Source organism: Candidatus Krumholzibacteriota bacterium, from assembly GCA_034520215.1.
In the GTDB taxonomy this organism is placed as follows: Bacteria; Krumholzibacteriota; Krumholzibacteriia; order Krumholzibacteriales; family WJIX01; genus JAGHBT01.
The window spans coordinates 1499459-1557129 of sequence record JAXHNR010000001.1; the positions used below are offsets into that span (position 1 = coordinate 1499459).

At 45.2% G+C, this 57671-nt stretch carries 51 protein-coding genes (1 of these 51 cut by a window edge); 11 read left to right on the forward strand and 40 right to left on the reverse strand.

What is annotated here, in order from left to right:
- Nucleotides 1-406: 406 nt before the first annotated feature.
- Together U5O15_06345 and U5O15_06350 are read left to right on the forward strand one after the other, a co-directional pair.
- Nucleotides 407-1039: a hypothetical protein gene (locus U5O15_06345; GenBank protein ID MDZ7860272.1), complete on the forward strand. Its 633-nt coding sequence runs from the start codon at nucleotides 407-409 to the stop codon at nucleotides 1037-1039.
- Between the two features lie 431 nt (nucleotides 1040-1470).
- Entirely contained in the window at nucleotides 1471-1605 is a 135-nt protein-coding gene (locus tag U5O15_06350) for a hypothetical protein (GenBank protein ID MDZ7860273.1), read from the forward strand.
- Between the two features lie 91 nt (nucleotides 1606-1696).
- On the opposite strand, the gene U5O15_06355 is transcribed toward U5O15_06350, so the two are convergent.
- Nucleotides 1697-2818: an ATP-binding protein gene (locus U5O15_06355; protein ID MDZ7860274.1), complete on the reverse strand. Its 1122-nt coding sequence runs from the start codon at nucleotides 2816-2818 to the stop codon at nucleotides 1697-1699.
- Between the two features lie 320 nt (nucleotides 2819-3138).
- Between U5O15_06355 and U5O15_06360 the strand changes: the two genes are divergently transcribed.
- The 6 genes from U5O15_06360 to U5O15_06385 all read left to right on the forward strand — a co-directional run bounded on the left by U5O15_06360 (nucleotide 3139) and on the right by U5O15_06385 (nucleotide 14283).
- The gene (locus U5O15_06360) at nucleotides 3139-4623 is read left to right on the forward strand and encodes a TolC family protein (protein MDZ7860275.1); all 1485 of its coding nucleotides are present in this window, start codon (nucleotides 3139-3141) and stop codon (nucleotides 4621-4623) included.
- Between the two features lie 10 nt (nucleotides 4624-4633).
- Entirely contained in the window at nucleotides 4634-5683 is a 1050-nt protein-coding gene (locus tag U5O15_06365; protein MDZ7860276.1) for an efflux RND transporter periplasmic adaptor subunit, read from the forward strand.
- A 90-nt stretch (nucleotides 5684-5773) separates the two neighbouring features.
- A complete protein-coding gene (locus tag U5O15_06370) occupies nucleotides 5774-6757 on the forward strand; it encodes an efflux RND transporter permease subunit (GenBank protein MDZ7860277.1) in 984 nt (327 codons plus the stop codon).
- On the forward strand, nucleotides 6754-8838 hold the full coding sequence (locus U5O15_06375) for an efflux RND transporter permease subunit (protein MDZ7860278.1): 2085 nt from the start codon (nucleotides 6754-6756) through the stop codon (nucleotides 8836-8838). Before U5O15_06370 ends, U5O15_06375 begins: the two co-directional genes overlap by 4 nt.
- Complete coding sequence (locus U5O15_06380; GenBank protein ID MDZ7860279.1) at nucleotides 8835-13565, forward strand: efflux RND transporter permease subunit; 4731 nt, start codon at nucleotides 8835-8837, stop codon at nucleotides 13563-13565. The genes U5O15_06375 and U5O15_06380 overlap by 4 nt, the downstream gene beginning before the upstream one ends.
- Nucleotides 13552-14283 (forward strand): hypothetical protein, encoded by a 732-nt coding sequence (locus U5O15_06385; GenBank protein ID MDZ7860280.1) that lies wholly within the window; start codon nucleotides 13552-13554, stop codon nucleotides 14281-14283. The genes U5O15_06380 and U5O15_06385 overlap by 14 nt, the downstream gene beginning before the upstream one ends.
- A 121-nt stretch (nucleotides 14284-14404) precedes the next feature.
- Here the strand turns inward: U5O15_06385 and U5O15_06390 are convergent, their stop codons facing one another.
- The 3 genes from U5O15_06390 to U5O15_06400 form a co-directional block, all read right to left on the reverse strand.
- Nucleotides 14405-14875 (reverse strand): DUF6036 family nucleotidyltransferase, encoded by a 471-nt coding sequence (locus U5O15_06390; GenBank protein ID MDZ7860281.1) that lies wholly within the window; start codon nucleotides 14873-14875, stop codon nucleotides 14405-14407.
- Complete coding sequence (locus U5O15_06395) at nucleotides 14820-15011, reverse strand: hypothetical protein (protein MDZ7860282.1); 192 nt, start codon at nucleotides 15009-15011, stop codon at nucleotides 14820-14822. Before U5O15_06395 ends, U5O15_06390 begins: the two co-directional genes overlap by 56 nt.
- 178 nt (nucleotides 15012-15189) lie before the next feature.
- Nucleotides 15190-15510, reverse strand: coding sequence for a hypothetical protein (locus U5O15_06400; protein MDZ7860283.1), 321 nt, complete (start codon nucleotides 15508-15510; stop codon nucleotides 15190-15192).
- 98 nt (nucleotides 15511-15608) lie between these two features.
- Between U5O15_06400 and U5O15_06405 the strand changes: the two genes are divergently transcribed.
- From U5O15_06405 to U5O15_06415, 3 genes are read left to right on the forward strand one after another with little or no spacing between them, the layout of a single operon-like run.
- Nucleotides 15609-16946 carry an alginate export family protein gene (locus U5O15_06405; GenBank protein ID MDZ7860284.1) on the forward strand — a complete coding sequence of 446 codons (1338 nt, stop codon included), beginning with the start codon at nucleotides 15609-15611 and terminating at the stop codon, nucleotides 16944-16946.
- 28 nt (nucleotides 16947-16974) lie between these two features.
- Entirely contained in the window at nucleotides 16975-17106 is a 132-nt protein-coding gene (locus U5O15_06410) for a hypothetical protein (GenBank protein MDZ7860285.1), read from the forward strand.
- A complete protein-coding gene (locus U5O15_06415; GenBank protein ID MDZ7860286.1) occupies nucleotides 17103-18557 on the forward strand; it encodes a sodium/proline symporter in 1455 nt (484 codons plus the stop codon). The genes U5O15_06410 and U5O15_06415 overlap by 4 nt, the downstream gene beginning before the upstream one ends.
- 118 nt (nucleotides 18558-18675) lie before the next feature.
- On the opposite strand, the gene U5O15_06420 is transcribed toward U5O15_06415, so the two are convergent.
- The 36 genes from U5O15_06420 to U5O15_06595 all read right to left on the reverse strand — a co-directional run.
- Complete coding sequence (locus U5O15_06420) at nucleotides 18676-19179, reverse strand: hypothetical protein (GenBank protein MDZ7860287.1); 504 nt, start codon at nucleotides 19177-19179, stop codon at nucleotides 18676-18678.
- A gap of 136 nt (nucleotides 19180-19315) precedes the next feature.
- A complete protein-coding gene (locus U5O15_06425; GenBank protein MDZ7860288.1) occupies nucleotides 19316-21274 on the reverse strand; it encodes a M1 family aminopeptidase in 1959 nt (652 codons plus the stop codon).
- Nucleotides 21275-21421: 147 nt separating this feature from the next.
- Nucleotides 21422-22471, reverse strand: coding sequence for an inorganic phosphate transporter (locus U5O15_06430; protein MDZ7860289.1), 1050 nt, complete (start codon nucleotides 22469-22471; stop codon nucleotides 21422-21424).
- 23 nt (nucleotides 22472-22494) lie between these two features.
- Nucleotides 22495-23148, reverse strand: a complete 654-nt coding sequence (locus tag U5O15_06435; GenBank protein MDZ7860290.1) for a DUF47 family protein — start codon at nucleotides 23146-23148, stop codon at nucleotides 22495-22497.
- Between the two features lie 95 nt (nucleotides 23149-23243).
- Nucleotides 23244-24707 carry a Ni/Fe hydrogenase subunit alpha gene (locus tag U5O15_06440; GenBank protein MDZ7860291.1) on the reverse strand — a complete coding sequence of 488 codons (1464 nt, stop codon included), beginning with the start codon at nucleotides 24705-24707 and terminating at the stop codon, nucleotides 23244-23246.
- A 2-nt stretch (nucleotides 24708-24709) separates the two neighbouring features.
- Nucleotides 24710-25678: an oxidoreductase gene (locus U5O15_06445; protein MDZ7860292.1), complete on the reverse strand. Its 969-nt coding sequence runs from the start codon at nucleotides 25676-25678 to the stop codon at nucleotides 24710-24712.
- Nucleotides 25678-26109 carry a hydrogenase iron-sulfur subunit gene (locus U5O15_06450; GenBank protein MDZ7860293.1) on the reverse strand — a complete coding sequence of 144 codons (432 nt, stop codon included), beginning with the start codon at nucleotides 26107-26109 and terminating at the stop codon, nucleotides 25678-25680. The genes U5O15_06445 and U5O15_06450 overlap by 1 nt, the downstream gene beginning before the upstream one ends.
- On the reverse strand, nucleotides 26102-28051 hold the full coding sequence (locus U5O15_06455; protein ID MDZ7860294.1) for a CoB--CoM heterodisulfide reductase iron-sulfur subunit A family protein: 1950 nt from the start codon (nucleotides 28049-28051) through the stop codon (nucleotides 26102-26104). Before U5O15_06455 ends, U5O15_06450 begins: the two co-directional genes overlap by 8 nt.
- A gap of 56 nt (nucleotides 28052-28107) precedes the next feature.
- On the reverse strand, nucleotides 28108-28638 hold the full coding sequence (locus U5O15_06460) for a hydrogenase maturation protease (protein MDZ7860295.1): 531 nt from the start codon (nucleotides 28636-28638) through the stop codon (nucleotides 28108-28110).
- Between the two features lie 125 nt (nucleotides 28639-28763).
- On the reverse strand, nucleotides 28764-29636 hold the full coding sequence (gene sucD, locus U5O15_06465) for a succinate--CoA ligase subunit alpha (protein ID MDZ7860296.1): 873 nt from the start codon (nucleotides 29634-29636) through the stop codon (nucleotides 28764-28766).
- A gap of 24 nt (nucleotides 29637-29660) precedes the next feature.
- Complete coding sequence (gene sucC, locus U5O15_06470; protein ID MDZ7860297.1) at nucleotides 29661-30821, reverse strand: ADP-forming succinate--CoA ligase subunit beta; 1161 nt, start codon at nucleotides 30819-30821, stop codon at nucleotides 29661-29663.
- A gap of 27 nt (nucleotides 30822-30848) precedes the next feature.
- Nucleotides 30849-31274 carry a hydrogenase iron-sulfur subunit gene (locus U5O15_06475; GenBank protein ID MDZ7860298.1) on the reverse strand — a complete coding sequence of 142 codons (426 nt, stop codon included), beginning with the start codon at nucleotides 31272-31274 and terminating at the stop codon, nucleotides 30849-30851.
- Between the two features lie 42 nt (nucleotides 31275-31316).
- A complete protein-coding gene (locus U5O15_06480) occupies nucleotides 31317-32420 on the reverse strand; it encodes a 4Fe-4S binding protein (GenBank protein MDZ7860299.1) in 1104 nt (367 codons plus the stop codon).
- Nucleotides 32421-32431: 11 nt separating this feature from the next.
- Nucleotides 32432-33580: a hypothetical protein gene (locus tag U5O15_06485; GenBank protein MDZ7860300.1), complete on the reverse strand. Its 1149-nt coding sequence runs from the start codon at nucleotides 33578-33580 to the stop codon at nucleotides 32432-32434.
- Nucleotides 33581-33592: 12 nt separating this feature from the next.
- Nucleotides 33593-35281, reverse strand: a complete 1689-nt coding sequence (locus U5O15_06490) for an FAD-dependent oxidoreductase (protein ID MDZ7860301.1) — start codon at nucleotides 35279-35281, stop codon at nucleotides 33593-33595.
- Nucleotides 35278-36585 carry an FAD-dependent oxidoreductase gene (locus U5O15_06495; protein ID MDZ7860302.1) on the reverse strand — a complete coding sequence of 436 codons (1308 nt, stop codon included), beginning with the start codon at nucleotides 36583-36585 and terminating at the stop codon, nucleotides 35278-35280. Before U5O15_06495 ends, U5O15_06490 begins: the two co-directional genes overlap by 4 nt.
- Nucleotides 36586-36635: 50 nt before the next feature.
- Entirely contained in the window at nucleotides 36636-37073 is a 438-nt protein-coding gene (locus U5O15_06500; protein MDZ7860303.1) for a hydrogenase iron-sulfur subunit, read from the reverse strand.
- A 91-nt stretch (nucleotides 37074-37164) separates the two neighbouring features.
- Complete coding sequence (locus tag U5O15_06505) at nucleotides 37165-37389, reverse strand: sulfurtransferase TusA family protein (GenBank protein ID MDZ7860304.1); 225 nt, start codon at nucleotides 37387-37389, stop codon at nucleotides 37165-37167.
- 93 nt (nucleotides 37390-37482) lie between these two features.
- Nucleotides 37483-37842: a DsrE/DsrF/DrsH-like family protein gene (locus U5O15_06510; protein ID MDZ7860305.1), complete on the reverse strand. Its 360-nt coding sequence runs from the start codon at nucleotides 37840-37842 to the stop codon at nucleotides 37483-37485.
- Between the two features lie 75 nt (nucleotides 37843-37917).
- Nucleotides 37918-38454: a 2-oxoacid:acceptor oxidoreductase family protein gene (locus U5O15_06515; GenBank protein MDZ7860306.1), complete on the reverse strand. Its 537-nt coding sequence runs from the start codon at nucleotides 38452-38454 to the stop codon at nucleotides 37918-37920.
- 35 nt (nucleotides 38455-38489) lie between these two features.
- Nucleotides 38490-39230, reverse strand: coding sequence for a thiamine pyrophosphate-dependent enzyme (locus tag U5O15_06520; protein MDZ7860307.1), 741 nt, complete (start codon nucleotides 39228-39230; stop codon nucleotides 38490-38492).
- A complete protein-coding gene (locus U5O15_06525) occupies nucleotides 39227-40507 on the reverse strand; it encodes a 2-oxoacid:acceptor oxidoreductase subunit alpha (protein ID MDZ7860308.1) in 1281 nt (426 codons plus the stop codon). Before U5O15_06525 ends, U5O15_06520 begins: the two co-directional genes overlap by 4 nt.
- Nucleotides 40504-41361 (reverse strand): 2-oxoacid:ferredoxin oxidoreductase subunit beta, encoded by an 858-nt coding sequence (locus U5O15_06530; GenBank protein MDZ7860309.1) that lies wholly within the window; start codon nucleotides 41359-41361, stop codon nucleotides 40504-40506. Before U5O15_06530 ends, U5O15_06525 begins: the two co-directional genes overlap by 4 nt.
- Before the next feature lies 1 nt (nucleotide 41362).
- The gene (locus tag U5O15_06535) at nucleotides 41363-42532 is read right to left on the reverse strand and encodes a 2-oxoacid:acceptor oxidoreductase subunit alpha (GenBank protein ID MDZ7860310.1); all 1170 of its coding nucleotides are present in this window, start codon (nucleotides 42530-42532) and stop codon (nucleotides 41363-41365) included.
- A 3-nt stretch (nucleotides 42533-42535) separates the two neighbouring features.
- Complete coding sequence (locus tag U5O15_06540) at nucleotides 42536-42814, reverse strand: 4Fe-4S binding protein (GenBank protein ID MDZ7860311.1); 279 nt, start codon at nucleotides 42812-42814, stop codon at nucleotides 42536-42538.
- 15 nt (nucleotides 42815-42829) lie between these two features.
- On the reverse strand, nucleotides 42830-44503 hold the full coding sequence (locus tag U5O15_06545) for an FAD-binding protein (protein ID MDZ7860312.1): 1674 nt from the start codon (nucleotides 44501-44503) through the stop codon (nucleotides 42830-42832).
- 30 nt (nucleotides 44504-44533) lie between these two features.
- On the reverse strand, nucleotides 44534-45313 hold the full coding sequence (locus tag U5O15_06550; protein MDZ7860313.1) for a 4Fe-4S dicluster domain-containing protein: 780 nt from the start codon (nucleotides 45311-45313) through the stop codon (nucleotides 44534-44536).
- A 78-nt stretch (nucleotides 45314-45391) separates the two neighbouring features.
- Entirely contained in the window at nucleotides 45392-47362 is a 1971-nt protein-coding gene (locus U5O15_06555) for a CoB--CoM heterodisulfide reductase iron-sulfur subunit A family protein (GenBank protein ID MDZ7860314.1), read from the reverse strand.
- Complete coding sequence (locus tag U5O15_06560; protein ID MDZ7860315.1) at nucleotides 47359-48303, reverse strand: CoB--CoM heterodisulfide reductase iron-sulfur subunit B family protein; 945 nt, start codon at nucleotides 48301-48303, stop codon at nucleotides 47359-47361. The genes U5O15_06555 and U5O15_06560 overlap by 4 nt, the downstream gene beginning before the upstream one ends.
- A gap of 12 nt (nucleotides 48304-48315) precedes the next feature.
- Nucleotides 48316-48723: a 4Fe-4S dicluster domain-containing protein gene (locus tag U5O15_06565; protein MDZ7860316.1), complete on the reverse strand. Its 408-nt coding sequence runs from the start codon at nucleotides 48721-48723 to the stop codon at nucleotides 48316-48318.
- A 215-nt stretch (nucleotides 48724-48938) separates the two neighbouring features.
- A complete protein-coding gene (locus tag U5O15_06570; GenBank protein ID MDZ7860317.1) occupies nucleotides 48939-50210 on the reverse strand; it encodes an SO_0444 family Cu/Zn efflux transporter in 1272 nt (423 codons plus the stop codon).
- 24 nt (nucleotides 50211-50234) lie between these two features.
- Nucleotides 50235-50660 carry a pyridoxamine 5'-phosphate oxidase family protein gene (locus tag U5O15_06575; protein ID MDZ7860318.1) on the reverse strand — a complete coding sequence of 142 codons (426 nt, stop codon included), beginning with the start codon at nucleotides 50658-50660 and terminating at the stop codon, nucleotides 50235-50237.
- A gap of 33 nt (nucleotides 50661-50693) precedes the next feature.
- Entirely contained in the window at nucleotides 50694-53480 is a 2787-nt protein-coding gene (locus tag U5O15_06580; GenBank protein MDZ7860319.1) for a UPF0182 family protein, read from the reverse strand.
- Nucleotides 53481-53859: 379 nt separating this feature from the next.
- The gene (locus U5O15_06585; GenBank protein MDZ7860320.1) at nucleotides 53860-55014 is read right to left on the reverse strand and encodes a Fic family protein; all 1155 of its coding nucleotides are present in this window, start codon (nucleotides 55012-55014) and stop codon (nucleotides 53860-53862) included.
- 111 nt (nucleotides 55015-55125) lie between these two features.
- Nucleotides 55126-56040, reverse strand: coding sequence for a hypothetical protein (locus tag U5O15_06590; protein MDZ7860321.1), 915 nt, complete (start codon nucleotides 56038-56040; stop codon nucleotides 55126-55128).
- A gap of 310 nt (nucleotides 56041-56350) precedes the next feature.
- On the reverse strand, nucleotides 56351-57671 hold the end of the coding sequence (locus tag U5O15_06595) for a hypothetical protein (protein ID MDZ7860322.1). It continues 1892 nt past the right edge of the window; the window shows 1321 of its 3213 coding nt (coding positions 1893-3213); its start codon lies beyond the right edge, outside the window — the gene reads right to left on this strand; it ends in the stop codon at nucleotides 56351-56353.

Here is a 57671-nt window from a genome sequence, read left to right on the forward strand (position 1 = left end):
ATCGAGAAATTCTTATAATTTTTCAGTTTCTCAACTTAATTGATATAAGGAAGATACGGATATACAACCGGTCCGTAAAACATACTTCTCTCTTGCTTTAAAGAGCAGAGATCAATGCTGGTATATATCTTGACTATATATACAAGCTTGAGAGGGTAAAAAAATGGTTGATTCATCCCCCAAGTGAGCGGAGAAAAAGCCATATATAACCTCCTAATTTTCCCCCGCCGCCGGAGGGGAATCTTAAGCATTGTAAATTCGGTCTCTGATTAAATCAGGAAAGTTTCCCGGCGGGGGAGATAAAAAGATGTACTGGTAACAAAATTCAGAAAAAGGAGTTGCATGATCTACAACGAAACAACGGAAGTCGAAGAATTGCCGGAATTAACTGAATTAAGGAGGAGTTATGTTTAAGCGTATAGTTTCTATAATGATAATTGTTTCTTTTATTACTATGGTGCAAAGTTCTTGTAGTAGAGAAAATTCCGTGCGCCCAGATAAAAAAGAAGAAACTCAGCCAGATGATAACTTAGAAAAAGTATTAAAAAATGATCCCGCCGTAAATGAATTTGTCCAGATAAGTGAACAATTAATCATAAAAGCTATGGATAATAAAGTTAGCGCTGCTGAATTAGAAATAGCATATGAGAACGAGGATGATGAATTCTTTGGTCATTTACTCGGATACGAAGAAACTGAGATACGAAAGATTAGCGACAGAATTTTAGATTTAAGCAATACAATTTCTAAAAGATACCCGAAAATTAAAAAACAAGCTGAGAAAAATCAAAACCAGAAATGTAAATCATGCGATTTTAACAAAGTGATTGAGAATTGGGATGGAATAGTTTCAAAGTATAATAATCAACACCGCAGGATAGTAGCTGTTGACCCCGCTATATGCAAAGTGGTACAGTTAACAGTGGGTATGTATTTATGTGCAGCAACATTAGCCTCCGTAGTTCTATATGTGCTTTGCGCGTATATGGTTGTGTGTGCATCCTGTTCGGGAGGGTGGGCTGATGATATTTGCATGTAGTGTATATTTGTTTCGAGGAGCCAGTTAGTATTCGTATTCCAAAGTAGGAGTCACCGGATGCCCCCTCCCCTGCGCTGGAAGAAGAGAGTGAGGAATTAACCTGTCTCTTGACATTGGTTACTGATATGATCGGAGGTTTATTAACAATGAGAATTAGTTTTGGAGCATTTATTGTATTATTCATTTGCATGATTTTTTTGGGTCGGGTTACTTCTAAATTCAAGCATTTAAGATACATTATACCGATATCGGGAGCGCTCTTTTTTCTTGTGAATGCTTATATTGATAAAGAGATGTTATATCCCAGCCTCTTCTTATTTTTAATTTTTGGTTTTACGGGTATCCGTTACTTATCACTCCAGAGAAAGCAGGCAAAGGGAGAAAATAAAGAAAAGAGATCTGACCCACCCCTATCAAGTTAAAAAAACTCTATGAAGTCCAATTTACTGACATATAGTTTTCTCATCGGGATAACAGTTTCCTTCATTGGAATCATTCTTATTCTACTTGATAAGAAAGATAATTCCACGGATAAAGAAGAAAACAAATTAAGCTCTGAAGACTGATGCGATTATTCCTTCCGTAATTCGTCTAGCCGCGGCGGGACGTTGTTAAAAAGGGCGTGTCATAAACTATAGTAAAGTGGCTTCTGTTCTCCTATAATGTATTTTTTCTAAGCCATATTCTGAAAAAAGGATCGTAGATCTCATATTTTTTATCTCTTTTAACAACATAATTTTTATTTACGAGAGTCTTCACGGATGACTGAACAGTCGAAGTCGAGCCCAGATTATTTTTTAGCCTCACATCATTTGAAAAAATTTCTGTTTCTCTTGACAGACATCCCAGAACTGCTCTCTGATGCATTGATACATTGTTGTACCAACTGTAATACAACTCATTTTGAGTATGCATTAGACTCTCAACAGCAGCATCAACATCTTCTTTATTAATTATCCCGCCCCCTTCCAGCCATATTTGCGAGCAGAGCATCTGTACATGAAAAGGGCTGTTTTGCGATAAATTCGCTATTTCTCCGGCAAGTATTTCATCAATTTTCCTGCCGGTTGATCCAAATCTTTCTTGAATAAATTTAATCAAATCTTCTTTGGAAATAGTGTCAATAGGATAAATCTTCGCGGCTTGATAAAAGGCCCTGTCGGCATTTTCAAACATATCTCTTATAACGTGAGTTTTGCTCCCCATAAATATATAACAAACTCCGCTGTGATGTTGAACAAACGACCTCAGATTTTTTTCAAACTCAATGCCGTTATATTTTGAGATTTCTTGAAATTCATCAAATACCACCGCGACTCTTTTGTTATATTTTTCCGCTATTCTTTGAGGTATTTCGTATACCTCTTCCAGGGCCTTCCCCATACCCGAGGCGGTTCTGGAAAAATCAAAGGAAACCTTAAAATTTCCTCCTTCTGTGTATTCAAAAGACGGCATCAACTTCTGGAAAAAGCCTGTTATCTTTTCAATCTTTTCTTGTTTAGTCGAAAAGGCTTTAGTTATGGACTTCGCGTAAACTTCTATGAACTGGCCGGGAGTGGAAGCCCTTTGCAAATCAACATAAATTGTGATTACAGAAGAGTCTGCCTCAAATCTTTTCAGAACCGTTTTTATCAGAGAGGTTTTTCCCAGTCTTCTCTGGGAGTAAATAAAAAGATTCTGCGCGGATTTTATATACTCTTTTATATCCTTAATCTCTTTACGCCTGTTGGTAAAATACTCGCCGGTGACAGCTTCGCCGAATTTAAAGGGGTTATTCATTTTTAAGAACCTCCCGAAGATATTCTACCACTATACAATAGCGCATTACCTTATTTAGTATAATATAGTTTAGTATACTATATCGTATTAGTCAAGCGAAATAAGATAGAAAATTTGTTCTTACGCGTAATTGGTATAGTTAGCACTGTAAATATTCATACATATTAGAAATTCACTCCATAAAAATAGAACTGCCAAATGAAACAGAAGGAAACTTTGTCACTACGGACGCCGTATAAATAGGTGAAGCAATAAAGTCTAAAATAAGCTGGAATCTTAGAAGGATATTTGAAATACTAGAGAAAAAATTGGAGATTGATATGAAAAAAATATTATTTACAAAATCCCTTCGGGTTTTCCTTCTTGCCGGCGCATTTATAATTCCCCTTATAAGTCATAATCTACGCGCCGCTCAAACACTAACACTTGAAAAAGCCCTTGAGATATCCATGGAAAAAAGCCCCTCTATCCGGCAGTCGAGACTGAACTTGAAACGAAGCAGGGCGTCACTTGACGCCGCCAGAGCCCGGCTTAAATCAAAATTCAGCCTCTCTCTTACTCCGCTTAACTATTCAAACAACAGGAATTTCGACGATTTCTCCTCTACCTGGTACACACGGGAAACAAAACAATCCTCGGGGCAATTTACAATCGAGCAGCCTATTAAATGGACAGACGGAACTCTTTCTCTTATAAACAGATTTTCCTGGAGGGAATCGTACAGCAGCCAGGTAGATAAAACAGACAGGACATACACAAACGATTTCTATATCAACTTCCAGCAGCCTATTTTCACTTATAACAGAACCAAGCTGGAACTTGAGAATCTGGAGCTGGACCTTGAAAGAAACAGGCTGCAGTATATTATCCAGCGCCTCTCGCTCGAAAAACAGGTCACCGAGTATTTCTTTAACATTTATCAGACTAAGAAGAGTCTGGAAATCGCCGAAGAAGATTTTAAGAACAAAACCGGCAGCTATAATATAATGAAGAATAAGGTTAAAGCCGGTATCGGAAAGAAAGAGGACCTCTATCAGGCCGAGCTAAATATGGCCAAGAGCAAATCAGATCTGCAGGACCGGCGCGTACAATTGGAAGACGCGCTGGATAATTTCAAGAAACTCCTCGGAATTTCAATCTACGATGAAATTTCAATAGCGGCTGACGTTTCCTATATGCCCCTCGAGATCGATCTGAAAAAAGCGATTGACCATGGTATAAAAAACCGTATGGAAATACGCCAGTCTAAAATTGATATCAGAAACGCGGAGAACGACCTTATCGAAACAAGCGCCAACAATGAATTCAAGGGAAATATAGACCTCTCATACGGAAGCACCGGAATGGATGAAGAGTTCAGCAATCTCTACGATTCTCCGGATAAAGACCAGCAATTCCGTGTAACACTGGAAGTCCCCCTCTGGGACTGGGGCGAGAAGGAATCCATGATTGAAGCCTCAAAAGCAACGATTGATTCCAGAAAACTCGATCTTGAAAATGAAAAAAAGGATATAATGATCGGAATAAGAGAGACATACCGAAACCTGCGGAATCAGGTAACACAGATCGAGATCGCGGATCAGAATGTCCGCCTGTCCAAACTGACATATGAGATTAATCTTGAACGGTTTAAAAACGGAGACCTGACCAGCAAAGACCTCAATGATTACCAGAACCAGCTTTCACGCGAGAAAAATTCAAAGATTTCAGCGCTCATCCAATACAAACTCTATATTCTTGAAATGAAGATCAAATCCCTCTGGGATTTTGAAAATAATTGTTCAGTCTTAGACCAGATGCAATAAGGAGAAAACAGTGAAAAGAATTATAATATTTATTACCGCTCTTTTATTTTTAAGCTCCTGCGGCGGCGATGATCTTGGTTCAGACAGCAGTCTTCCAACTCCCGTCTCTGTAACAATAATCAAACCTTCATCGATAAAAGAATATATAACTGCTACAGGGACTATTAAAGCGGTTAAAAGCGCTTCGATCAACTCTAAAAGCGCCGGATCCTATAGACTCGAAGAGAACCCCCGTACCGGAAAACCCTTCGCGGTGGGTGATCATGTAAAAAGAGGCGAACTTATAATATCTCTTGAAAACCCGGAGCTGAAAAACAATATCAAAATAAAGTCGAAGAAACTCGAACTTGAAACCTCCAGGCTCGAATATGAAAAGCAGAACTCTCTATACGACAAGGGGGGAGTTACATACCGAGAGCTAAAAGACGCCGAGAGAGCAAGTATAGAGGCAAAGTACAATTATGAATACGCTAAAATACAGCTTTCAAAGCTTAAGACACTCGCCCCTTTTGAAGGTATAATCGCAAACCTTCACTACTATACTCCGGGAGCAGAGCTGGAATCGGGGGCGATGCTCGTTGAGGTAATGAATTATAATTCCCTCTATCTCGAACTGAATATTCCCGGAAGGGATTTTGACCGCGTAGAGGCCGGACAGAAAGCGCGAGTTACACATTACACTCTCACTGAAGATACACTTTACGGGGAAGTTTCGCAGAAAGAACCGACTATAAATCCGGATACAAGGTCATTTATGACTAGAATAACCGCCGATAATCCCGATCTCCTTTTCAGACCTGGTATGTTCGTTAAATCTGAAATAACTATAGCCGAAAAGGACAGCGCCATTGTAATCGCCAAAGACATTATCCAAATAAAGGGAAAGGGGAAAACGGTCTATACAGTGCGCAAGGGCGCCGCTAATGAAAGGGTTATCGAAACGGGGATTGAAAACCCGGACAGTGTTGAAGTAATTAGCGGGCTTGACGTTAATGACCGCCTGGTTGTCAAGGGATTTGAAACACTCCAACATCATTCAAAGGTAAAGGTGCTTAGATAAATGGGCGCCGCGGGATTGAGAATAGAGCGGGAAGATCGCATGATTCCCGCCGGCCGATAGTTTTCTCAGGTTCCGAGAGAGAATATTAATATGGAAAAGATTTCCAGATTTTCAGTTAACCAGCCCGTAACGGTTATGATGTTCGTGCTGGCGATTTTGCTTATAGGCGCGATATCTTTTCAACGTCTCGGCATCGAAATCCTGCCAGACCTTAACAATCCCAGACTGTTCATAGAACTGGAGACCGGCGAGCGTCCCCCCGGAGAGATTGAAAATCTCTTCATAGAACAGATTGAATCACTGGCAAGCAGGCAGAGAGGTGTTACCGACGTTACCTCGAAGATCAAAACAGGTTCAGCTCTTACTACCGTTAAGTACAGCTGGGATACCGATATGGACGAGGCCTTTCTCAATCTACAGAAAACCGTGACAGATTTTGGTCAGCAGATTGACGTCGAAGACATCTCTATATCCCAGTACGACCCGAACGCCCGGCCTGTGATGACGATAGCTCTCGCCCATCCAGAAATTGACGATATGAACGACCTCAGGTTAGTAGCAGAAGATTATATTCAGAACGAACTGATCCGCGTCGACGGTATAGCTGAAGTTAAAATATCCGGCGAAGAGGAAAAAGAGGTTGTAATTGAAACCGACAGCTATCGCCTGGACGCTTTCGGAGTGACAACATCTGATATTTCAAACCGAATCAACAGCTTCAATCAGAATATATCGGGAGGCTCTGTAGTCGAAATGGGGCTTAAATACATCATCAAAGGTGTAAGTATCTTCGAATCTTTAGATGATATAAAGAATCTTATTATTACTTACAAAAAAAAAGCGGAGGGCGAAGAAGAAAGGAGTGAATCTTCCCCGGTTTACCTGAAAGATGTGGCAGTTGTAACAGAAAGGAACAAAGATCCTGAAAATATCGTTTATCTAAACGGCAAGAGATGCGTGGGGCTGGGCATATACAAAGAAACGAAGTTTAATACAGTTGAAGCGGCTGAAAAGGTCACCGCGAGACTATCGGGTATCAGAAAGGCCCTTCCCGGCTATCGTTATAGACAATAGTAGAAAATCAGGCGGATTATGTTAATTCCGCGATAGATGAAGTCCAGCAGACCGCGCTCATCGGAATATTCCTCGCCGTGTTGATACTCTTTGTGTTCCTGAGAAGGATCGGGGCAACAGCTATAATAAGCGTTTCGATACCCATTTCAGTTATTGCGACATTTACCCTCATGTATTTTAAGGGACTTACTTTGAATATTATGACCCTCGGAGGGCTCGCTCTGGGCGCCGGGATGCTTGTGGATAACTCTATTGTAGTTGTAGAGAGTATTGTAAGAAACATAGAATCCGGAATGGGGATAAAAGACTCTGCCGCCCGCGGCACGGCCCAGGTGAGCGGAGCCATTACGGCGGCTACCATAACGACTATAATCGTCTTCCTTCCTATTGTCTATATTCACGGTGTCGCGGGAGAGCTCTTCAAGGACCAGGCGCTTACCGTCGCCTTCTCCCTCCTATCCTCTCTTGTAGTAGCCGTTCTTGTTATCCCCATGCTGAGTATCAAAACTCTTAAAGCCCGCCCCGCCGTCACTATAGCTCCAGAAGAACGCTTCTTAAATTACGGAAGGTTTCTCTCGCGCGTCCTTAAGAAACGCTGGATGGTAATAGGATGCTCCGCACTTATCGTCGCGTCAGCAGCCCTTCTTATCCCCGTGGTTGGAAACGAATTCATCCCCGATACTAAGACAAATGAATTTTCCATCAATCTAGAGCTTCCTTCAGGCACGGAGCTTAAGCGCACGGCGAGAACGGTAGAAGAAATCGAAGATATCACCCGCGCCCTCTTCGGTAATGAAATAAATATGATATACAGCGTGGCAGGGCCCGTTGACCAGATAACATCAGAGGCCGCGGCTGTCTTTCATGACGAGAACACCGCAACTGTAAAAATAATTCTTAAAAACAATCATAGAACCGGAAGCCGTGTAATGATTGACCGCCTCAGCCGGGAACTTTCAGGCACAGCCGGCATGGATGTTCAATTTGTAGAAGATAAATCTTCACTTCAGTCCATACTGGGCACGGGGTCCGCCCCCGTTGTAATTGAAGTAACAGGTCATAATCTAAGCCGTCTAAAATCGATCACACGGGAGATAAAAGAAAAGCTTCAGACCAATAAAGATCTGTTCAATATAGAAACTACATTCGAAGGGGGGCGCCCCGAAATTGAGATTCATATAGACCGAACCCGCGCGGGTCTCTACGGGATCGGAATAGACGACATCACTACGCAGCTTAAAAACAGGCTTATGGGCAAAACGGCCGGAAGCTGGAACAATAACGGCGCTAAAAAGGATATAACAATCAGATTTCCTGAAAGCTCCGCCGGCGAACTCGGCAATTTCTACATAAATAAAAACGGAAGCAATACACTTCTCAGCGATATCTCCACCTCGGTCAAAGGATACGCTCCGGAGGAAATAAACAGAAGGAATCAGAAAAGAACCGGTATGGTTTCAGCTTATTACAAGGAAGGTAAAACGTTTAATCATGTAATAGGCGACATCGAGGAACAACTGAGCTCGCTCGAACTGCCGGCAGATTACGCTATAGGGCTTCTCGGAGATGAAAAGAAAAGGAGAGATTCATTTGAAAACCTCAAATTCGCCCTCCTTCTATCAATCGTTCTCGTCTACATGGTGCTTGCTTCTCAGTTTGAATCACTGACGAAGCCCTTTTCGATCCTTCTTACGATCCCCCTTGCCGGAGTCGGGGTCGTAGCTATATTCCTGGCTGCCGGAAAACCATTAAGTATCATGGCGTACATAGGCATAATAATGCTCGCGGGCATAGCGGTAAACGATTCGATAATACTTGTAGATACTATCAGCAGAATAAGAAGGGCAGGAAACGCCAAGGAACCCGCTATAATAAAAGCCGCGAGGCAGAGAATACGCCCGATTATCATGACGAGCGCGACTACAATACTCGCGCTTCTCCCCCTCACCCTCGGATTCGGCGAAGGCGCGGATCTAAGAGCTCCTATGGCCCTGGCTGTGATAGGAGGGCTGGTTACATCAACAATATTAACTCTTGTTGTTATACCATGTGTTTACTACGTTCTGGACAGAAGTGAATGATTACGGGCAATTTCATAATCAACCGCAAGACACTTATCAGCATGATATTCATAGGGTTCGCTATGCTCGGCGTGATCTCCTATTCACACCTGCCGCTTGAACTTTTCCCCGATATCGAACTCCCTTTTCTCATAATACAGGTTAACAGTTTTCAGCAGTCAGACCCGGAAACGATAGAAAAGGAAGCTATTATTCCGCTCGAGGGAGCCGCCGGGTCACTGGAAAACATCGACAGCATAAGCTTCGCTGACCAGGGCAGAGGGACTGTCTTTATATATTTTAAAAAGAACACAGACCTCAAATACGCCTACCTTAAACTCCTTGAGAGAGTAAACGGGGCGAAATCGGAGCTTCCCTCCGCCTACTTCGTAAACGTAGTAAGAATAGACACCGAGCAGATGGCTAATAGATTTATGACTCTTCAAGTGCGGGGGAAGCGGGACGTAAACCAGCTTCGCGAGACAGCAGACAGAGAGATAGTGCGCGAACTAGAGAGTATAGACGGAATATCAAATGTGGAGGCTTCCGGTGGCAGGAAAAACTCCGTTAACATCGCGCTCGACATCGATGCCTGTGAATCTTACGGGGTCACCCCCGCTAAGGTAAATTCGCTAATCTCAGAGAACAGCAGTGAAAACCTCTTTGTTGGAAATGTAAGAGAAAATGGCAGATTCAAGGCGGTTAAGGTACACTGCGAATATACAAGCGTCGAAGATCTCGAGAATATAGTAGTCAGCTCCGACGGCCCCCTCCTGCTTAAAGATGTCGCGGATATTTCATTCGGGAAGAAGGAGATATCTTCTATAAGCCGGGTAAACGGCAAATCAGCCGTAACAATCCAGCTTGTTAAAGACTCTCAGGTCAACCTCATAGAACTTTCTGATCACACCCGTTCAGTGATAAAGAGATTAAATAAAAACTTGAAAAATAAAGAGATCGAAATTGTAATCCAGAGCGATACAGCCGAAGGGATGAAAAGTAACATCAATCAGATCATCCGTCTCGCTCTCATAGGCGGCATCCTTGCGGTAATTATCCTGTGGGTTTTCCTGAAGAATATCAGGCTGGTTCTTATTATTGCCATAGCAATACCAATCTCGATATTTACGGCGCTTAACTTCTTTTACGCCTTCGGGATATCGATAAACAGTCTCACCCTTGTAGGTATGGCTCTCGCCATCGGTATGCTGCTTGACAACAGCATAGTTGTCCTAGAGAACATCTACCGCCTGGCATCTGAAGGTAAAACTTTAACATCAGCCGTTCTCGGTGGAGTAAAAGAGGTCTGGAAATCGGTCGTCGCCGGAACGCTGACAACTATAACAGTTTTCCTTCCCTTCTTATTCTCACAGAATTTCCTGATCAGCGTGATTGGGAAACATACCGGCGTTTCCCTTATATCAACCCTGCTGATATCCCTTATTGCGGCGCTTGTGCTTATACCGATGGCCGTTCATATCATATTAAAACGAAGTGGATTCAAGAAGAGCCATCAGTTCAGCGTCGTCTCGAGAAAGAACCGTCTTATTGAAATTTATAACGTTCTCCTAAAATCCTCGTTCAGATATCCGGCCAGAGTAATCGTCTCCGCTGTCGCGCTATTCTTTATAAGCCTTCTCTCTGCTCTCGCTCTCAGCGTTAACGTAACAGAAGAGACAGAAGCTGAAAGTTTCAATATTTACGTAACTATGCCCGCCGGCGCGACTCTAGAATCGACTGACAAGGCGGTCTTGGAGCTTGAAAAGAGACTCGAGGGCCTCGAGGAAATGGAGGATTTAATCTGCGAGATAAAAGAGGAAGAAGCTGTTCTTACTATCAACCTGAAAGATGATTATTACGATATCAGAAAACGCGACATCGTATCTATAAAAAATATTGTAAATGAGAGAACAGGAGATTTTAAAGCCGCCGATATAAGTTTTGAACAACCGCGGTCCAGCGCGCGCTACCGGGGAGGAAGAGGAGGACGTATGGGAGGAGCAATTCTGAAGATGTTCGGGTTCGGAAGCCCTCAGGAGAAAGTAGTAATAAGAGGCGGCGACTACGGCAAAGTTAAAACGTTGGCAGAAGATATCGAATACTACCTTGACAATCTGTCATCTGTAAACAGGGTGAGCATGAATATCTCAGAGGACAGCCCTGAGATCCATCTCGAATTCGACCCCCGGCTCCTTTCGTACTACGGCATCACCTCAAACCAGATCATGTCGGAGCTTCGCTCCTTCCCAAACGAGATCGAATCACAGGGCTCCTTTAAAAAGAACGATGAGGAATATGACATAATAATCACAAAGAGCGGTCAAGCGGAAGAAGAAAAAGGAATAGACGACCTGAGGGAAATGAGTGTAATTGACAATAACGACGCATCTCACAAAATAGATGAACTCGCGAGCTTCACCTATTCATACGGCAAACCGACAATAAGCAGAGTCAATCAGGAAAAACAGATCGAAATCACGTACAGTTTTATCTCCGAAGTAAACGACTCGCGCGAGCTGCTTGAATCTTCCAGACGGGAAGTAGACAATCTCATCGCGGGACTTAACATCCCTCCTGGAATTGCTGTCGAAGTGGAGCACGAAGAGAACGATTACAGTGAATATATATATCTTATTGGAGCGGCATTTATCCTTATCTACATGATCTTGGCGTCGATCTTTGAATCTCTCACAACACCCGTTGTTATAATGTTTACGATACCGCTTGCCGCCACCGGAGCGCTATGGCTTCTTATCTTCACCGGCACATCCATTCTCAACGCATACACACTTACAGGTCTCCTGATACTGCTTGGTGTAGTGGTAAACAACGGGATCATACTCATAGATTATTCTCTCATACTTAGAAAACGCGGTTTCCGTTACTCGAGGGCTCTTATGACAGCCGGGCAGGCGCGCGTGAGACCTATCCTTATCACAACTATTACCACAATCGCAGCTATGATCCCTCTCGCCATGGGCAGATCGGAAGAAACCAGCCTCGTTGGTGCTCCTTTCGCTATCGCGATAATAGGCGGTCTTTCCTTAAGCGCGCTTTTCACGCTGATATTTATTCCTGTCGTATTCTCCGGTTTGAGGAAATCCCTTAAATGGATAATGTCCCGCGCCATGTGGCTGAAGCTCTTACAGCTCTCCCTCTTTATAATATCCGGCCTTTATATATACGCCAATGTCGAAAATATAGTCTGGAGGCTGATCCTCCTCTACTCGTCGGTAATGATAATACCCTCTGCCGTCTGGTTTATTACAAACAGCTTAAAGAGAGCAAAATCCGAGTATATATCCGAAGATGAGCCTATAGTAATTAAGATACGAAACCTCACCAAGATATATCAGCACCCCTCCAAGTTCGCCCGCGAATGGAATAAGGGCAAAGAAAGGCGTAGAAAGGAACAGAGAGAAAAGGAAAATAAATCACGGCTCGATTTCAGCGCTCTCTTCTGGCAGCTGCCCCTGCTCGGCTTTCTTGTCTATTTCGTATATTTCTACCTTCACAGCTCTTTCTGGCTCTTTGCCCTTTCGATACCCGTCTATCTTTTTATCCTCTTTATCTGGAGGCAGATTTCACCCTATTTGGCAACCGCGGAAAGAAGAAAGATAAGCGAAAATAAGAAAACAAAAACCGTAAAGATCGCCGGAATAATAATTTTCTGGTTTATACCCCTCTTTAATCTCCTCATCTTCTTTTTCACATTCGATGATCTCGCGGCTGTAATCTTTATCGCGATAATCTGGTACACGGTCCTCGCCGTCTATCACGTTTCAAAACGTCTGCGCGAAGAAAAGGTCAATACAGCGCGTATTACCGGAAGATTCAGCCGAGTAAGGCGTATTATTTACCGCTTCGCTCAGAATGTGCCCCTGATAGGTAAGAGGAAAAACCCCTTCCTGGCCCTATTCGGTGTATCTCTTGAGATAGAAAAGGGGATGTTCGGACTCCTCGGCCCCAACGGGGCGGGTAAAACAACACTAATGCGCATCATCTGCGGAATACTAGATCAATCATACGGAAAGATCACAATCAACGGTTTCAACACACTCGAAAAACGGGAAGAACTTCAGGGGCTGATAGGATATCTCCCTCAGGAATTCGGGCTTTATGAAAATATGACGGCAGTGGATTTCTTAAGCTACCAGGCAATTCTGAAAGGTATAACAGACCCTGACCGGCGTAAAGAGATTGTTCAGAGAGTCCTGTCAGCCGTCCACATGGAAGAAAGAAAAAGTGATAAAATAAGCACATTCTCGGGCGGAATGAAGCAGCGTGTGGGAATCGCTCAGACACTTCTTCATATGCCGCGCATTCTGGTCGTAGATGAACCCACGGCGGGCTTAGATCCAAGGGAAAGAATAAGGTTCAGGAATCTGCTGATGGAGCTCAGCCGCGAAAGAGTTGTTATCTTTTCAACGCATATTATAGAAGATATCAGCAGCTCGTGCAATAAAGTGGCCGTTCTAGACCGAGGTAAGCTCCGTTACCTGGGAAAACCGGCCGACATGAGAAAGAAAGCCGCGGGCAAGGTCTGGCAGTTTAAGGTGGCGCCGGAAGAATTTGAAGGAATAAACAGAGAGTTTAGAGTCATCTATCATACCCGTGACGGAGGAAAGATAAAGGTCAGGTGCCTAAACGAAACAAGACCCGCTCAGGAAGCGATTGAAGTAACGCCGACACTCGAAGATTCATATCTTCTGCTTTTAAGAAAAGAGGAAGAAATTGAAACAGCTTAATATAATAAGAAGAACAAAAAAGATTTTGAATCTGATTCTAAAATATTCCAGCTATAATCTAAAGATTATTTTCGCTAATAAGTTCATCTATTTTCTTCTTGCCGCTCTTATCTTCTTTCTGGCAGTGACGGCAATCATCTTCTTTAGTTCAGATTCTTACCCGGATTCGGGTTCTGTCTTCAACCTGCTTCTGTTTCCCGCGATTCTGCTTATCTTCTACCCCGCCGTCTTCGGTCTCCAGAACGATATAGATACGGGCATGATAGAAGTACTCTTTGCCATCCCAAACTACCGCTACAGCGTCTGGCTTGTAAGACTAGTTCTCATGTATGTTATAACAGCGGGGCTTGTCGCCGTTCTCGCCGTATTAAGCGCTGTGATAATAGTGCCGGTACCGGTAATAAGCATGGTCTGTCAGATCATGTTCCCCGTTTTTTTTCTCGGAAGTCTCGCCTTCCTGCTCTCTAGTCTTATAAAGAACGGAAACGGCACGGCCGTTGTAATGGTCATAATAGGGCTCGCCCTGTGGGTCTCCGCCGGGTGGCTACATCACAGCAAATGGTTTCTGTTCTTAAATCCCTTCTCGCCTCCAACCGATATGAGCGAGTCGGTCTGGTCGGATATAGTGCTGAAAAACAGGGTTTATATGGTTGTAGGCGCTGTTATAAGCACGCTCGCGGGACTGTTCAACCTGCAGAAGAGGGAGAAGTTTGTGTAGGAGAGGTAATTTAAAAATCGCGTAATTTTTCCACCTTAAACAACAAAATGGTCTTGACAGTAGAGATCACTTTAGGATAATCCATTTCTAAATAGCACGAAATCAAGCCGTTTTTTCCATATCAGTCTGAATTCTGTTCTTCTGAGTTCTTCAGAGACTCCAATGCTTCCGCGTCAGCTAAATCTTTGGTTCTTCCTGAGGCCTTCTTATTTCGAATAAGGTCATCAATTAATGGAATGCGCACATCGACCCCTTCAATCTTCACGAGCATTGAGCGGTCATAGACTTCTTTAAACTGAAGCCCCGATGCCGTAGTAATTATGTCGATTCGCCTTGGAGCAACTCCGATCTGAAAAATGGTCCCATCTGTCTGGAGGTCTTTCCTTGTTAAATTATGCAGAGGAGAACCGAAGCGGCGCAGTGCCCGCATCACGGCGTCAGCGTTTTCTGGTGATGGCATAACCCAAATGTCAATATCCATGGTGGCCCGGGGATAACCGTGAGCTGCCATCGCATAAGCTCCAACAAGAATAAATTTAACCTTCTCGTTGGACAAGGCGTGTAACATTTCTTTGTAGTCTTCGTTCAGCATCGTATTTTTTGCTGAGAGACGTTATCTCTCTTGTCAGAATCCATACAAGTTTAATGCGGTCTGCCGGATTGCCGGGAACAAAATCATCATCCCTGATATCCGACATCTGGTATAAAGATGTTTTTTTTCTATCCATAATTTTAATATACCAGTTTTAACCTGCAATATCAATCGGATAGCTGTTTTGAATAAACTGGAAGAAAAATTCAAATAAGTGCCTGTAAACAGATAAACCGGTTGGCAAAATTAACATTTAATTCTGAAGATTCTTCGGCGCCTGTCATATTCAGAGAGTACTTTACCCCGCTAACGTGTCAGGATTTTTTCTTCCAACGCAATGTCCTGCCTGATATCCAGGTAAGAACCCTCCAGAGAATAAAAAGAACCAGAAGAATAACCAGTATTAATATTGATAATGTAATAATCCATTCAGTCCTGGTAAGCGGATCATGATTATATATCCTATCATGCCATTTTCTCCGCTTGGGAAATTCCAAATCCAACGGACCGCTTCTCAATCCGTGCTCCCGCAATATTAACTGGGCGTATATTGAAAATCCGGGGGATTCCTTCTGGTTTGCCAATACATCGAGATAGGGACGTACCGAGGACGAAATCTCGTTCTGAATCTTCAATTCCGGCTAAATAACTTGACCTCGCACTTTAATTATTATAAAAAAGGACTAATGATGATTCCGGAAAGTAATCCCCGGGTTAATTGAAAGGAAAATTTATGTCGCTAAGAACGAAAGGATGGAGCCGCCCCTCAGCGGCAGTTAAACAACTTCTTATTATATATGTTTGTATTTCCTCGATAGCTGTAACTCCTTCTGTCGGATTCAGCGCGCAAGAGGAGAGCGGCTTTAGATTCGGATTCCGGGAACGGCTCAGACAGACTTATCTTAAAAACGCTTTTGATCTCGATGGCGAGGGGCCTGACGACTGGAATTTCTTAAGGGTCCGTTCCCAGCTCTGGGGAAGCTGGCGCCATGCCGAAGGATTTAAAATCTACGCGCAGATCAACAACGAACACCGGCACTGGTTAAAATCGACCCGGGGGTATGAGGATGAGGATTTCGAAATAGATGAGCTTATATTCGAAAACCTTTATGTCTCGGCTGAGCGTATAGCGGGGTCCCCCTTCAGTATCATAGCCGGAAGACAGAATATCAGATACGGAGAAGGATTTCTAATGATGGACGGCGGGCCTCTTGACGGATCGAGAACCATCTATTTCAACGCTCTCAGGCTCAAAGCGGAGATGGACAAGAGGTCTTTAGAATTTCACATACTTTCAAACCCTTCCCGGGACCGCTACCTTCCGGTTGTTAACTGCCTGCACAAAAACCTCGTAGATAGAGACGAAACGGGAGCCGGAATTTACTACATAGACAACTCTTTAGAGAAGAAACAGATAGAGGGATATTACTTCTATAAATCCGAAGAGAAAACGGGTGGTGTAAGAGATGATATCCATACCTTCGGCTCCAGGCTGAGCGGCAAGTACGGAGACGGAGGGGCTTACGCCGCGGAATTCGCTCTGCAGCTTGGGGATATGTCCGGAGAGGACAGAATGGCAATGGGGGGATATGCTCATTCGCAGTACAACCTCCCCTTTTTCATGAATCCTTACGTGGGAGCCGGACTTATTTACCTGTCCGGAGATGACCCGGATACAGACAAATTCGAAGGGTGGAATCCCATCTACAGCAGATGGCCCAAGTGGAGTGAACTTTATATCTATACTATGGCTTCACTTGGAAGAGGTATTGCCTACTGGGAGAATCTTGCCTCGGCGGATATCAACCTCGGCCTTAAACCTATGGATAATTTAAAGATCGACACTTCCCTCTACTATATGACCGCTCCTATAACAGAAAGCAGTAACACATCGCCAGTAATAGAAGGCGGCGAAAGACGAGGCCTGCTGTCGAAGCTTAAAATCAGCTGGAACTACACAGATTATCTTAGCGGACACCTGCTCTGGGAACGTTTCTATCCGGGAAACTACTACATAGAAGAGGCGGATCAGGCTGATTTTCTGAGGTGCGAGCTATACTTCAAATATTAATAACTAATACCAGAAAGGGGTATAAGAGATGGGACCATTTAATTTCCCGTGGCTGACATTCACTCCGTTTATTGTTATCGGGCTTAGTATCGCCGCGGCGGTGCTGTGGGCGCTGAATGACATCAGGAAAAGCGGTAAGGGGAAAGGGGAAAGATCTTGAGCATTCTCACAGCTTCAATAATCATACTTGTTTGCTATATCGGAATTCTCCTTGGAATTGGAATATGGAGCGCCAGGAAGAATGTAACGGCGAATGATTTTGTCATAGGCGGACGTGAGATCGGCCCCTGGGTTACGGCTCTTTCCTTTATCGCTGTATATTTTAGTTCGGTGCTTATTATCGGCGGAGGAGGATTCGGCTACAAATTCGGCATGGGAACAGTCTGGATCGGAGCGATAAATGTCGCTGTAGGATGCACCCTCTGCTGGATAGTTATGGGCAGGAGAGTCCGCAGGTTTACTGAGAGAATGAATGTAAATACGATTTCCGGGTTCTTCACCAAGAGATTTGAATCACCGGAAGCGGGGATCTTCTCCTCGATGGTTATATTTCTCTTTCTGATCATTTATAACGTAAGTGTTGTTAAAGGAATGGCACACTCTTTCGAGATTCTGATGGAGATGCCTTACTGGGGCGGAGTGCTGATATCGGGAGTTGTAATTATAGTTTACGTCGTACTCGGAGGGTACAGCGCGGTTGTCTGGACCGGGTTTATCCAGGCCTGGGTAATGATATTCAGCCTTATACTGCTTACCTGGCGGACACTTTCCGCTGTAGGAGGCCTCAGCGCCGGCATGCTCAAACTGCAGTCGCTCGGAAATGAGTTCGTTAACACACCCGGAGTATGGGGATGGGCGGGGCTTATAAGTTTCTGTCTGGTGGTCAGCCTTGGAGTATGGGGAATGCCTCAGCTGGTAATACGTTTCTACTCTATAAAGAACGAAAAGACTTTCAGGCTTGGTACGGTTATAGTCACCGTAGGCGCTGCTATCGCGGTTCTCCCTTATATGAACGGAGCTTTGTCGAGATTGCTCCTTCCTCCTCTAGAAAACCCCGATCTGGCCATACCCAAGCTTTCAAGTATGGTGCTTTCTCCTCTCGGCGCCGCGATACTTCTCGCCGGAGTAGTGGCGGCGGGAATGTCAACTTTCGCTGGGGTGCTCATGATAGTATCCAGCTCTCTTGTAAGGGATGTATATATCGGGGGGCTTGGAAAGAAGATGACCGGCAGAGAGGAGATCAGGGCGAACAGAATCGTAAGCGCGACTGTAGGTCTTATAGCGCTTCTTATAGCTCTCAAACCTCCGGGACTTATTCTGGTTCTGACCGGGTTTTCCTGGGCGGTTATAGCCTCCACAAATCTCTGGCCTCTTATTTTCGGACTTTACTGGAAGGGCGCGAGCAGAGCCGGAGCTTTCCTCTCGATGCTGGCAGGCGCTTCAACCGCTATTTTATGGACATGTCTGAATAAACCTTTCGGAATTCACGGATTCATCGCCGGGTCAGTAGTCAGCCTGGTAGTAATCACAACGGTGAGTTTGATAAAAGGTTCTACTGTGTCGCGTGAATTCTTAGACAGATTGTGGAATAAAACCGGCCGGGCTGATTAACTCGGCAGAAATTTGCTTAAGGGAAAAATATTGACCGGCGAATTCAAGTGCGATTGCCAATCATATAAGTAAATATAATCATCAACTATGAGAAATTTCACAGCTGTCAGTACTGACCTCACTTCAAGTAAACTCTAACTCCAACTGCTCCATTCAGATTAAATTCGGTTTCCGGAATGATATCAATAACGGGCGCCCGTTCTATAAATATATCTACAGGTTCATCTTTAAACATATATGCCAGCCCAATTGGAATTCTCACTCCTATTCTGACATCATCATCCTTCTTGCCCTTTTCGGTAAGTGCAATCCTGCCGCCGACACCGTAATAGAACGGCAATTGCTCATTTGTCTGCTTCGTCATGTCGTACCTGTGCCTTAAATAATCGATATGCGTCTGAAATGAAGTTCCATCAACAAATGACCAAGCCAGGGCGCCGTCAACAGCGGACCTTCCATCTATCCATTTCTTTAAACTTAATCCTGTGGGTTCACCGGCAATAACGCCCAGTCCTATACCTTTCGTATTTCCATTCGCGGCGCCGCTTATTAGAAACAAGACTGCTATTATAAACAGGACGGCTCTTTTCATGATCTTAATATCTCCCTTCCCGTCATTCATCCATAAATACGATTTGTCCAATATCCGTATTCAACAGAGTAACTTTTAATACACTTTCTTCCTACTAAAAGTATGGAGTAATTTCAATACAAATATTTGATAAGGGATATCACTGGATATTCAAAGAGGAGAAAGATCACTTAATGAACAACATCTTTTTGGCTTCCGTGTTGTTACCGGCAGTAATCCTGTAGAAATAAACACCCGATGATACTGTCTGTCCCCTGTCATTCTTCCCGTCCCACGTAACCCAATGAGGACCGCGGCTGTACCTGCGGGAGGCAAGCGTTGAAATCAATTTTCCCCTTACGTCATAGACACGAAGGGTAACAAAGCTGTTCTCAACGGCTATGTTAAATGGTATTCTTGTTTTTTCGTTGAAAGAATTTGGATAATTCTGAAGAAGCAGAAACTCCGAAGAAGTTAAATGGTCAATATTACACAATATCCAGTTTTCAGGATCTAAGATCAAACGGACGGGTTCTTCACCGACGGCAAGAGAGAATTTTTGAGTAGCAAGACTGTCCCTTACTACTATCAGTGTTGTATCGTGAGAAGCTGTTTCTATTGCAACATCAATCGGCATATTGAAAATGTGATTTGTCTGTGTCTGCTCTATAGTAAGGTCGATGTCCCAGTACCCGCTTTTCTCCGTGCTTGTCCACTGATAGATATAATTAGGACAATATTCTTCGTAGATCCATTGGTGAAAAAAGTCGTCCAGCTGCATGCCGGAAAGATCCTCGCAGATATCTTTGAACTGCTCTGTTGTAACAGTGCCGTACTGATAGCGATCGTCGGAATAATAGCTGCGGAGAATATCGAAAAATACAGAATCACCCACGACGCGGCGTAACATATGCAGCACCCATGACGCCTTATGATAAGTGAGGTCTACATCGAAGATACGATTCCAGTCATTTACTTCAGGAACATATATTGTACCCTCTCCGAAATATTCCGTGATCAGCATCTCATGATCGTATCTGTCTTTTCCGTATTTATTCTCCGCCCAAAGCGCTTCAGAATATACGGCGAACCCCTCATTCATCCAAATATGATGAAAGTCGTCGCAAGTGACCATATCACCCCACCACTGATGGGCAAGTTCGTGAACTATCAAATATACACTGGATCCGCCCAGGCTGGTAATAGTCTGATGTTCCATCCCGCCGCCCCACATAAACTCAGCGTGTCCGTATTTTTCATCGATAAAGGGATATTCCCCGAAGAGTTCCGAGAAAAGTTCAATCGCCGGGACAGTCTCTGAGTAGGAATCCTGAATATAATCGTAGTGATCGGGGAAGACGTAGTACTTCACCTCCATAGAGTCTCCGGGAGAGTGATGATACCAGTGAGAAAATGTAGTGTAAGGATATATCGCCACTGATACAAGATAGGTCGCGATCGGGTATTTTTCGTGCCACAGGTAGGTGTCGGTGGAATCGTTATTTGTAACCCCCTCTAATGTTCCATTCGAAGCGACGATCAAACCGGAAGGAACTGTTACTCGAATATCTACCGAGTCCGCTTTATCGTTTGGTACATCCTTGCAGGGCCACCAGCTTCTGGCACCGAATGGTTCACTGAGACTCCAAATCATATCTTCTCCGCCGCGTTTATCGAAGTTGAAAGCATCAACAGATTCGCTCGGAGTGCCGGAATATTCGATTTCCACCGTAAAATATTCTCCAGAGTGATAAGGCCTATCCAGATTTGCTGTTATCAAATTATCAGAATGGGTGTAACTTAGGTCTTCCGCCCCTTTTCTGACCCGGGTTACGTTTATATTATCCAGAAGATCAATCTCTGCTTCATATATTGACGCTGAAAGAACTTTCGCTGTCAAAGTAACAGTCCCCGATATCGTTTGAGCCGCTGGATCGATCTCTATTTCTATATCATAATAAGCTACGTCGTAGCCCGATTGATTCTGCGTTTGTCCATAGACGGCTCTCTTAATATTTGAAAACCGCTCAGCCTTTGCCCTTGCCATTTCCCTGTGCAGTTGAGGGCGGGTCATCTCTTGCGCTGTCAGTTCTCCTGATAATATTATCAGCGCCAGCGCCGTAACTATTGATTTTATTTTGTGCATAATGGGGCATGATAGATGATTTTGTTATTACTGTCAATGTTAAATAGGTACGAAGGTTTTCTGCAAACACAGGATTTTTAATAGTCATCTCCAGATAAATAATCAGCGCTCAGATGAAGGTCCGTAATTAAGGGAAAAAGAAGCCCCCTATCCGAAAACATCCTGCATGAATACATTCTGCATGAAGAATAGCGCTATATAAGATAATACCGCGGACGCGACAGGTGTCGCTATCCACCCAATTGCTATATGCCCAAGTTTCCTGAAATTCATACCTTTCACGCCCTTAGCCAGACTTATCCCCATAACGGCGCCTACGACAGCCTGTGAGGAAGAGATAGGAACCAGTGGAAATGCCGGGAGATTAAGCGAAATAAGAATATTTTGCAGTCTCTGTGAGGCAAAAACAAAGAGAGTAACGGAGCTGGCGAGAACAACAACAAACGCCGTTACAGGCGAGAGCTTGAAAATACCCGATCCGACTGTAATCATAACTCTTTTAGAATATGTAAAAACACCGAAAGCAATAGCTATTCCGCCGACCAGGAATAACTGCTGTATTGATGAGAAGCGGAATAATCCCGGAACAGTAATATCCTTAAAGGGTGATGAATTGATAAATACACCCATTACATTGCCGATATTATTAGCTCCTAAACTGTAAGCTCCGAATATCCCGACAACTATAAGTCCTATTCTTGTATAGGCGTCAAGACGCATAAGATGTATCCTGGAGTTCTCAATGATTCTTTTAACGAGATGGAAAAATATAAAAGCGATAATCGCTGACAGTATAGGCGAAAAAACCCAGCTTCCCGTTATTTTAGAGAGCGATGTTAAATCCGTAGGGGTGTGCGAAAAGAAGTTCCAGCCGATAATCGCCCCGACTATCGCCTGAGAGGTGCTGACGGGCAATCCCGCCTTAGTCATCCACAGTACAGTAACTGCGGCTGAAAGCGCTACGATAAAGGCCCCGGCAAGTTTATTTACAGCTCCCAACTCTCCGAGAGTGCTGGAAGCTCCCGCTCCGCTTATGACCGCCCCAATAATAACAAACACGCCGGATAGTATAGCAGCTGTTCTGAATCTGATCATTTTAGTCGCAACAGCGGTACCGAATATGTTTGCCGCGTCATTTGCTCCCAGCGACCAGCCCAGAAAAACCCCGCTGGAGAGGAAAAATATAATTATTATCATAGAAATATACTCCGAAACTCAGTCTATATTCTTCTCTTAATAGCGTAGACAGAGAGTCTTTCGCAAACCCGTTCGGATACATCGGAAACAGCCGCGATTTTCTCGGCAAAATATCCCAATTGAATTTTATGGCTAAAATCTTCTATTTCACTGCTGCTAAATATCTTTCTCTTCAGCTGTTCTTCAATATCGTCTGCTTCATGTTCATAAAACTGTACTTTGTTCACGTAATTGCTGACCATCGCGATCTCACGAAAGAAAGCTCTGGCGCCATTTACAACTTCCTCGACAGCCTTAGAAGAAAGATCGGCAAGCTCTAAGAAATCGTCTTTCATAAATCCATGTATCTTTGGGGTCTCTATTGAAAACTTTTCGAGAACCTTCTCACAGACATCAACTATATCATCCAGAGTTTCAAGAATGCCCAATACATCTCCTCGTGACTCAGGAATAAGCATATAACTGTAAAGGTCGTGTTTGATGTCCCGTCTGACATTATCCGTTTCACTCTCGAGGGCGGTAATATCTTTATATTTATTCTCAAACTTATCTCTTTTACCGGTCACATACGCCTTTACCCCTTCATTAAATATCAACCCGGCTGTTGTCACGCGGTCTAGATAACCATCTATATCACACTCGAGCGCTCTGGATTTATTGTTAAAAAAATTCCGCATATTCAGGCTCCTTTTCATTTACCTGGAATATTTTTTATAGATTAAATCAAAACTTAATATCTTGAACACAACCCGGAACAGGTCAAATTTAGCAATCAATCGCGAATGATTTTCCCAATGACCGTGTCTGCATCTTTCATAAGTCTTATCTGCAGAGGCATTTTCCCCGGCAGACTGTGTGTCGCGCATGAAAGACAAGGATCGTAAGCTCTAAACGCCATCTCCACCATATTTAATAATCCGTCATTGACCTCGCCGTTTCTGATATATTTCTTTGCGGCCCGTTCTATCCCTATGTTCATCGCGGCAGAGTTTGCGACAGTGGCAACTATCAGATTCGCGGCGGTAATAATACCTCTTTCATCAGCTTCATAATGATGAATAAGGGTTCCCCTGGGAGCTTCTACGATACCTACACCCTCATCCGGCGTACTCAAATCCATATTCCTTATATCCGGAGAGGTTAATTCCTCTCTCCCTGATAACTCGACAAGGTGCTCGGCAGCATAAAGGGTTTCTACAAGGCGGGCCCAGTGGTTCGCGAGAGTATTATGAACCGGTTTTGAACCGATCGTTTCAAACAGACGTTCGTACTCCTCCTGAGCGATTGGCGTTGCCATCCCCTCGGAGGCGTTAAGGCGCGCCAGAGGCGCGACGCGGTATATCCCGCTATCAGTTCCATCCACAATCCCCTTCCAGCCAATCTTCCTGAGGTAGGGGAATTTGATATAGGTCCAGGGCTCTACGTGTTCCGCTATTATATCAGCGTAATCATCGTGTTTGAATCTTTCGATTTCCTTGCCTTTTTGGTCGACTACGCGAATATCTCCGTCGTAGAAATTTATCTTCAAACTGTCATCAACCATACCCATATAGCTGGTTTCAAGATAATAGCTCTCCGAGAGAATAAGATCCAGGTAGGATTTGTTTTCCAGCACAATATCATTAAAGGCCTTAAGTGTTATCCTGGCAAACTCCACAGCGTCAACGGCGAAATCCGCCAGTTCTTTCCTGGCCTCTTCCGTAACCTGTTTTGCCACTCCACCTGGAAGTCCAAGCACGGGATGTACAGGTTTTCCTCCCAGTTCGGCCATTAGAGCCCGGCAGCGCTTACGTATTTCAATAACCTTCTTACCCATTTCAATACCGACTTCATCGATAACTCCAAGGATATTACGCTTTTTCTTAGGGGCGTCAGGGCCCACGATAAAGTCAGGTCCGCCCAGAAAATAGAAATGAAGGAGGTGATCTTCGAACATGAACAGGTTATAGAAAAGTTCACGTATGGTCCGCGCCGCGGGAGTAGGTACAACCTTATATAAAGAATCTAAAGCTTTTGTAGCAGCCATATGATGAGCGGTGGGACAGACTCCGCATATTCTGGATGTAATCTGGGGCATTTCCTCTGTGCGCCGGCCCTCCACAAATTTTTCGAATCCTCTAAGTTCCGGGATCTGCAGGAAGGCTCTGTCAACATTACCGTCATCATTTAAGAATATATCAATCTTGCCGTGACCCTCAAGCCTCGTAATAGGATCAATTGAAATTACCTTTCCCATTATTATCTCTCCTCGCGTTTTTTCCCAAGCAGTGAAGATGACAAACTGTAACGATAAAATGTTCCGGCCGGATCCGGCATAGCGCTTACGGCATCTCTTACCTCACCTTCATCATCGGCGTCGATAATTCCGCCGATTGACGCGATCATTCTTGCCCCCTGGTCGGCATCACTCACCGGACCGAAACAGCCGGTACACGGCATATTGCCCTTAACGCAGGGATATTCACAGCCGTCGCGGGTCGCGGGCCCCATGCAGATTATGCCCTGAGCCAGAAAACACTCCTCCGGATCTGCCTGAACTTCGGTCAATCGGCGGATCCGCGAAATAGTGATATCATCCGGTTTAGTCTCATTCCGGTCGCACGAAACGCATAGCGATTTATCTGGCAGCAGCACTGCACCTTTTTCCGGCAGTTCCCCTTTAAGGGCGGCCTGAACGGCAGTCTCCAGATTTGCCGGTGTCGGAGGACATCCCGGCATATAATAGTCTACCTCTATTACATCATCAAGTTTATAGACAGTATCGTAAAATTCCGGAAGTGACAGCCTGCATCCATCAAGATCAGTTTCAGTCTGAGGCAGAACGCCTTCGGGATTAACATTTGTAGGAGAATCCCTATACGAGCGCTTGAAAATATCCTTTTTATTCTTCAGATTTGCAAGTGCCGGAATACCCCCCATTACAGCGCAGCTTCCGAAAGCTATCACAACTCCGGATTTCTTCCTGAGCAGTTTTGAAATATGTTCCTGTTCAGAAGTTCTTATAGCCCCGTTTATAAACGAAATAGCGATCTCCCCGTCATCCATTGCTTCAAGATCGGAATATTTGGGATCCATCGCGCACGGCCAGAAAACAATATCAATCGCTTTTACTACATCGAGTATCTTCTCTTCGAGGTCAACAACTGTCTCTTCGCATCCTCCGCATGACGCACACCAGTAGAACGCGACTTTCGGTTTATCAGACATTATACAACCTCACTTTCAACATAACCTCTTATAACAAGCGGGCCGAGCCCCTTTATTTTCTCTGTCATTTCGGTTGTTACTTTCTGAAACTTCTGCCCCTCACCCGCGGCCACCCAATCGAGGAGAAAACGCTCCCTGTTGATTCCGAACTGTCCCAGCATATTCTTAAATATCTCGAAACGGCGAAGGGCTTTTATATTTCCGTTTCTGTAGTGACAGTCTCCCGGATGACACCCAAGTACCATAACCCCGTCCGCGCCGCCGCGGAAAGCGTTCATGACAAATTGCGGGTCGACACGGCCCGTGCACATTACACGAATCAATTTCACGTTGGCCGGATAATCCAGTTTCTGTTCTCCCGCTTGATCAGCTCCCGCGTAGGAACACCAGTTACACACAAAAGCAATTATATTTGGTTCGAAATTACTCATTGAGAACTCCTTCAATCTCAGCGTATATCTGCCTGTTTGTGAAATGTTTTGCCGAAGCCGCGCCGCTCGGACATGACGCGGCGCAAGTACCACACCCTCTGCAGATAGCTTCATTAACTACACTAATCTTCTTCTCCGGATCAAATGTGATTGCCGTATATGGACATACCGATATACAGAGCTTACACCCCGCGCACACATCTTCATCTATAACCGCGGTCATAATTTCCAGTTCGAGTTTCCTGCCGGGTATCAGCCTGGACACTGAATCGCCGGCGGCCGCGTAAGCCCGTGTGATTGCCGAAGAGCTGCTGCATGGACTGATACAACATCCCGCCGTGTTTATACCGTCTATTGTAGTTCCGGTTTCATGCAGTATCGGGTGGTCTGTTTTGAAAAAACCCGCCTTGGAAGTATCGATATGAAGCATCTCGGCCAATTCATCTGTTCCCGCGGAGGGAACAAGCCCCGTAGAGAGTACTACCATATCAACTTGAACGGGATCTATTCCGTCCGCCGATATTTCAACCTTCCCGTTTTTCTTTTTAATACTTACTGACAGGTGTGAATCTGTCTTCAGCATTATGGTCCCATCATCGATCTGCTTCTGATAAAAGGATTGTTCCTCAGGGCCTTTGAAGACCAGACGGTCATGGATATTATAGACAACCGCGTCAGGGTTCTGTTTTCTAATCAACTCGCCGACCTTGAGAGCGTTCATGCAACAAATCCCCGAACAGTAATCCAGCCCCCCACTGGACAATGAACCCGCGCAATGAATAACTGCCGCAGATTCGGGTTTGTTGCCTTTCCTGTCCTGAATATCTCCCCCCGTCGGGCCGTTGGAGCTTGCGACTCTTTCAAATTCAGGCGTTGTATAGACATTTTCTATATCACCGTAACCAAGATTTCTGACCAGTGAACTATCCGCGTTGTCGTATCCGGTAGCGAGGATAACAGCTCCCCCTGAAAATTCAAGCTCCTCGTCACTATCACTGAAATCTATTGACTGGAAGGGGCATGAATCGGCACACGCGCTGCAGGACTCATCCGTAAAGTGAAGACATCTTTCCCTGTCAATAACTGCCGACGCCGGGACAGAGCCGGCAAAAGCGGTATATATTGCCTTTCGTTCTCCAAGACCAAGATGAAAATCGCTGGGGCATGAGACAGGACACGCCTCAAAACATGCTTCACAACCTATGCAGGAATCGTCCACGTATCGAGCCTTTTTTCTGACTTTCACCGTAAAGTTGCCGAAGAAACCCGTTACATCAGTCACTTCCGAGTTCGCGACAACTTCGATATTTTCATTCTCTCTAACGGCTGTAAGCCTGGGAGCGAGCAGACAGGGCGCGCATTCCATATTCGGCGCTATCTCTTCTGTTTTTATGATACTTCCTCCAAGTGAAATATCCTTTTCAATTATTGTCACTTTTCTTCCCGCGTTCGCGGCTACAAGCGCCGCTTCGATACCGGCGATACCGCCCCCGATAACAATAACGTCAGTAAGGCATTCCATTGTTTTCTGCTGGAGGTTTTCGTGATAGGCCGAGCGTTTTATCGCCGCGTTTATAAGCAGTCGCGCTTTTTCAGTAGCTTTATCTCTGTCTTTCGTTATCCACGCGCATTGTTCCCGAATATTTGCCATGTGGACTTTGGCTATATTCACGCCTGCCTTGCCTAAGGTTTTCTGAAAACCTTTCAGATGCATCTTCGGGGTGCAGGCGGCAAGTATAACGTTATCAACATCTTTACCTTTAAGAGTTTCGAGAATAAATTCCTTACCTGCCACAGAACAGAGAAAATCGTGCGTTTCAACGAACGCTACTTCGTCACGGTCCCGCATCCGGGAAGCCACACTCTCAAGGTCTACAAAATCGGCAATGTTGGCGCCGCACCTGCAGAGAAAGAGTCCCGTTCTGGAGTCGGCCTCATTCATACAATATACCTCCTGTTTATCATCTTTACACGGAGCGGATTCAGCTCCCAAATCAATCATTCATTCTCTGAAGCTACTTCAGCTAGCATTTCATCGAGTCTTCTTTCAATCTCCCCTATAGATGATTCCAATCCATTTATGACAAACTCGGTGGGATTTTCTGAAAACTCTGTAAACTCCCTTCCCTCTATGCCGTAAATGACTATTTCCGGCATACAATATCCGCACTTTTCTCCAAATTCCAGCACCGTCGGGAGATTTAATCCATGAGAATTAATAAGCCCCAATTTCGAATTAATATTCAGATCATCCACACTAAACTCGTGGCAAAACCCCGGTTCAAAGCTCCCTGTAAATATGCTGTCCACAATAATGGCTTTTTCGAATCCCTCAAGTTCATATATCAGATCCATGCCACCGGAATAATTTTTAGAAAAGGTAACAACCGGACTGCTCTCCGGATATTTTTTACTGAGAAGATCTATTATATATAATCCCACACTGTCGTCGCTCAGCATGGGATTTCCCAAACCCAGGACAAGAACCCCTTTTAACCCCCGGTTCCGCCTTCGAATATTTCGCTTCAATAGAGACCTCATACTCTTAACCTTTTGCCTCTCTACCAGAACACCCTGCTTATTCTCCGTCGGTATTTATTCTATAACCCACAATAAACCGGCGAATTTCTTGCAGAGTGCCTTTTGCCTGCTCTCTATTTATCAAGGATCCTCTTCATAGTTATCCCGATATCCGCTGGGGATTGTACAACTTCCACACCACAAGAGCTTAGAGCTTCCATCTTCTCTTTTGCTGTCCCTTTACCTCCGGCTATAATAGCACCGGCGTGTCCCATCCTTTTTCCCGGCGGGGCTGTGCGCCCGGCTATAAATCCTACAACAGGCTTATCAAAGGATTCTCTTATATACCGGGCGGCGATCTCTTCATCGTTTCCTCCTATCTCACCTATCATTACAACACCCTTTGTTTCAGGATCATCGCTGAAAAGCTTCAATGCGTCTATAAATCGCGTTCCCACTATGGGATCTCCTCCAAGACCGATACATGTAGTCTGCCCAAGCCCTTCTTTTGTCAGCTGATCTACAGCTTCATAGGTAAGGGTGCCGCTTCGTGATATAACGCCTATACTTCCAGAGCTGTGGATAAAACCGGGCATAATCCCCACTTTGCATTTCCCGGGCGATATAACTCCCGGACAGTTGGGACCTACCAGACGGGTATCTTTCCCCTTTAGATATTCGGTGACGTTTATCATATCGAGCGTAGGTATACCCTCGCTTATACACACTACCAGTTTCACCCCTCCGTCCGCGGCTTCCATGATGGCGTCTGCGGCAAATATCGGGGGTACGAATATTATGGAAGTATCCGCTCCAGTCTCTTTGACAGCTTCGAAGACAGTATCAAATACGGGTATACCTTCATGAACCCGGCCGCCCTTTCCGGGCGTGACACCCGCGACGACATTGGTGCCGTATTCTACCATCTGCTGTGAATGAAATGACCCTTCTTTGCCCGTAAGGCCCTGAACAAGAAGCTTTGTCTTATTACTAACTAAAATACTCATTCTATCCTTTTTCTACCCGGCTGGTTAATTCCCCGTCGCTTCAACCGCCTTTCGCGCGGCGTCGGCAAGGTTTTCAGCTACAGTAAACTTAAGATCTGAAGATTGGAGAATTTCCGCGGCAATATCAGAATTTGTTCCCGCGAGCCTTACTACAACCGGGACTTTAACGTCGAGCCGTTTTGCGGCTTCTATAACTCCGTTAGCCACACGGTCGCACCGTACTATTCCGCCGAATATATTTATAAGTACAACCTTTACGTTAGAGTCTGAGAGGAGAATACTGAAAGCCTTCTCCACTCGTTCGGCGGATGCCGCCCCACCTACATCCAGAAAATTAGCCGGCATTGCCCCGTAGTGCTGAATAATATCCATTGTAGCCATGGCAAGTCCCGCCCCGTTTACCATACATCCAACTTTTCCGGACAATTTTACATAACTGAGATTATGTTCGGCGGCTTCAATTTCTGCAGGCTCTTCTTCATTAAGATCTCTGAGCCGCGCGATATCCGGATGTTTGACTAAAGCGCTGTTATCAAAGTTAACTTTGGCGTCAGCAGCCAGAATCCGTCCGTCTTTAGTTATTACAAGCGGATTTATCTCCGCAAGAGACGCGTCAGTTTCAATGAAAAGACGATAGAGGTTAAGCAGGATTTTTACTGTCCCCCTCAGGAGTTCCTTCGGCATATTAAGACCAAACGCAATCTTTCTCGCTTGAAATGGTCTCAAACCGACAGCGGGGTCTATAAATTCCTTTACTATTTTTTCGGGAGATTCCGAGGCTACAACCTCGATTTCCATCCCCCCCTCTTCAGAAGCTATCACAACAACGCGCGATGTCTCTCTGTCTATAACCATCCCGAGATAGAGTTCACTTTCTATTTCAATTGCTTCCTCTACAAGCGCTTTCCGGACAAGTTTCCCCTCGGGACCCGTCTGATGCGTAACCAGGTTCATTCCAATTATCTTACCCGCCTCTGCTTCTGCCTCTCCGGGGGTTGAAGCCATCTTGATTCCTCCCCCCTTCCCGCGCCCGCCCGCGTGAATCTGGGCTTTTACGACGACCTGTTTTCCGATCTTACCGGCGGCCCTAAAAGCCTCTTCGGGCGTTTCTGCAACTTCGCCTTGAGGTACAGAGATGCCGAATTCCGCGAATAGCTCTTTCGCCTGATATTCATGTATTTTCATAAGACTCTTTCTGAATATCCGCCCGGACTAAAGAAAAACTTTTTTCTTGGCGGGGTTTTCCCCCATACTCTTTATCTCTTCCGTAAATTCAGTGGTCACCCGCACGAACTTTACACCCTCCGCCGCGGAGATCCAGGAAAGCTTTAACCTCTCGGATTCCATCCCGAGCGTGTCGAATATCCGGGTTAAAATCGCGAACCTTCTCCTCGTGAAATAATTCCCCGATTGATAATGACAATCTCCGGGATGACAACCCCCTACGAAAACACCGTCGGCCCCGTGAAGAAACGATTTGACCATAAAGACCGGATTAACGCGGCTCGAGCACATAACCCTTACAGGAAGTATCGAGGCAGGATACTTCATTCGGTTCGTCCCCGCTAGATCAGCCCCCGAATATGTACACCATTTGCACAGAAAGCTGATTATTTTCGGTTTAAACTCTTTCGACATATTCAACTAACCTCTCATGAAAATAGATAAATAAAAAACGTATCAATCGTTTCCCAGTTCAGACAGTTCATCCTCTTTGAATATTGTTACTGGTATCTCTTCATCTACATCTCTGCCCGGTATATAATCAAATATCCCGGCGACCTGCTCTCCTGTCTTTCTGAACAAAGTGGAAACCGGAATATCAGCCGGACATACTTCCGTGCACTGACCGCAGCCGACACATGAAAAACTCATGTGGCTTAATCTTCCAATGTGAAAAAGCACGGTATCCGTAGGGACCCTCACACCGCCCCTAACGGGCAGCTCATTTGCTATGACCGAGGTATCCGGGTCATAGCCGCAGGATTCAAAATCGCAAAGCACGCATTGACAGATCGGACATACACGCATGCAGCCGTGACAACCAATGCATCTGCCGAAAAGATCTATCATACCGTCGAGCCCTGAATCTTCTATATTTATCTCCTTGAAATCTTTTTTCTTCTGTTCACTTCTCTTTTCAAGAAGCGCCTCAAATCTCTTTATCTCTAATTGTCCATCTGATATTTCAGCGTCGAACTCTTCGGTCATAGCCATAGATCTTTCAGAATGAAGATACATTAAACACTTACTTCTTAAGTCTTTTTCTCCTAATAAAGAAACTGTAATATCGGCATTCTGCGGGACAAAATGCTCACACGAGGCGCATGATTGCCTTATATTTTCGGAATCAACTCCCTTTTCAACAGCTTTCCAGTAACCGGGAAGCAGCTTTTGGCCATTATCCTTTAGAGTTTTATCAAAAGGGAAAGAACCTCCGCAGGTGTAGGAGATAAGCAAAAAGTCATCAATCGATCCCTGTGAACGCTTGACAAGTTCAACAAAAGATCTTAATTCACAAGGTCTTATAACCGCGGCCACAGGTTTTTTCATAGGAGGCAAAGAGGAAATAATCTTCCCTCCATTTACATTCATGAAGGGATGCAGTGGAATCGCGTCCTCGAGCAGACCGGGTTCGGTAATAAGCGCGTAATCAAAAAACCCTTTACCCGTTGTTTTTCTCAATGTAAAAACCCCGCTCACCTTATCATTTTCAAGCAGGAATTTCAGCAGCTGGACCAAGCCCTCTTCGGCGCCCTTATCTATACTTAAAATCTGATCCATTCCTATATCTCCTAACCTTCCGCTCCCTTAACCAGGTCATTTATTCCTTTTTCTTCCTCTTCCCTGTAAGTTTTCAAGGGGATTGGTTCTCCCTTATCTTCTCCGCTCCTGTAGTTGAATGTATCCTGCGTGCGATCAGCCACATAACTGAAAATGTCGGCTACAGGAATCGACACCGGGCACGCGTCTGTGCATAAACCGCAGGAAACACAGGAGAGACTCATATGCGACATTCTTCCGATATGAAACATAACCCTGTCAGCCGGCAGGGAAACAGCCCCGCGGCTTTCCGTTCTAAGTAAAACAGATCCGGCGTCAGGCTTGGAGGTTTCAGATTCAAAATAACACTGCCTGCAATAACAGACGGGGCAAACGCTCTGGCAGTTATGACACCCTGTACAATCAGCGAAGGTCTCTGCCAGACGGTCAAATCCCTCAACCATCCCTTTTACTTTTTTAAATCTTTCTTTTCTCCTTTTTATCTGCTCTTTCTTGAGCTCTTCGATATTTTCTTTCCAGCTTGAAATATCCACTGAAGGTTCTATATCCATTTTCTTTAAAAGAGCCGAGCCCTTTTTGCTCGCGGGGATCAGAAGAATATTCTCGCCGCTCCGGCCGGAAAAGGCAAAATGCAGGTCCGAGGCGGGCAGCATGGAAAAATCATCACAAATCCGGCAAACCTGTTTTACCGATTCTACATCACGGCCGGTTTTTGCCAGCACCGAATCAAACGTCTTCTCTCCCTTTACTGGATCTTTTATGTAGTCTGAGAGCGGCAGAGCGCCCGGGCAGTCATAACTTATAAGCGTGACCGACTCCAGTCTCACCTGATTTAACTTAGACAGCTCTATCGCGGCTCGGATCTCGCAAGGCCTCATCAGAGCTGCTATTCTGATACTCTCCTCACCTTTTCTGCTGCAGCTGCTCAGGGCATTCGCGCCCTGAACGGGCATAACGGGAGCGACGGGACCTGCGTCGTCCAGCAAATTCTCATCATTTACTAAAACCCAGGCGTATGAATCTTCCGAAGGAACTCTCATAGGGATCAGAACCGCGTCAAAATCTTCCCGCGACAGTAATTCCTTGAGAAAAACAAGGATAGCCTCCCTTATCCCCTTTTTATTTGAAATATCCGCTCCTTTAATACTGGTCTTTATCACCCATATCTCCTTCTATCTGATTGCTTCGATAATTTCCCGGTATATCTGGGGGCTGGTAAAGTGCTTTGCCCGAATCGCTCCTGAAGGACAACTGCCCGCGCAATTACCGCATCCCCTGCAGACAGCTTCATTCACAACACATACCCCCCTCTCGCCGTCGAATATGATAGCGCCGTAAGGACATATTTCCATGCATGTCTGACATCCCACGCAGAAATCCTCCAGAATTTCAGAAACTTTAACTTCGGGAACTATCTTTTTCCCCGGTATCAGACGCGCGGCAATTTTACCGCTTGCCGCCTGAGCCTGAAGCATCGATTCTGATATCCCGGCAGGACCGCGGCAGGCGCCCGTTATGAAGATTCCCTCTATCGAGGTCTCGACCGGGTTGAGCTGCTGGTGTTCCTCTTTGAAAAAACCTGTTTCGCTGAGAGGAATATTTAAAAGCTCCGCCAGGTTTTCAGTTCCCTTCCCGGCTTCCATGGCGGGAGACAGAATTACCATATCAACATCAGCTTCATTCTTTTTCTTATCGATTTCTGTGTACTCTATGTGTGTGCCTTTTATCTTTACATCAGCGGTCCTTATAAACTCCGTTCCGCCTCCCCTGACCTCTTCAAAAAAGTCCTGATCCTGCTGATGAGGAAGACACAGGTCTCTGTAAAAATCCTTGATTTCAATTGAATCGGACTGCTTACGCAGGAAAGAGGCTAGTTTCAGCATGTAATTACAGCATATCTGAGAGCAGTAGCCCTTTTCCTCCCTGCCCACACAGTGGATCAGCCCCACAGACTCCGGCTCCTTGCCGGATCTTAAGGTGACCTTCCCTTCACTTTTGATCATATCCTCAATCTCAAGCGAGGTGTATACTTCATTATCTTTCTTGTATTTATATTGAGATAATTTAGCCGCATCGGTAAGTTCAAACCCCGTGGCGGCAACTATAGCTCCCACTGTAAATTCAGTTTCTGACCTGTCATCTCTTGAGCAGTTTAAACTGATCTCAAAATTACCGAAGAATCCCACGGCGCTTTCAAGCTCGGTCTCGGTAAAAATATCTATGTTTTCATCTTTTATGACTTCTTCTATCTTCTTTCCAATAATATCAGAACTTCCTCCCTGACGCGGAAGAAGCTTCTTGAATTTCGCGGCTTTCCCGCCCAATTCGGCGCTCTTCTCCACCAGATATACTTTTCTTTTTTCTCCGGCTAAGGAAAGCGCGGTTTCAATCCCCGAAATTCCGCCTCCTATCACCAAGACATCGGGATTACTGTCGAGTTCTTTCTCAAAAAGTTCGGACTGCTTGAGCACTCTGCCGATAGCTCCCCGTATATACTGAATCGCCTTTCTTGTGGCTTTTTCCTTATCGGGAATCATCCACGCGCACTGCTCCCGGATATTTACCATCTTATACAAATAGGGATTTAAATTTGTCTTTTTACATATGTTGATGAATGTGGAGTCATGATCTCTCGGTGAGCAGGCGGCGACAACCAGATGTGAATATTCATTCTCCCTGATCTCCCGTTCCAGATATTCTTTGCCTTCGTTGGAGCACAGAAGCTTGAAGCGCTTTACCACAAGCTCCTCATTCTGAAACGCCTCCAGAGAGGGCAAAGTATCTATTATTGCATCGATCTCAATATTATCAGCGATATTGGGACCGCACTCACAGATATAAACACCTATCTTCGCGCTCATTCTTTCACTTTCCCTTTTATTTTATTAAGCGAAAGCGCTCTTCCAACGGCGGCTTCCGCCTGTATAACAGAATTCTGCATATCCTTAGGCCCTTCCGCGCAGCCAACGACAAAAATGCCGGGCCTTGATGTCTCCACGGTGCCTACATTTTCATTTCTTGTAAGAAAAAAACCTTTGCTGTCGAGTTCTATGCCAAGAATCCCGCCAAGCTCTTCCGACTCTTTAGTCGGAACCATCGCGTTTTCTAAAATAACCATATCCACACTCAGTGATTCCGGCGCTCCGTTTCCTTCGGCTAGATTCACCTTAATTTTACCACCACTTTCCTTGATATTTACCTGTTGAGGTGAAGATTGAAAAATAAAGTTTCCACCCTCATCCTTTATCCTCTTATAGAAGTTCTGATATGTCTTTTTCGGCATGCAGAGATCAGAATATATGTTATATACCTTCGCCTCCGGGAGCTTGCTCTTTATAAAATGAGAATACTTAAACGAATCCATGCAGCATATTCCCGAGCAATAACCGAGCTCTTCTCTGCCCACACAGTTTATAATCGCAACCGATTCGGGTGATTTCTCTCCGTCACGAAGCAGCAATTGGCCGGAAGTGGGACCGTTCGAAGCGAAGAGTCTTTCAAACTCCATCGATGTGTAAACACCCGGAAACTTTCCGTAGCCCAGATTTGAAAGTTTGCCGGCGTCGAACAAGTCGAATCCGGTAGCCACAATAATAGCCTTCACATTGACCTGAACTTCGCTGTTTTTTTCCGAAAAATCAATCGCTCCAAAAACGCAAGCCTCCGCGCAGGCATTACATTCCTTTTTACCACTGATATTCAGGCAGTGATCGGGATCGATAGCGGGAACATTCGGAAGTGATCCCTCGCAGGGCACATAAATGGCTTTCTTCTCCGTGAGGTTTTCCTCCCATTCATTCTTCAGCGTAACGGGGCAGGGCTCATAACACATTCCGCAGCCGATACAGTCTGTGAGGCTTACGTATCTTGCCTTTTTATCAATCGTAACATTAAAATCCCCCGCTTCACCCTCAACATCTTTAACCTCACTTAAGGTCATTACATCGATATCGGGATTCTGAAGAATATCCTGCTGAATAGGAGCGATCATACAGGTTGAACACTCAAGATTTGGAAAACTGTCTTCATTCTTGATAGTATTCCCGCCCGTAATGGGAGATTTTTCGACAAGCAATACACTTTTACCCGCCTTCGCGAGGAGCAGGCTCGCCTCCATACCGGCTATTCCGGCTCCTATGATAAGAATTTTATCTTTATCGTTCATTTTATTAACTCTCGTTTTTCAGTCCGTCTTATCTTCTCCCATGACACGCGCTAAATATACGGATTGCCGCTTAAGGGATTAGGACCGATATTTCTGATTTTCTCAGTAAAATCATTGACAACTTCGGCATACCTGTTCCCTTCAGATGCCGATATCCAGGATAACTGAACCCTTTCCGGATCGAGCTTAAGGGTTTTCATTATATCTTTCAGCAGGGCGTACCTTCTCCTGGTATAGTAATTTCCCTTGTCGTAATGGCAGTCCCCCGGATGGCATCCTCCGATCAATATTCCGTCGGCCCCGTTGAAAAATGTCGTCAGAATCATATTAGAATCGATCCTGCTCGAACACATCACTCTGATAACCGTAAAATCAGGAGAAATCTCGAGTTTCGAGGAACCAGCCATGTCCGCGGCGGCGTAAGTGCACCAGTTACACAGATATCCAACTATCTTGGGTGTAAACTTCTCTTTTACATCGGATTTCATTCGATATTCCATTCTAATGGCAATCCATTTGCAACTCAGTTAATTACATGTTAATACTACTCGCTTAACATCATTTCAGACAGATTATCAGCTAAATCTGTATCTGCGCGGAATGTTTACCCTCTCCGTCGGTTGTACACATAAGCAGAGTTTTGCCGGTCTTTTCACACCAGGCCTTTATGTCATCGGGAAAAGATGAGCAATCCGCGACAACTTCCAGTGTATCTCCCTCTGAAAGCTGAGGCAGCATTGTGGCAACCTTCAAAATCGGTTGGGGACATTTCATTCCGAGAGCGTCGAGTTTCTTTACAGCCATTCTATCCTCCTTGTTGTTAATAATGCCTTTTTAACTGAGACGGCCGGAGCCCGCGGGATTCAATCCGCGGCCGAACCGTCACTCACTAACGATTTAAAAAGAAAACGTTAAAGTCGCGTCTTTTGATTCATTTATAAATGTTGTCGCGCCGACAACTTCTGTTCCTTCCGCCAGATCATCTTCCGTAAAGTCATGGACGTCAAATGCCAGTTCACATACCATGAGACGGCCACCAAGAGCGAGCAGACTGTCGAACATATCCTCAAGATCGGGCAATGCCTCTGCCTTCTCATTTAATTCTTTTATGGCTCCCTTCTTCATTGCGGGGGATCCTCCGGGAGTGAAGAAAATAATAACATCATCACCGCTCGCGGCGGCCGATGATCCCAAAATGAAGGGGGGATACACGTTCTTAGGTTCAGAACCATTTACCGTAATAGCAACTTTCGCCATTTTTTCCTACTCCTTTTTTTTTAGATCTATAAAATTCCGCCCATTAACTCACTGCTTCCGGCGGCGGAATCTCAACTAACTGTCCTCTTTCATCTTCAGCCCGTACTCATAACCCTTGTGAAAGGCCTTGATATTTTTATCAATAAATCTCTCGGGAACAAGACTGGGAATGGTCTTTTCCATAGCTTCAAGCGAGACAACTCCAGTTGTTGCCGTTACAAAACCGAGCATAACCACATTCGCGAATATCCGGTTGCCGAACTTCTCGGCAATTCGTGTCGCGGGAATAGCAATAACCCTCTTTTTCGTCTTTGGTTTAACGAGATCCTCATCGATTATGAGCAGGCCGTCATCTTTAACCTCAGGCTCGAACTTATCACAAGCCTCCTGAGACATTACCATAAGATAGTCCGTGCCGACAACGTACGGGTAGAGTATCTTCTCGTCCGATACAACCAGTTGTGAACTGCAGGCCCCTCCCCTGGCTTCAGGTCCGAAAGACTGGCTCATAGTGGAAAACCCGCCGTCATAGATAGAAGCCGCCTTTCCGACAATGATCCCCGATCTTATTATTCCCTGTCCGCCGAATCCCGCGAATCTGATTTCAACCATTTAAACTGACTCTCTGCTAAACATTAAAAATAAAACTATTCTACTTCTATCTTAACAAAATCATCGCCCAGCACTTTACTGTGCTGTTTGTTATATGCTTCAATAAATGAATCTCTTTGGGCGCTGTAGAAATTTCCAACGATTATTTTTTTGCTTTCTTCAATTTGCACGTTAAGAGTATCTTCATCATTTTTAACTTCTGAATGACTGTGGTAAAATTCAAGAAGATCCGGAGTCGATGTAATAACATCAATCAGCGACAGCCCCATTCTCTGTAGACCCGCGGAAATAGAATCTGTCAATTCACCGCCGTGAAGCGCCGTCCATCTGGACACGTTAACACAGCCGCATGACCTCGCCATATGCGGAATATTCAACGGTTTCTCGAACGTTGAATATGGAGAATAGGAGGAAACCGTCGCCGCGTCAACCGGGGCTTTTTCCCCCGCCACCTGCCGGTAGATATAATCATTAACGCAGATTACAACCATATCCATATTTCTTCTGCAGGAATGTACAAGGTGATTCCCGCCTAAAGTAGCTATATCTCCAATTAAAACAACCGGTTTTAATTTTGGGTTTGCGAGCTTCATTCCCGTCGCGTAGGGAATCGCCCTCCCCCTCGATGTGTGAAAGAGATCCGCACCTAAGAAATCCACAACCTCGGGGCTGTAGGCGATATCAGTAACCAGAGATATTTTCTGTCTTTCCACTCCGGCCTTATCTATAGCTTTATCAATTGCTTCTATTATCTTATCCATATTTCTTCCCGTCATTTACTATATTTTTCTTCCAGGCTTTCTCCAAAAACCGAAAGTTCCATACTTGTGGTATATTCACGAAGACCTTTATAACGTTTCTTCTCCGCGGCCGCTTCTTTTATAGCCCGGTATATATCATCAGGATCGTGCACTGAGGCTCCTCCGTGAGGAACCAGAGTAACATTTGTTTTCCCCCTGCTGCATCTATCCACTTCAAAGGCGATCTGGCCGTAATTCACCTCGGCGACAACAAAACCTTTTACACGTTCGGCCAGTTCGGTGATCTTTTCATCCGGAAAAGGCCAGACTGTTATCAGGCGCAGTATGCCGACCTTCAATCCGTCTTTCCTCGCTAGTTCGACAGCTCTATAGGCAACCCTTGAAATTATTCCGTATGAGACGACTATGATATCGGCGTCCTCAAGATTCTCTTCACCGAGTTCGATTATTTCCTCTTTGTTTTTTATTATCTTTTCAACGAGGTATCTATTTGTTGACTTTTTATCTATAACTTCCGCGCTGTCAAGATCGGGAAGTTTCTTTTTATTCAATAAAGGATGTCCATTCTCACCATGAGTCAAACCGGTTATATACATCTTATATCCGTCTCCGGCTTTTGCCATTGGGGGCACAAGTGATTTATCTCTCTTAAAGGGTTTGTAGTTTTCTTTTTTACCCTTGAAAAAGCGCCTGGGTTCTATATCTATCTCCGATGCCTCGGGTATGACGACTTTCTCTGTCATGTGCCCTATACATTCGTCGGCCATAACCATCACAGGCACGCGGTAACGCTCTGCAAGATTGAAAGCCTTTATAGTAAAATCGAACCCCTCCTGAGGAGAATCGGGCGCGAGGGCGATCACTTCATAATCTCCGTTCGAGCCCCACCTGGCCTGCATCATATCGGCCTGCCCCGTGCTGGTAGGAACTCCAGTTGACGGCCCGCCGCGCTGGACATTGATGATCACGAAAGGTGTCTCGGTAGCGGCTCCATGCCCGATATTTTCCATCATAAGAGAAAACCCGGGGCCGGAGGTAATAGTCATCGACTTCTGTCCTCCCCAGGAAGCCCCGAGCACAGAGGCAATCGAGCCAAGTTCATCTTCTATCTGAATAAAGCGGGCCCCTACCTGAGGAGCTTTTCTCGCGAAGGCCTCCGCCGCGGCGGTAGAGGGAGTAATCGGATATCCTCCCAGAAATTTACATCCCGCGGCCAGGGCTCCGTAGGCAATCGCGACATCTCCATCTATATAATACGTTCCAGTAAGTACGTCACGCGGATCTGCTTTCACTCTTCGTCCCCCTCCCCGCCTTTTCCGTGTTCTTCTTTCCAGCTTTTCAGAGACTCGCTGAAAGTCGGTCTCTCTCTGTCTATAAATTTCCCGATAATAATTTCCTCCTGATATCCAATATCGAGGTTCTCTGTCGGCTCCCCGTGCTTGATAACAGAATTATCGTAATAGAATTTCATCATATTCAGTCCGTCGCCAAGTCTGTTGATTCTCGAATAATACATCGCGCAGGGTGCTATTACTTCGACAAAGGAAAATCCGGGTTTATTCAAGGCTTCAATTATTGATTCCTTCATTCTGCGCATGTGCAGAGCCGTCCACCTCGCGACATACACAGCTCCGGCTGCTTCAACTACACGCGGAATATTTACAGGAGCTTCGAAATTTCCGAAAGGTGATGTTGTAGTATAAGCTGGGTTGGGAGTCGTGGGGGCGACCTGGCCTCCGGTCATGGCGTAAATGAAATTATTAACGCATATAACAGTTATATCTATATTTCTTCTCGCGGCATGTATCAGATGGTTCCCTCCGATAGCGGAAAGATCGCCGTCGCCGGATATAACCACTACCTTCAGTTCGGGATTACCGAGTTTTACGCCCGTCGCGTATGCTATCCCTCTCCCGTGGGTTGTATGAAACGAGTCAGTTTTGATATAGCCGGCGGCTCTTCCGGTACATCCGATACCGGAGACGACACAAAGTTCGTCCAGATCGTAATTGAGTTTCTGAACCGCTTCAGCGAACGCGCTTACGGCGTTGCCGATTCCGCATCCCGGGCACCAGATATGGGGAATCCGGTCCATACGGAGTAATTTTTCCATTGGGTGTTTTTCTTTCTTCAGACTCGATTTCATATTATTTTTTCTTCCCCCGCGCTTTCTTGATCGACTTTAGAATATCAGATGATTTACCTAGATCAAACGAACTGTGATGAACAAAAAAGTTCTCCGCTTCACCTCTGCCGCATCTTTCAACTTCAAGGGCAATCTGGCCGTAATTAATCTCGGCAACCACAAAGGCGTCTATATTCTGAGCAAGTTCGTATACCCTCTTTTCAGGAAACGGCCATACCGTGACAAGACGCAGGTGTCCGGCCTTTATACCCTCGTCCCTTGCCTGTTTTACGGCTCTCAGAGCGTCAATCGAAGCCGCGCCGTACGATACCACCACTATATCTGCGTCTTCGGTCCCGCTTTCCTCAACTTCTATTATCTGATCGGTAAACAGCCTTATTTTCTGTACAAGCCGGTGGACATTCCACTCCTGGCAAGTATCAGTCATTACCGGATAACCCCTCTCATCGTGGGTTAATCCAGTAACATGAAATCTTGTTCCCTGACCTACATCAACCATCGGAGGTATCAGGTCTTTTTCATCATACTTAAAGGGCAGATATTTATCCTTCTTACCCTTATAGTACTTTCTATCTTGAATCTCTATATCTTCAGGGTCGGGAATGTTTATCTCTCCCTTCTCTTTTCCGACAGCGGCGTCAGAGAGAATCATAACGGGAGTGCGGAATTTCTCCGAAAGATTAAAAGCCTTTACGGTAAGTTCAAACATCTCCTCGGGAGAATTCGGAGAAAGCGCGATCATTTCATAATCTCCGTGAGATCCCCATCTCGCCTGCATTACATCCCCCCCTCCCGGTGAGCACGGGAGCCCCAGAGAAGTGCCGTCCCGCTGGATATCAACAATTACGCAGGGAGTCTCAAGCATAACACCGAGGCCGATGTGTTCCATCATCTGAGACAGTCCGGGACCCGAAGTTACCGTCATCGATTTCTTCCCCGTCCACGACGCTCCGAGTACAACCGCGAGCGCTGAGATTTCATCCTCCATTTGAACAAAAACAGCATCCCCTTCCAGAGATCTAACAGTAAATCTTTTTATAATATCAAAAGCAGGCCTTATGGGATAATATCCCAGAAATCTACACCCGGCGGATAACGCGCCCTCGGCGCAGGCTTCAAAGCCGCTCAGAGTGTGCTTTCCCCTTAAAACAGATTTGTCTGCCGTCTTCATATATTAATCCTTACTTTCCTCAGTTTTTTTTACCACATAAACAGCAAATTCAGGACACAGCATCTGACAGAATCCGCAGTAGCCGCAGGCATCCGGATTTACTATCTCGGGCGGATGATATCCCTTTTCATTGTAATTATCAGAAAGTTCCAGCACATCATTGGGACAATACTCAACACAGAAACCGCACCCTTTACACCGATCCTCCCTGATAATGATCTCACCTTCGGGCCTGCCCGGTTTATCAATTCCAAATGGTTTATCTCTGTGTCTTACGCTCACAATCACACCTCACATCTAACGCATTGTGCCGAGATACTGCGTTGTCAGCTGTCTCTTTCTAACATCGGGATTGCTGTAGTCAGGCAGAAGCATTGGCGACACCCTGCCCTTTGTGTCAACGCCTTCCCGTTTAAGCTCTTTATGGTATTTATCCACATGCTCAAGTGTTAATTTCGCGTCCTTGTATTTGTTATGAGCGAAGCCGGCCGCGGCTTCGCCGGCAATCCTTCCGAAGACGGTTACATCAAGCAGAGAATTTCCCATGAGCCTGTTTTCTCCATGCACCCCTCCGCTCACTTCACCCCCCGCATATAAACCGGGTAGAGATGTCTCGCACTTGCTGTTAATTTCCAATCCGCCGTTCTGATAGTGCAGGGTCGGATAGACCAGCATGGGATCTTTTGTTATATCAATATCATACCTTTTGAACAAGATCCACTTGCCCGGAAATTCCTTTCTTACGGTTCCTTCTCCTTTGATAATATCTATCATAGGGGAATCAAGCCATACGCCGTACTTGCCGTTGGGAAGGGGTATACCCTTGCCAGCCTCTATACATTCTCTGATTATCGCGGATGCTTCCACGTCCCTCGGTTCCCGCTCATAAACGAACTGTTTCCCTTCGACGTTTACAATATTGGCTCCCGCCCCTCTGAATTTCTCTGTTATCAGCAGCCCCTCTGACTGTTCGGGAAAGACGGCGCCTGTCGGATGATACTGCACAGTGTGGAGAAATTTCAGTGAAACTCCCGCTCTGTATGCCATTATCAGACCATCGGCTGTAGCGCCATAGTGATTGGTAGTCATAAAATTCTGCATATGAAGACGGCCGGAACCCCCGGTAGCCATAATAGTAGCTTTAGCTTTTACGATTATATATTCTTCTGTTTCAAGATTATAAAGCACTGCGCCGGAGCAAATTCCCTTTTTATTAATTATCAGCTCCACGGCCGGAGAAAATTCGAGGACTTTTATATCGTCCGTATGACTTCTGGCTTCATCACGAATCGTGCGCATTATCTCAGCGCCCGTAATATCACCCGCGTAATGCATCCGTTTTCTCGAAGTACCCCCTCCGTGCATCGTCTTTAATCTTCCGTCATCGAATTTGCTGAACATGGCGCCAAGTTTCTCGAGCCACTGAATTACAAGAGGAGCTCCATTTACCAGCTCTTCGACAAGGTCGGGATCATTCGTAAAGTGACCGCCCCCCATAGCGTCAAGGTAGTGGTAATACGGAGAATCTTTCGTGTTCTTTGTCGCTGCCTGAATACCGCCCTCGGCCATCATTGTGTTGGCGTCGCCGTGCCTGAGTTTGGTCGCCAGAATTACCTTTGCCCCATTTTCTCTTGCAGTGAGCGCGGCTGAAGTTCCGGCACCCCCGCCGCCGATAACCAATACATCCGCTTCGTAATCAGGATTGGACAAATCCAGAAGCTCGGTGGAAACACGGCTCTCCGCGTGCAGAAGATCAACTATTTCATTGGATATTTTATACCCTTTGCTCGAACCTACTTTAATTTCCGATCTTCCCTCATCCTTGAAATCAGGATGATACTTCAGAATATCCTCCCTTTCTTTAAGGGATAGGGCCGGAAATTCTTCCCCTTTTTTCTTTCTTTCTACTCTTTCCGGTCTTGTTTTTTCAACCCTCTTAATCAGTTTCTTCAATTCGGGTGTATAAGGCATAATAAAATCTCCATCAGAATCCTCAAAAAATCATTTAGTGACTAAATAGTCTTTATTCTCAGGTTCCCAGTCTTCAGGTCCAAACTGAGGTTCTGTTTCCCTCTCGTTGTATACTTCCTTTAGTTTATCTACATTCATTTTCTTGAGCTTACCAAGTCCTTTTTCGAACTTCTTTTTCTTAATATTCTCAACAGCATCTTTTAAATGTCTGGCGCCGGGGACTATATATCTGCCGTAAAGCCTTCTTGTCAGTATTGCTATATTGTACTGAGCTTCTTCAGCCGGACAGCGCGCCGCGCAAAGCCCGCACATCACACAATCAAAAGAGAGCTCTGCCGCTCCCGCAATATCTCCGCGTATAGCTCTGGATATATATTCCATGACATCGATATCCATCGGGCAGCTGCGCGTGCAGGTTCCACAGCCTACACATTTATAAATTTCAGGGTAAAGAGCGGTTACAGTAGATCCGGTGGGCTCAAGTTTCTCCAGATCGTATTGAGCTCTATTCGCGGGAAAGAAGGGGATTTGCGCTATATACATATTAGGTTCAACGACAGTCTGACACGCGAGGCCTACCTCTATCCGGTAAGAATCCGGAAAGCGATATACCGTGCCGCACGCTCCGCAGATACCCCCCCGGCATCCGCAGCCTCTTACGAGCTGGTATCCGGCGTATTCAAAGGCCTTTTGAATGGTAAGAGTAGCGGGGACGTCATACTTCTTTCCCATTAGAAATATGGGAACCATATCATGTATAGGTTCAGATTGCTTTTTACTCTTATTCTTTGGAGCAGAATCTTTACTCATAACATACTTCCCGTTCTTTAAACTTCTTGTTCCTTTCCAATTAACCGTATTTTATTCAATCATACTAAACTAAACACATTATTTTCTTAATATCGCGGACATCATAGAGAAAATCTGTCTGTCTGTCCGGTTGCGCTTTGGCGCCGCTCCCGAAGGGCAGGCGGCAGCGCAGGCTCCGCAACCCTCACAAAGCACTTCTCTAACAGTTACAACACCTCTTTCTTCATCGAGCTCTCTCGCGTCATAGGGACATACGTTGACACAAATCCCGCATCCGCTGCAAAGTTCTTCTTTAACGGAAACAATCGCCGGGTCGTGCTGAAGCTTCTCTTTGGCAAATAAACTGCCGACCTTGGCCGCCGCGGCTGAAGACTGAGCTACAGTGTCTGGAATATCCTTGGGACCGTGAGCGCACCCCGCGAGGTAAAATCCGGCGTTGATACTCTCGACAGGTTTCAGCTTGGGATGAGCCTCAGCGAGCCAGCCGTCGGCATCCGCTGATATATTCAGTTTTCTGAGAAGCTCCCCCGAACCCTCTTTCTTTTCCATTGCCATTGCCACAACAACCATATCCGCTTCCATTTCGACTTTCTTTCCCGTCAGCGTGTCGACTCCGTGTATAATGATCTTATCCCCCTCTTTATACACCTTGGAAACTTTACCGCGTAAATAAAGCGCTTCCTCCTCTTCAACCGTTCTATGGTAGAATTCCTCGAATCTCTTACCGCCGGTGCGAACATCGATATAAAAAACAGTAGCCTGGCCGTCGGGCACATGATGTTTGTACAGCATGGCGTGTTTTGCTGTATACATGCAGCATATCTTTGAGCAGTACGGTTTATGATTTTCAGGGTCTCTTGATCCGCAGCACTGTATAAAAACAATATTCTTAGGCACTTTTCCGTCAGACGGCCTCAGCACTTTGCCTCCTGTAGGGCCTGACGCTGAAAGTATCCTTTCGAACTCAAGACCGTTTATTACGTCCTCATACTTCTCCCCTCCGAACTCGCCCAGGGCCTTCATTGTGTAAAGGTCATACCCCGTACAGACAGCTATTGCGCCGACCTTCTCCTCTATAATCTCTTCTTTCTGATCGAAGTCTATGGCGTTAACTTCGCAGACATCTTTACAGGCGCTGCACCTGATCGGCCACAGGCCCAGGCAGCTGTCGATATCGAGTGTGTATGTTCCGGGAATAGCCTGAGGAAAAGGAAGATAAATTGCTTTCCTGTGAGAAAGGCCCATATTGAATTCGTCAGGTACAACCTCAGGGCAGACCTCCTCGCAGTCCCCGCACATAGTGCAGGCAACTTCATCCACATAGCGGGGTTTCTTCTTTATCTTTACCGTAAAGTTCCCCACATAACCCGATATAGATTCAACCTCGTGATAGGTCATCAGTTTAATATTCGGATGCCTTGATACTTCGACCATCTTAGGTGTCATTATACACTGTGAGCAGTCCAATGTCGGAAAAGTCTCCGAGAGTTGGATCATATGGCCGCCTATGGAGGGTTCCTTCTCCACCAGTAAGACTTCGTAGCCCTGGTCGGCAATATCAAGAGCTGTCTGAATACCGCTTATTCCAGCTCCTATAACCATTGTACGCCTTGTAACATCAACTTCTATAGGTGCAAGGTCTTCATTGTCTCGAACCTTTTCAACTGCAGATTTAACAATTCTGACAGCTTTCTCTGTTGCCTCTTCTCTGTCAGTGTGGACCCAGCTTACCTGCTCGCGGATATTCGCTATTTCAACCTGAAAAGGGCCTACTCCCGCGCGTTCTGCCGCTTTCTGAAATGTAACCTCGTGAAGTGTGGGAGAACAACAGGCAATAATAACTGAATCCAGCTTCTCCTCTACAGCTTTGTCGACTATAAGCTGCTGCCCCGGATCGGAACACATATATATATAATCAGTTGAGAAAACAACACCCGGGTAGTCTTCCAATTCTTTCGCGACACGCTCGACGTCGACCATCTTAGCGATATTGACTCCACAGTGGCAAACAAAAACGCCTATTCTTTTTTTCTTTCCATTCCTGGTCATTTTTTAACCTCGGATTCATCTATTCCAAGAGCGGTGCGGGGATTGCAATAATGCTGATCAAGTCCAAGAACCTCCTCGTCAACACCCAAAGCCCACGCCAGCAGCTGAGTGAAGAAGAGAACCGGAATTTCAGGCGAATCCGGGAAATTCTCTTTGATCCTATCCTGTCTGGTATCTAAATTATAGTAGCAGAGAGGACAACTTAAGGCTAACATGTCAGCGCCGCTGAGCTTAGCAGAGCGGAGAATATTATAAGAGGCTTCCGACGCCGCGTCGGGCATCGACAGCGACAGATACGACCCGCAGCATTCCTGCTTAAAAGGAAAATCTATAACTTCACAGCCGATATTCTCAAGAAATTCTTCGAATATAGAGGGATCTTCAGGCTCGTCGATTGCCATTTTCCCCTTTGGCCTGAGCAGGCGGCAGCCGTAATAAGGAACAACTTTTATACCGCTTAGGTCCCGCTTGATAAGAGACCGGATTTTCTCGTAGCCGACCCAGTCGCGAATAAATTCCAGCAGATGAAGGACATTTACATCTCCGTTGTACTGCTTGAAATCTGTCGTTTTTTCTCCGCTGTCCCGGTCGATAGAAATATCATCTTTCAGAAAGGCGTTTATCCTCTTGTGCTTGAGGGAATCTGACATAATAGCTTCATTTGCCCGCTTTAAGACATTGAAGCAGAAAGAACATACCGTAAAAACCTTGTCCCCGCCCTCTATCTTCACCTGCCGGAGAATCCGGATGGGAGCGGTAAGACCTATTATCTTTTCTTCGTTTAAGGGAAATTCAGCACCGCAGCAGGTCCAGTTTTTAGGTTCTATCAGCTCATAACCCAGTATTTCCATTGCCGCGTATGTAGACACGTCCAGATGTGTCGTCTTCTCTTTTAATGTGCATCCCGGATAGTAATGAAGTTTTCTTTTTTTGTCTGGCATATTATTTTATCTTTATTTACTGAATTTGCGGAATACCGAGACAAGCGCCTGTTGCGGAAGTTCATCCGCAAGTTCAGGAGGAACCTCCTCGGGTCCGAAATAATCCTTTCCTTTGGGTTCAATGAGATCACGCGCCGCTTCAGCTATACTCGCTATATTTATCCCCTTAGGGCAACGCGCCTGACAGGTAAAACATGATGCGCAGAGAAACAAAGCCTTCGAACCGAGTAGTTCCTCTTTTAGTCCCATTTGAACAAGCCGTATCAACTGATTCGGCAGAATATCCATTTCAAACGCAAAGGGACATCCCGCTGAACAACGGCCGCACTGATAACAACTGTATATATTTTCCCCGGATAATTCGCTGACTCGATCAACAAACTTCTTTTCGTTTTCATCGAATTTCAGTTTGATTCTCATCTCAAATCTCCACGGTTTTAAATCATGGATTTTAACATTATAAAAAAGCATTTATAAAGTCAACATTTATCGCCCGAGAAAAAAAATTCTTGTATAAATTACTAAATTTATTCTTTCTCTCTGTATTTCTTTATATTAAAAATGAAATTATATTATTGGAGTCAATTTATACTATGCGGAACCGGTAATTATTCGGAGTCTCGGGACTTAAAAGGTCACTCCACCTCTTCTGCTTCCTTAAAATTGTACCCTGTTCCTTCTATTATCCTCTCAAGTTCCTGTAAGTTAAAATCCCTCCCGGTGATGTAGGCAACTCCATTTTTATGATCGACTACGGCAGTATCGATATTCTCTGCTTCAAGAAGAGATCTCCTTACAGATTCGGAACAGTGGCGGCAAGTCATCCCCGTAACCTTTATCTTTAACTTATCCTTACCCTCCCGGGCGTCTTCATGCCTGTGATCTTTATGTTCAGACTTCCTCAGCACAGCGGCAAGAAGAACGGCAAGCAGAACCGCGGCGCTTACAGTTTTCACGGAACCCGGTATCATCCAGGGCATAGCGGCAGAAATGCCCGACGAGTCTGAAATAAACACTTGATCTAAGATAAATCCCGCAGCTATAGCGCTTACGGCAACTGTCGCGAGGTATATAAGAGCGGTTCTTCTGCCCATTATCTTCCAGACAGTAGAGATAGTCGCCGCATTAGTAGCAGGCCCGGTCATAAGAAAGACCAGCGCCGCTCCGGGAGAAACTCCTTTAGATATCAGTACTGCCGCGATAGGCACAGAAGCTGTCGCGCACACGTAAACCGGTATCCCCGCGGCCATCATAATCAGCATGGAAAGAATTCCTCCGCCCAGAACGGGTACGAAAAAGTCATCAGGTATAACTGCGGAAATCGCGCCCGCTATCAGAATACCTATTACCAACGCTTTATAAAGGTCCTCAGGCAGAACCCTGAATCCGTACCTTAGAGCCTGCATAAATCCCGATCTCTTTTCTCCGGCCCCGGTGCAGCATTCCTCGTGGCATACGGGACGGTTGATCTCGGCATCCATCTCCTTCTCTCCGAAAAGAAGAACTAACACTCCTCCCAAAAGACCGCTTATAAAAGAAACAACCGGCCTTACGACAGCGAAAACAGGACCCAGCAGGCTGAGGGTTACAAATATGCTGTCAGCACCCGTCTGAGGAGTGGAAATCAGAAATGAAGTCGTAGCTCCTGCGCTGGCTCCGTGCTTTCTCAAAGAAACCGACACCGGTATAACCCCGCACGAGCAGAGCGGCAAAGGTACTCCGAATATGGCTGCTTTAACTATCTGAAGCACACCCCTCCCTCCAAGGTGATTCTCAACAACCTCGGGCTTGACAAGAACGGAAAGCACTCCCGCTATGAAAAAACCGAAAAGAAGATATGGAGCCATCTCCCTGAGTGTTTCCCACGAAGCTGCCGCGAAAGATAACATATACTCAAGAATTGCCATAATGATTCAACCCCTTACTATTTACTATTCGGCAGTCCATACTTCAGGCTTAAAATGCTCTTTGCCGTAAAACTCGATCCTTGAAGGTTTAACCTTCACGATTGCATAGTCCGGATCTTCCGGACCTTGGAAGATTTCACTTAAGATAGGATTCCAGAAGGCCTTTTTCTCGTCATCATCGGTAGTAACCTCCGCTGTTCCCTCTATCTGAAGATAGTTGCTCCAGTCCTCGGGGTCGGTCACCCCGCAGACTAAATGCACTTCGGGATTATTCTTAATGTGCGATACCTTCCTGGCGCTAAGGAATGTTGAAAAACGGATAATCATATCATCAGACGATACTGCCATAACATACCTGACCCAGGGCGCCCCCGATTCTGTAACTGTCGCTAAACCGGCAAGATTAGGTTTACCGATTATATCAAGAATACGTTTCTTTAGGTCCGCCATCTTAAAACTCCTTTCAAAAAAATTTATTCTTCGTCAGCGGTTGTTCTTTAAGCTGTCAGGAGATTCAATACGCTTTATCAGCTGATCCAGAGCGTTCTGGAGCCGCTCTAAGGATTCGCCGGTTTCCCGGAAGCGTTTTTCACCCAGAAATTTTGTATAATTTTCAAAGGCGTCCTGAGCGTCCCTTATCAGAGAAGACCTGCTGACCACGCCTTCAACTTCATCCTCAACGGACAGACCGGCCTCCTTACCGGAAAGGAGTTTCTCGAGAGCTTTTTCAAAAGTCTCCGCGTAACTTAAATTGTCGTTGTGCATAACCGCTACCAGGCGCAGTTCCGGATACGCGGCCGTTTCAGCTTGTAGATAAATAGGTTCCACATATAAAATAGTCTCTGCGAGCGGAATGACCAGCACATTACCCCTTATCACATTCGAACCGCGCTGATCCCAGAGGCTGAGCTGTCCTGAAAGGAAGCGGTCCTGATCAATCTTGGTTTCCACCTGCTGAGTCCCCAGAACCCGTTTATCCTTGGGGAACTGATAGGCGAGAAACCGCCCGTAATCCTCGCCGTCGCACATACCCGCTATCCAGCCGATCAGAACCTGCCTGTTTTTTGGAGTAAAGGGCATCATCAGAACAAATTCCTGCTCATCGCTTCCGGGAGCTTCCCACATTATATAATAGGGTTCAACCGGCTGAACCTTTCCGTAATAGTTCTCTGTGGCGCGAACCCACAGATCCTCCTGATTATAGAATACAGTGGGATCGTCCATATGATACTGAGAATAGACCAGCCCCTGAACAAGAAGCATATCAGCCGGATAGCGAACGTGCTTAAGCAGCGGCGCCGGCATATCAGCTTTATCATCGAACATATCCGGGAATATACTTCTGTATACCCGGATAATAGGATCATCCTCCTCGAATACGTAGAAGCTCACCTTTCCGGAATAAGCGTTTACCACCGCCTTTACAGAATTACGGATATAATTTACACCGTTGAAACTTCGGCTCTGTGATGCCCGTAATGGCTCACTATAGGGGTATTTGCTGCTGACCGTATATCCGTCCACAATCCAGTAGAGCTCCCCTTTCGCGATAACGATATAGGGGTCAGCGTCAAAATGTATAAAAGGCGCGATTGTTTTCAGCCTGTCTCTTATCTGCCGGTGAAACATCAGACGGCTGCCGGTATCGGTATAGCTGGAAAAGAAGAACCGTGTTCCATCGAATTTGTAACCGTATATAAATTTGCGCCATATACTTGAGACGGGAACACCGCCGGAACCTTTATAGCGGACATAACGGTTCTGGTCCCCGCTCGGGTAATCGAACTCCTCGGTTTTAGAATTCACAACCACGGGTGTCGTGGTCAACTCGCCGTAGTAGATCTCAGGGCGGTTCATCTCCAGGACAGGATCCTCAACCTTAGGCGGAATGTCCTTTACCAGGAGATGCGGCAGCCCCTGCGGAGTAAATTCACTGACATTAGTCAGTGTCACACCATATCCGTGAGTGTATTTAAACCGTCTGTTTACGAAAGTCTGGCTCTTCGCCGGAAGATTGTCAATTTCCATCTCTCTTGCTGAAACCATAACCTGGCGGTAGCCGGAGGAGAGTTGATAACGGTCGATATCCACGTCGGTAAACTCATAATACAGACGAATTTCCTGAAACTGCTTATATACCGCGTCCAGCGCCCTGTAGTCCCAGAGACGCACGTTCTTGAAGACTTCCCGGTTCTGTTCAACCATGGAGCGGTTGAATTCTTCTGATACCGGAAATTCTTTCTCCTCTACTTTATTGAGATTAAATCCTCTGCGTGTAAAACAGATATTGTGCTCAATATAGGGAGTTTCGAGAGTAATTTCGTTGGGCTCAACGCGAACCCACTGCACAAGAGACGGAATAATACTGAGCCCGAGGAGCCAGATCAGAAAGACCCATACAAAGTGAATTCCTATGTGCTGCAGCGGCTCAGGTATATTCAGCAATCTTCTTGAAAGAAAGGACGGGGTCAACTTCCTGCGCGCCGCCGGAATGAGAAGGGAAATTCCTAAAAGAAGTGTGGCAACAATTATAATCCAGTACATCGGAAGGCGGATATGCGTATCTGTCCATCCCGGGCCGAGGACAACCCCCCACCCGGAGTAAAGCAGATGAAAGCGGCTCAAGTACTTTCCAAAAGCCATCACTATAATCAGAAAAGCTGAACCTATGTAAAGGGAACGGTAAGAAAGCCCTCCCGGATCAGATGATTTAAACTGTATATCATTACCCTGAAGCTTTACGAACAGAGTTGCTGTCATAATAATCAGGCCGGTTATCAGCACCCACAAGACGAGGTGATATAAAGAATCTATAAAGGGCAGAGTGAATAAATAAAACCCTTCACTCATACCGAGAACAGGATCTTTAATGTCTCCCGGCATCCGGTGAACAAAGCGGAGCCATTCGAGCCAGTTAGAGGCGCCCCAGATTAATCCTATAACGAGACCCAGGACGACCGCAGTCCGTCGGCTCGAGCGTTTCTCCGCGGGGATAGAAAGTGTAAGAAGGTACATTATCACGGCGCCCGCAAGACCGGACAGGACCGATAGAATCACCTTTGTCCCGAGCATCTTCCAGAAACGGGAGAGAAATCCCGCCGACTGAAACCACAGCGCCTCACCCCACAGGCTTAGAACATTGAAGAAAAGAAAAGTAAACAGAGCCAGCCCCAGACCAAAGTAGATGGAGCCGGAGCGCCTCCGCCTTATACCACGGTAGATGCTGTAGGCGGCTCCCGCGATTAGTATAAGTATTAAGATATTATACATTTCAACCTCCCTGGATATTCAAGGTCCAGTTACTATTCTGTGGTTTCACTAAGCCACAAAGATTTACGGACAAAATTCCCTTGGGTCATAAGCATGAAAACAATAAAGTTTCTTTACTCTTACCTTTGTATTCTGTCACGATAAAATATTTTTTGTCAAGATGATTATAGTTGGAGTTTCCCCATTTTTCTAAGGGGAAATGAGGTTTGTCTGGAATTTCCTGTTTTTTATCACCTGGCCTTCCCCAAGTATTTAATACAGAGCAATAATCCTATTGTTTGTTTTTTTAAATTTTTCCAACGCAACCTGCCTGCCGCACCCCTTGCCAGAGGAGTCCAGATACGATAGTTAGACCATTCTTCAAGGTCCCAAACTATTCTTAAATATCTTCCCTTTCGATGATCGACATTATTTCTTGAGCTACGTATACCCGGTTTCTTTTTCTACCAGTAACCTCTTTGAGTATCCCTGCAGAAACAAGTTTCTCAATATTATTTTGTGTAGAACGAGGTGTAATGGACAACCTTTCAGAAGTGACTTTATTAGTTAAAACAGGGTACATAAATAACTGATCAACTAAATCAAGCAACAATGCAGATGCTCTAGCTTCCTGGACTCGAGCCCTGTAACTTCTCCAGAGAGCAAGAAGTTGGTCAGACCTCATGATTGCATCCTTTGATTGGTCAGCTGTTGCTTCAAGAAAGAAGCCGATCCACTGGTTCCAATCTCCTTTACGGCTCACATCAAGAAGATATTGGTAATATTCACGACGGTGTTTCTCAAAGAAAGCGCTCAAATACAACAAAGGCTGGGACAACAAACCTTCTGAATATAATAACAATGTTATCAGTAGGCGCCCTATCCTGCCATTGCCGTCCAGGAAAGGATGGATGGCTTCAAATTGATAATGGATAACCGACAATCTAACCAGAGGGGGAAGAATCGACTGTTCATGAAGATATTTTTCAAATAGATCAAGAGCTCTTTTCATCTCCGCTACAGGAGGCGGAACATAACTGGCTTCCACTAAAGTACATCCTGGTGGTCCTATCCAGTTCTGCGACCGTCGAAATTGCCCTGGGGTCTTATTCCTCCCTCTCACACCACGCATCAGTCTTTCATGCAACTCTTTAATCAACCTTATTGATACAGGAATCTCTTCAAGACGCTTTAATCCATATTCTAGCGCACCCACATAATTTGCTACCTCTCTAACATCAGGCTGTTCTTTTTCCTTTAAACTGGCAGCTTCGAAAAATAGCAAATCAGATAATGATGCTTGTGTGCCTTCGATTCTGCTTGAAAGTACCGCCTCTCGCCTCAAAAATGGTCCAATTAAAAGATGCGGATTCGGAAGTGTCCTGCCGATTCCAGCCAATTCGCTCAGAGAGCGATCTGCTTCGGATAATTTATTAACAAGATCCATTCGTGTTGAGATTTGGGGCTCCAAAGGTGGTGGGGAATATGCAAAATAATCTTTCTGCGTTTTAACTAAATGCTTACGTTGCTCTTTAGTAAAATCATCTCGGTTCATTATTATACTCTACTTCGGTTAACAAGCGATCTATTATACTTATTGCCGTTATAGTATAACAAGGGGGCTATTTTGTCAATACCTATATATTTCTCCAAAATTGGTTTAACGTTACTCCTCAGGCGCGGGCTTTAGCTCGTCGTCTGCAGGAGATTGTTCGGTTCCTCCGTTCTTCGTTCTGATGCCCCATTGAAATGTCTGCGGGCGTCGTCCCGGTTTGACCCACAGGACAGCACCGCGCTTCAGTTTGAACTCATACTCCCACGGCTTGACATCCTTTGGCCTTGGCAAGATGTCTGCCGGGAGATAGGGCTGGATGGCAGGATGTTCCACCCAATGAGATTCGGTTCGCTGAAAGCGTGTCCAACCGAGACCGATATCGCAAAGCTGCCAGAGGGTTCCATCCTGCATCTCGAACACGAGTGGTTTCCTTCCCTGTGGCAGTTCAAACTCCCAGACTCGAACGAGGCATTGTTTTCCCTTCAGCTTCTTCTCGATCTCCTTGGCAGTATCCTTCCCCGGAAGGGGGGCTTCGTCTTGATCCGATAGGACACGGGCGAGGCTCTCTTGAAGGATCTCGTCGGTAAGCCCAAGTTCAGCGTGGCGTGCTTGGAACCATGCGGACGTGTCCTCGTCCAGATGGTTGAACATCTGTGTGTAGCCGTCGAGTTCGGTAATGAGGCCCTCAATCTGATCCGCACGGAACATGAGGTGTGCTCGGTCGAACCAGAAGTGGTGAGATAGGAAGTTCCTCTGCTCTCGCACCTCCTCCAATCTGGGGAAAAACTCCTCTGGAAGTTTGCCCGCCAATGCGGTGATTACTTCGCCAAGTGTCAGGGAAAATGCATGGGCGAGGCATTCTTCGACGCGAGGTCGCGTGATCAGATCTCTACGCGGGAGATCGGACATTGCGAGAATGATGCTCAAGCCGCGATGGAGGACTTCGCTGTGGTAGTAGGCGAGGCCAAAGCGTGCGTACATTTCACGCACGAGTTCATCGGTTGGCTCATTGGGAACGACCATCACTGTGTTGTCTCCTCATGCACCGAACGGGCTGCGGATCAGCGGCGGGAGAGGCGGCGAGCTTGCTCGCAAGGCCTACCGACCGCTGCATGCGCATGATGGCCGGCGCGCAGCGACGGACAGAATGCGGATGGAAATCCGCAGCCCGATGGCGCGGCGCTGAGCGCCTCCAGCTATCAAAATCTCATTTAGATATTCATCATTCATAAATTCCTAACTCGCGAAGCGTCCGCCCCAACGATTGAACTCACTGGTTTTTATGTAGCGCAGCGGAGTAAAAATCCAGTGCAGTGATTTGTTATGTGTTTTATTACTATTCAGATTTATTCAAAATTTTTAATATTGGGGCCTCTGAATTACCTTTAGGTATTATAAGTCTATCATTTCCTTTAATAACAACTCTATCTAAATCATTTTCGCCAATTTCCCAAGCCTCTTTTATTATCAAAGTTGTCTTTAGTATACTACTGTCGAAGAACGGTTTGATTTCATTGCCACTATGAGAAAGTTTTGCAGGATACAGCTTATATTTCTTCATAGTATTAAAAAGCCCTATCAAATTATTCAAGTTTTCAGGGCTATTTGGATTCATTTCATGAATTCTTGATGCTACAGCAAAAAAATTCTGGTTTGATTGAAGTAAATTATTGGTTTCTATGTTTGCACTTATATGAACTCGATACCAATAGGGGTTACTCTCATCAACTCCTTTAATTATTGTAATTCTAATCAAATCTAATTTATCTTCTCTGCCGAACTTATTAATCCATTTGTCAAATATTTTTCGACCTGCATCAGCATTTTCGTAAGTTAGAATTATTCCTAACCCTTCCTGTGGACGCAACAAAAATCCAAATCCATTCCATTTGGCTTTATCCCACAAAGGCACATCAATAACGGAATGTATCTTTATTTCGTCATGCCTGGCCTTATCAATATCCTTTTTATGAAAGTCTTTTTCCACCTTTTTAATATCGTAATTGTAGGAAATAGGAACTTTCCGTTTAAAGATATATTCCTTTGGTTTTACATATTTTTTCCACTCATAAAATAATAATTTGGGCGCCTCTCCCAATAAATTTATGATAAAATTTCTATGCTCAATAATTAAAGATAAACGTTCGTGGATTTCTTCCTTTTTAAATAAATTTGATACAAAATGTTCAATGTCTTTTGCTATAAAATGTTTTACAAGAATATCAGTGATTATTTTCAAAATTGAATCCCAAATAAGACTTCTATTCTCCATTTTAATATTAAAACTGTTTACAGATATATTATATTCATCATCCAATTCATTATACTCATATTCTAGGCCATTAATTTCTTTAACGCTTCTAAGATTGATAGTGACATTCTCGGTATATGACATAAGTTCGTTCATTGAAGTAGCAAAGAAACCTTCTAAGAAAGCAAGTAATGTTTCAGCCGCTAATAATATTTCTATATCTTTTGAAAATTTGATCAGAAAATTGCACCCAAGAATGTTTGAAGACAAATGAAGTTCATCTTCTGACATAAAAATAGTTTGGTGTAACATTTGCTCAACAAATGGTTGATTTGCAATTATTTTAAAAAATCGATCCAAGTCTTGCTCATTATTTATATCATCATAATCATCTATTATTTTATCT

What these genes read in the sequence shown, in the direction of transcription:
- sucC (MDZ7860297.1), bottom strand. Translation starts at nt 30,821, where the DNA reads ATGAAAATACATGAATATCAGGCGAAAGAGCTATTCGCGGAATTCGGC.
- U5O15_06350 (MDZ7860273.1), top strand. Translation starts at nt 1,471, where the DNA reads ATGAAGTCCAATTTACTGACATATAGTTTTCTCATCGGGATAACAGTT.
- U5O15_06510 (MDZ7860305.1), bottom strand. Translation starts at nt 37,842, where the DNA reads ATGGCGAAAGTTGCTATTACGGTAAATGGTTCTGAACCTAAGAACGTG.
- U5O15_06560 (MDZ7860315.1), bottom strand. Translation starts at nt 48,303, where the DNA reads ATGCCAGACAAAAAAAGAAAACTTCATTACTATCCGGGATGCACATTA.
- sucD (MDZ7860296.1), bottom strand. Translation starts at nt 29,636, where the DNA reads ATGAGTATTTTAGTTAGTAATAAGACAAAGCTTCTTGTTCAGGGCCTT.
- U5O15_06435 (MDZ7860290.1), bottom strand. Translation starts at nt 23,148, where the DNA reads ATGCGGAATTTTTTTAACAATAAATCCAGAGCGCTCGAGTGTGATATA.
- U5O15_06390 (MDZ7860281.1), bottom strand. Translation starts at nt 14,875, where the DNA reads ATGCTGAACGAAGACTACAAAGAAATGTTACACGCCTTGTCCAACGAG.
- U5O15_06475 (MDZ7860298.1), bottom strand. Translation starts at nt 31,274, where the DNA reads ATGTCGAAAGAGTTTAAACCGAAAATAATCAGCTTTCTGTGCAAATGG.
- U5O15_06490 (MDZ7860301.1), bottom strand. Translation starts at nt 35,281, where the DNA reads ATGAGCGCGAAGATAGGTGTTTATATCTGTGAGTGCGGTCCCAATATC.
- U5O15_06555 (MDZ7860314.1), bottom strand. Translation starts at nt 47,362, where the DNA reads ATGACCAGGAATGGAAAGAAAAAAAGAATAGGCGTTTTTGTTTGCCAC.
- U5O15_06455 (MDZ7860294.1), bottom strand. Translation starts at nt 28,051, where the DNA reads ATGAATGAGGCCGACTCCAGAACGGGACTCTTTCTCTGCAGGTGCGGC.
- U5O15_06515 (MDZ7860306.1), bottom strand. Translation starts at nt 38,454, where the DNA reads ATGGTTGAAATCAGATTCGCGGGATTCGGCGGACAGGGAATAATAAGA.
- U5O15_06520 (MDZ7860307.1), bottom strand. Translation starts at nt 39,230, where the DNA reads ATGACGGGAAGAAATATGGATAAGATAATAGAAGCAATTGATAAAGCT.
- U5O15_06580 (MDZ7860319.1), bottom strand. Translation starts at nt 53,480, where the DNA reads ATGTATAATATCTTAATACTTATACTAATCGCGGGAGCCGCCTACAGC.
- U5O15_06545 (MDZ7860312.1), bottom strand. Translation starts at nt 44,503, where the DNA reads ATGCCTTATACACCCGAATTGAAGAAACTGATTAAGAGGGTTGAAAAA.
- U5O15_06505 (MDZ7860304.1), bottom strand. Translation starts at nt 37,389, where the DNA reads ATGGCTGTAAAGAAACTCGACGCTCTCGGAATGAAATGTCCCCAACCG.
- U5O15_06425 (MDZ7860288.1), bottom strand. Translation starts at nt 21,274, where the DNA reads ATGCACAAAATAAAATCAATAGTTACGGCGCTGGCGCTGATAATATTA.
- U5O15_06440 (MDZ7860291.1), bottom strand. Translation starts at nt 24,707, where the DNA reads ATGGGAAAGGTAATTTCAATTGATCCTATTACGAGGCTTGAGGGTCAC.
- U5O15_06355 (MDZ7860274.1), bottom strand. Translation starts at nt 2,818, where the DNA reads ATGAATAACCCCTTTAAATTCGGCGAAGCTGTCACCGGCGAGTATTTT.
- U5O15_06570 (MDZ7860317.1), bottom strand. Translation starts at nt 50,210, where the DNA reads ATGGCAATTCTTGAGTATATGTTATCTTTCGCGGCAGCTTCGTGGGAA.
- U5O15_06345 (MDZ7860272.1), top strand. Translation starts at nt 407, where the DNA reads ATGTTTAAGCGTATAGTTTCTATAATGATAATTGTTTCTTTTATTACT.
- U5O15_06550 (MDZ7860313.1), bottom strand. Translation starts at nt 45,313, where the DNA reads ATGAGTAAAGATTCTGCTCCAAAGAATAAGAGTAAAAAGCAATCTGAA.
- U5O15_06360 (MDZ7860275.1), top strand. Translation starts at nt 3,139, where the DNA reads ATGAAAAAAATATTATTTACAAAATCCCTTCGGGTTTTCCTTCTTGCC.
- U5O15_06500 (MDZ7860303.1), bottom strand. Translation starts at nt 37,073, where the DNA reads ATGAAATCCGATGTAAAAGAGAAGTTTACACCCAAGATAGTTGGATAT.
- U5O15_06565 (MDZ7860316.1), bottom strand. Translation starts at nt 48,723, where the DNA reads ATGAGAATCAAACTGAAATTCGATGAAAACGAAAAGAAGTTTGTTGAT.
- U5O15_06480 (MDZ7860299.1), bottom strand. Translation starts at nt 32,420, where the DNA reads ATGGATCAGATTTTAAGTATAGATAAGGGCGCCGAAGAGGGCTTGGTC.
- U5O15_06535 (MDZ7860310.1), bottom strand. Translation starts at nt 42,532, where the DNA reads ATGAAGACGGCAGACAAATCTGTTTTAAGGGGAAAGCACACTCTGAGC.
- U5O15_06495 (MDZ7860302.1), bottom strand. Translation starts at nt 36,585, where the DNA reads ATGAACGATAAAGATAAAATTCTTATCATAGGAGCCGGAATAGCCGGT.
- U5O15_06575 (MDZ7860318.1), bottom strand. Translation starts at nt 50,660, where the DNA reads ATGGCGGACCTAAAGAAACGTATTCTTGATATAATCGGTAAACCTAAT.
- U5O15_06410 (MDZ7860285.1), top strand. Translation starts at nt 16,975, where the DNA reads ATGGGACCATTTAATTTCCCGTGGCTGACATTCACTCCGTTTATTGTT.
- U5O15_06530 (MDZ7860309.1), bottom strand. Translation starts at nt 41,361, where the DNA reads ATGAAATCGAGTCTGAAGAAAGAAAAACACCCAATGGAAAAATTACTC.
- U5O15_06380 (MDZ7860279.1), top strand. Translation starts at nt 8,835, where the DNA reads ATGATTACGGGCAATTTCATAATCAACCGCAAGACACTTATCAGCATG.
- U5O15_06450 (MDZ7860293.1), bottom strand. Translation starts at nt 26,109, where the DNA reads ATGAGTAATTTCGAACCAAATATAATTGCTTTTGTGTGTAACTGGTGT.
- U5O15_06370 (MDZ7860277.1), top strand. Translation starts at nt 5,774, where the DNA reads ATGGAAAAGATTTCCAGATTTTCAGTTAACCAGCCCGTAACGGTTATG.
- U5O15_06430 (MDZ7860289.1), bottom strand. Translation starts at nt 22,471, where the DNA reads ATGATAATAATTATATTTTTCCTCTCCAGCGGGGTTTTTCTGGGCTGG.
- U5O15_06445 (MDZ7860292.1), bottom strand. Translation starts at nt 25,678, where the DNA reads ATGTCTGATAAACCGAAAGTCGCGTTCTACTGGTGTGCGTCATGCGGA.
- U5O15_06405 (MDZ7860284.1), top strand. Translation starts at nt 15,609, where the DNA reads ATGTCGCTAAGAACGAAAGGATGGAGCCGCCCCTCAGCGGCAGTTAAA.
- U5O15_06585 (MDZ7860320.1), bottom strand. Translation starts at nt 55,014, where the DNA reads ATGAACCGAGATGATTTTACTAAAGAGCAACGTAAGCATTTAGTTAAA.
- U5O15_06420 (MDZ7860287.1), bottom strand. Translation starts at nt 19,179, where the DNA reads ATGAATGACGGGAAGGGAGATATTAAGATCATGAAAAGAGCCGTCCTG.
- U5O15_06395 (MDZ7860282.1), bottom strand. Translation starts at nt 15,011, where the DNA reads ATGGATAGAAAAAAAACATCTTTATACCAGATGTCGGATATCAGGGAT.